Here is a 56,340-nt window from a genome sequence, read left to right as displayed (position 1 = left end):
GCTGATGCGGGCCAACGGCATTCACGGTTTTCTGGTGGGGGAGGCCTTCATGAGGGCCGAGGATCCGGGCGAGGCGCTGAAGGCGCTGTTCTACCCGGTGAATACCCGACCGACCCGCGCTTACTAGCGCGAGCCGTAAATCACCATCGTCTTGCCCTTGACATTGATCAGCCCCTGATCCTCCAGGGATTTCAACACGCGCCCGACCATTTCGCGGGAACATCCCACAATCCGACCGATTTCCTGACGCGTGACGCGGATCTGCATGCCATCAGGATGGGTCAGGGCGTCCGGTTGCTTGGACAGGTCCAGCAGGCAACGGGCGACGCGTCCGGTCACGTCGAGGAAGGCGAGGTCGCTGACCTTGCGGGTGGTGACACGCAGGCGTCCGGCCAGCTGGGCGGACAACGCGAACATCAGGCCGGCGTCCTGACGGGCCAGTTCCTTGAATTTGCGGTAGCTGATCTCGGCCACTTCGCAGGCGCTCTTGGCGCGGATCCACGCGGACCGGATCGGCTTGTCTTCGAACAAACCCATTTCGCCGAAGAAGTCCCCTGCATTCAGGTAGGCAACCACCATTTCGCGTCCTTCATCATCCTCAATGACGACCGAGACCGATCCCTTGACGATGAAGAACAGGGAGTCGGAAGCGTCGCCGGCGTGAATGATCGCGGCTCGTGCAGGGTACTGGCGCAGATGGCACTGTTCCAGAAACGTCTGCAGGTTGGGAATGTGGGCGAGAGCAGGAATAACGGGCATCTTGATCGTGTCCTGATTAGTTCTTGGAATAATTCCCTATAATAGACAAGTCATGGCAAATCAGTAGCGATTGCTTGGCAAAAATGCCAAATAAACCGCAAAACAACGTATATGCCAGTGAAAACGATCATAGGCGGGAGTGAACATGCAAGCAACCATCCAGTGGGTGAAAGACGTTTCTTTTGTGGGTGAATCCGGGAGCGGCCATGCGCTGGTCATGGACGGATCGCCGGAGTACGGCGGCCGCAACATCGGGCCGCGTCCCATGGAGCTGCTGCTGATCGGTTTGGGCGGTTGCGCCTCGTTCGATGTGGTGACGATCCTGAAAAAGGCACGCCAGCAGGTGACCGATGTGCGCACCGAGCTGAAGGCGGAGCGGGCGGACACCATCCCGGCGGTTTTCACGACCATCCACCTGCATTTCGTGGTGACCGGCAAGGATCTGAAGGAGTCCCAGGTCAAGAAGGCGGTGGAGCTGTCGGCGGAGAAGTATTGCTCGGCCTCGGCCATGCTGGCGGCGGGCGGGGTGAAGATCACCCACGATTTTGTGATTGTTCAGGAGGCTTGAGCTATCGGCTGAGTCCGCTTTTTCCTGCGTACATAAAGGGTTTTGTGTACGCGGGCAACCAGCTTTCCTTTATCGTCCACGACATCCACCACATATTCCGGCAGCACCGGCCGGCCTTCGGCCGCCTCGGTTCGCAGCCGTCCGATCTCGGCAGGATCCAGCCTAAAGCGTGCATGCACGGTACCGCGTCCCGGCGCCATGAAATCAATCCGCGCCGCCTTGTCCCAGACGATGTAATCCCGGCCCAGGTTCTCCATCACCATCAGCATGAAGTGCGGATCGGTCATGCTGTAGAGGCTGCCGCCAAAGTGGGTGCCGACGTAGTTGACGTTGCCGGAGTGCAGTTTCATGCGCACATCAATCGCCAGGAAGTCCGGGCTGATGCGCTCGACGCGCACGCCCGCGCCCAGATATGGCAGGTAGGCATTCAGGCGCAGGCGCAGCAGCCAGTGTCTGGGCAGGCGCTCAAGCATGGTAACTGGCTTGGGTCATGACCTTCGAGACCAGTCCCATGATGCGCCGGATCGGCGGCGGCAGGTCGATGCCGCCCGCCGCCAGCGCCTGATTGCGGTGGTGGTCTTCGTCTTCATGCATCTGGTTGAGGATGGCATGAGTACGGTTATCACTCGCGGGAACCCGCTGCATGTGGCTTTCCAGATGCGCGCAGACCTGCTTCTCGGTTTCCGCGACAAAACCCAGGCTCCATTTGTCGCCGGCAATGCCCGCCGCCGCGCCGATGCCGAAGGACAGGCCATACCACAGCGGATTGAAAATGCTGATATGGCTGCCCAGTTCCTTGAGCCGGTCTTCGCACCAGGCCAGATGATCCTGTTCTTCCAGCGCGGCGCGCTCCATTTCCTGGCGCACGGTCGGCAGGCGCGCCGTCAGCGCCTGGCCGTGGTAGAGCGCCTGGGCGCAAACCTCGCCGCTGTGGTTGACGCGCATCAGCCCCGCGACTTCGCGTCGCTGCTCCGGCGTCAGTTCCGCGACGGGTAGCGCCGCGCCGGGGTTGACGCGCAGGGCGGCCTGATTGTTCGGTGTCAGGGTGCGGAGGATCTGGTCGGCATGTTCAATCAGACGGTCAGCCAGGGTGTAGCGGCGCATGGGATACCTGCCGGGTCAGTGGGTTTCGGGAAAGGATAGCCGGGTTTACGGGTCTCAGCCCGGCGGCCAGGTCAGCTTGCGGCCGGCCAGCAGATGCAGGTGAATGTGGTAGACGCTCTGGCCGCCATCGGGATTGCAATTCATCACCACGCGATAACCCGCTTCGTCAAAGCCGTGCTCCTTGGCCAGTTGCGACGCGGTGGTCATCAGTTCCCCCACCAATGCCGCTTCCGAGGCGGGGACATCATTCAGGGTGGTGTAGTGCGCCTTGGGAATGATCAGGATGTGGGTGGGTGCTTGCGGGAACAGGTCGTGGAAGGCAATGACGCGGTCGTTTTCAAAGGCGGTCTTGGCCGGAATCTGTTTCGCGGCGATCTTGCAGAACAGGCAATCCATCGGAGGCATCCGTCGGGAGGGGGAGAAGCTTCAACTTTATCGGGCCGGGCGGTTGTCGCGCAAGGTTTGCCGTATAATTCGCGCCCTGTTGACGTAGAGGGGTTGTGATATGGCAATTCGGCGCCGGGCCTTGGCCTTGCTTTCGGGCGGGCTTGATTCGATGCTGGCGGTGAAAGTGATCCAGGCGCAGGGCATCGAGGTAGAGGGCATCAACTTCTATACCGGCTTCTGCGTGGAAGGGCATACCCACGCCATCCGCCGCCAGAGTCCGGACAAGCCGGTGCGCAACAATGCCCTGTGGAGCGCCGAGCAGTTGGGCATCCGTCTGCGTATCGAGGATATCAGCGAGGAATACAAGCGCATTGTGCTGCAGCCGCGCTATGGCTACGGTACCCACCTCAATCCTTGTCTGGACTGCAAAGTATTCATGGTCAGCCAGGCCAACCTGTTCCTGAACCGCGCGCGTGAAGTGGCGGCGGATGAAGGCTTTGACTTCATCATTACCGGCGAGGTGCCGGGGCAGCGGCCGAAGTCGCAGAAATCGAGCTACATGCGGCTGGTGGCTTCCGAGTCCGGGGTGGATGAACGGCTGTTGCGCCCGCTGGCGGCCAAGATCATGCCGCCGACGTTGCCGGAGCGTGAAGGCTGGGTGGATCGCGAGAAACTTTACGGATTCAGCGGCCGCAGCCGCGCCCCGCAGATCGCCCTGGCGAAATCCTTCGGGCTGGAGGACTGGTCGCAGCCGGCGGGCGGCTGCTGTTTCCTCACCGACGAGGCCTATTCCCGCAAGCTGCGTGACCTGTGGAATTCGCGCGGGCGCAAGGATTACGAGTTAGATGACATCTTGATGCTGAAGGTCGGGCGGCATATCCGCCCCGCATCCCACTACAAGCTGATGATCGGCCGGGAAGAGGGCGAGAACAATTTCCTTGAAGGCTATCATCAGGATTATCCGCATATCCGCATTCTCAGCCATCGCGGACCGTTGACACTGATTGACGGCGAGCCGGAGGCCTCCGATCTGGATTTTGCAGCCCGGATCGCCGCGCGTTTCTGCCAGGGGCGAGACGAAACCTCCGTTCGGGTCGGCATTCATCAGCCCGACGGCGTGGTGCGGGAAATCACGGTGCGGCCATTGCCGGATGCCGAGCTGGAGAAAGGTTGGTATGTCTGAATTTGTCGCCGATATAGTGGTGGATGCCCGCCGGTTGTTGTGCCCCATGCCGGTGATCCGGACACAGGCTGCGGTGCGCAAGCTGACCGCCGGTCAATGCGTCGAAGTATTGACGACCGATCCCGGCGCTCTGCACGATATTCCGGCCTGGTGTCGGGTGCAGGGGCATGAGTATCTGGGGTGTGAGCAGGCGGGCCGAGAGCTGCGTTTGCGCCTGAAAGTCTAGCGCTCTTTTTTGGTGCGCTGTCCGGGGCTTTAGCGCTGTTTTGGTGCGCTGTTTTGGTGCGCCAGTTCGATTTTGGGTAAATGATCCCGGCAAGTGCTTGAAGGGGAGGCATTCGGGAGGCCTGAGGCGAATGGCATAACTTTTGCTATAAAGTCACTGCACCGAAAACAGGCACGCCAATACGGTGGTTTTCAGGTTGGTTTTGCCGAAGCAAAGCTTTAAACTGCTTGCCGACCGAACGCGCCACTGTCGTGGACGGATGCTGAGCCGGGCCTGTTCACGACTGACTCACACAGTTTTTGTACCCCGTTTTCCGATTTCCGGTAACTCTGGAGCTTTTGTAAATGTCCAACAAGACCTTAGACCTGATCAAGCAGAACGACGCCAAGTGGGTTGATTTCCGCTTCACCGACACCAAGGGCAAGGAACAGCACGTGTCCTTCCCGGCCGCCACTGTCGACGAAGAAACCTTCGTCAGCGGCAAGATGTTCGACGGCTCCTCCATTGCCGGCTGGAAAGGCATTGAAGCTTCCGACATGATCCTGATGCCGGATGCCGAAACCTCCTTCATGGACCCGTTCTTCGACGAGCCGACCGTGGTCGTGACTTGCGACGTCATTGAACCGAACACCATGCAAGGCTACGAGCGCGACCCGCGTTCCATCGCCAAGCGCGCCGAAGCCTACCTGAAGGCTACCGGTATTGGCGACACCGCCTTCTTCGGTCCGGAACCCGAATTCTTCGTGTTCGACGAAGTGAAGTGGAAGATCAACATGTCGGGCGTGTCCCACGAGCTGATCGCCGAGGAAGCCGCCTGGTCGACCAACAATGACTACGAAGGCGGCAACACCGGCCACCGTCCGCGCGTCAAGGGCGGCTACTTCCCGGTTCCCCCGGTCGATTCCGGTCAGGACCTGCGTGTCGCCATGTGCAACGCCATCGAAGCCATGATGGGCCCCGGCCGCGTCGAAGTGCAACACCACGAAGTGGCGTCCTGCCAGAGCGAAATCGGCGTGTCCTTCAACACGCTGGTGCGCAAGGCTGACGAAGTCCAGGTGCTGAAGTACGCCGTGCTGAACACCGCCCATGCTTTCGGCAAGACCGCTACCTTCATGCCGAAGCCGATGGTCGGTGACAACGGTTCCGGCATGCACGTTCACATGTCCATCTCCAAGGATGGCAAGAACCTGTTCGCCGGCGACCAGTATGCCGGTCTGTCCGAAATGGCCCTGTTCTTCATCGGCGGCGTCATCAAGCATGCCCGCGCCCTGAATGCCATCACCAACCCGGCCACCAACTCCTACAAGCGTCTGGTGCCGCACTACGAAGCTCCGATCAAGCTGGCCTACTCCGCCCGCAACCGTTCGGCTTCCATCCGTATTCCGTTCGTGTCCAGCCCGAAGGCCAAGCGTATCGAAGCCCGTTTCCCGGATCCGGTCGCCAACCCGTACCTGGCTTTCGCCGCCCTGCTGATGGCTGGTCTGGATGGTATCCAGAACAAGATCCATCCGGGCGAAGCTGCTGACAAGAACCTGTACGACCTGCCGCCGGAAGAAGATGCCAAGGTCCCGACCGTGGCCGAAAGCCTGGAAGTGGCTCTGGCCGCGCTCAAGGCTGACCACGAGTTCCTGCTGAAGGGCGGCGTGTTCACCAAGGAAATGCTGGAAGCCTACATCGAGCTGAAGACCGAAGAAGCCCGTCTGGTCAGCACGCAAGTGCACCCGATCGAGTTCGATCTGTACTACAGCTGCTGATATGGCAGACTGACCGCGCCTCCGGGACGGTCAGTTACAAAAGGCCCGCCTTGGCGGGCCTTTTTGTTTTCTATACTAGGCTTATAAATTACATGCGGGAGAGGGTTATGCGTTGGTATGTCCTTATCATGGCGGGGCTTCTGGCCGGGCAGGCAATGGCCGGGATTTACAAGACCTATGACAAGAACGGCAATGCCATTTACTCGGATGCTCCTTCAGGCGGCGCCGAAGAGGTGCAAACCCGTGAAACCATGGTGGTGCCGTCCTTGCCCCGGCAGGTGATTGACCAGAAGCTCAACATGGGCGACGCAAAGAAGAAAGGTGCCGCCGGCGCCGAGCCTTCGTCATATCAGGTCAAGATCACTAAACCGCTCCCCGACGCGCATTTGCAGCATGGGGATGAGGCTTTCTCCATGGAGTTCGAGCTGACGCCGAATTTGTGGAAGGGCCATCATGTCGAGATTTATCTGAATGGCGAGAAGATTGCCCGTGACAAATATTCCCCCAAGCTTGATCCCGCCGAGTTGCCGCGCGGAGAGCAGCGCCTGGAGGTGGTGATTGTCAATGCCAGGGGAGTGAAGGTGGCAAGTGACGCCATCAATTTCAATGTTTTTCAGGGTAGCGAGATTGCACCTGCTCCCTGAATGGGGCTTTGTTTCTTCAGGAAATAATTAGAATAATGACTATTCTGGTCACGGGTGGCGCCGGTTTCATCGGATCAAACTTTGTGCGGGAGTGGATAGGATCAGGACGGGGCCGGGTTGTTGTGCTGGACCGGCTGACCTATGCTGCCAATCCGGCAAATCTCGAAGGGGTCATCGCGTCGGGATTGTGCGTGCTGGTGCGCGGAGATATTGCCGACCAGGCCTGCGTCGCCAGCCTCCTGCAGAAGTATCAGCCTGAGGCGATCGTGCATTTTGCCGCGGAAAGCCACGTGGACCGCTCAATTCACGGCCCGGACGATTTCATCCAGACCAATATTGTCGGTACTTACCGCTTGCTGGAGGCCGTCCGGGGGTATTGGTCGGCATTGCCGTCATCCGTTCAGGCCGCTTTCCGTTTCCTGCATGTTTCAACCGATGAGGTATATGGTTCGCTGGCGGTGGATGCGCCACCCAGTACCGAGCTGGCAACTTATGCTCCGAACAGCCCGTACGCCGCATCCAAGGCCGCCTCGGATCATCTGGTGCGGGCCTGGCGGGAAACGTATGGCCTGCCGGTGCTGACCACCAATTGTTCAAATAATTACGGTCCTTTCCAGCATCCTGAAAAACTGATGCCATTGATGATCCTCAATGCGTTGGCGCGGAAGCCGCTGCCGGTTTACGGCGATGGTCAGAATATCCGTGACTGGCTTTATGTCGGAGACCACTGCGAGGCCATTCGCCGGGTGCTAGCGCAGGGGCGACCGGGAGAAACCTACAATATCGGCGGGGATTCCGAGCAGACCAACCTGGACGTCGTGCGGCAGATTTGCGCGGTGCTGGACGAGCTTTCCCCCCGCGCGGACGGCCGCTCTTATGCGGAGCAGATCACCTTTGTGGCGGATCGTCCCGGTCATGACCGGCGTTACGCGATTGATGCCCGCAAAGTCCGTGAGGAGCTGGGCTGGGCGCCGGCGCAGGCGTTTTCCTCCGGTCTGCGCAAGACGGTGGGCTGGTATCTGGAGCATCCGGAATGGGTGAGCCAAGTCGTGAACGGCGAATATCGTCGCTGGTCGGATCAACAATACGGGGCGGGAGCCGGGTCATGAAGGGAATACTGCTGGCCGGTGGCACGGGGACGCGGTTGTATCCCTTGACTATGTCGGTTTCGAAGCAATTGCTGCCGGTTTATGACAAGCCGATGATCTATTACCCCTTGTCGGTGCTGATGCTTGCCGGCATCCGCGAAATCCTGATCATTTCCACGCCGCGCGATTTGCCTGCGTACCGGCACCTGTTGGGCGACGGCTCGCGTTTCGGTATCCGGCTGTCTTATGTGGAACAGCCATCACCGGACGGATTGGCGCAAGCCTTTTTGCTGGGGGCGGATTTCATTGGCGACAGCCCGGTTTGCCTGATTCTGGGCGACAACGTGTTCCACGGCCAGCACTTTACGGAAAAGCTGTTGCGCGCCTCGGCGCAAACACGCGGCGCGACGATCTTTGGCTACTGGGTCAGCGATCCCGAGCGCTTCGGCGTGGTGGAATTCGACGCGGAAGACCGGGCGGTTTCGATCGAGGAAAAACCCGCGATCCCCAAATCCAGTTATGCGGTTACTGGGCTCTATTTTTACGACAATGATGTCGTCAGCATTGCGCGGACGATTCGCCCTTCCGGGCGGGGCGAGCTTGAGATCACCGATGTCAACAATGCCTACCTGCAGCGTGGGGACTTGCGCGTCGAGCGCTTGGGGCGGGGGTTTGCCTGGCTGGATACCGGAACGCACGAAAGCCTGCTGGATGCGTCGCAATACGTGCAGACCATTGAGCGCCGGCAGGGATTGAAAGTGGCCTGCCTTGAAGAAATTGCCTATACCCAGGGCTGGATTGACCGCAACTCATTGCGTCAGAGCGCCGCTTTGCACCGTAATACCGGGTATGGTCAATATCTGCTGAAGGTGGCGGGTGAGACATGAGGGTGCTGCCAACCCCGATTCCGGATTTGTTGTTGATCGAGCCTCGGTTGTTTGGTGACGACCGGGGTTTTTTCATGGAAAGCTTCAATGAGGCGCGCTTTGCCGCCCTGACGGGTTGTGATGTCCGCTTTGTGCAGGATAACCACTCGCGGTCCTCCCGGCATGTGCTGCGCGGGTTGCATTACCAGATTCGCCAGCCTCAGGGAAAGCTGGTCCGGGTGGTGGCCGGAGAGGTGCTCGATGTAGCCGTAGATCTCCGTCGATCCTCGCCGACGTTCGGACGCTGGGCCGGGTTTCGCCTTTCTGCGGAAAATCATCGCCAGCTATGGCTGCCGCCGGGATTCGCGCATGGCTTCGTGGTGTTGTCGCCGTCGGCCGACTTCCTTTACAAGACCACGGATTATTACGCCCCGGAGCATGAGCGCACGATTCGTTGGGATGACCCCGATCTGGCCATCGATTGGGGGCTGTCGGTCGCACCGGCACTGTCCGGCAAGGATGCGGCAGCCGCCTGGTTCCGCGATGCCGAGGTTTTTCCTTGAACGTGTTGTTGATCGGCCGGAATGGTCAGATCGGCCGTGAGTTGCAGGGGCGTTTGAGTGCTTTGGGCGAAGTGTTTGCGCCGTCCCGAGAGCAATTCGATCTGGCGGATCCCGACGGCCTGCAGAGGCAGTTGTCGTCAATTCGTCCGGACCTGATCGTGAATGCCGCGGCGTATACGGCCGTTGAGCAGGCCGAAAGCGAAACCGGCCTTGCGCAAAGCATCAATGCCCAAGCCCCGGAGATTCTGGCGGACGCCGCCAGACGGATGGGATCCTTGCTGGTCCATTTCTCCACGGATTATGTGTTTGATGGCCGCACTGCCGGCCGTTACCGCGAAACGGACGCGCCGAATCCGTTGAATGTATACGGGCGGACGAAGCTGGAAGGGGAGCGGGCGATCCAGGCGTCTGGCGCGGCGCATCTGATACTGCGAACCAGTTGGGTGTATGGCCCGCACGGGCATAACTTCTGGCTGACGATGCGTCGCCTGATGCGCGAGCGTTCCGAGCTGCAGGTGGTTGCCGATCAATGGGGCGTGCCCAATCCGGCATCGCTCCTGGCGGAGCTGACCGTGCATGCGATTGGCGAGGTGCTGGCCGACCGCAGCAAGGCCGGGCTTTATCATCTGAGTCTTCGCGGGGAGACCAGTTGGTACGGCTTCGCCTGCGCCATCGCCGAGTCTTGCGGGTATGGCGGTCGGGTGAATCCGATTAGTTCGGGCGCCTATCCTTCCCGGGTGACTCGGCCGTCGCGATCGGTGCTGGCGGCCGATCGCTTTGCGGAGGTGTTCGGCTGCAACCTGCCTGACTGGCGGACTGGCCTGGAGATGGTGTGCCGGCAGCCATCGTAGTGCTCCGGGCCGGGCGGATTGATTAAGGCGCTCCGAAGACCTATCTGATAAGATTCGCTTTTGTTTTTGGGGCAACGAGGCGGGAATGCTGCATCAACTACTGGTGGGATTGTCGCGCCGGGCCAAGGTGGCCCTCATGGTGTCGGTTGACACCGTGCTGCTCGTGTTCGGGCTGTGGCTGGCCCTGTCCTTGCGCTACGGTTACCTCTGGGCTCCGTTTACGCTGGAGCAGTGGTTGTGCATTGGCGTAGCGGTTGGAAGCGGCGTGGCTTCGCTGGTCTTTTTCGGGTTCTACCGCTGGATGGTCCGGTATGTCAGCGGCCATACGGTCAGTATCGTCTTCAAGGCGCTGGCGGTATCCGCGCTGGCGCTGGGCACGACGATCATGGCTTCCCGGGCCGAGCTTCCCCGCTCGGCGCCCGTGCTTTATCTCCTGGTGGCGGGCTTTCTGGTGGTGTCCTCCCGCTTTCTTGCCCAGCGCTATCTGCAGCGGAAGTCCGGCAAGGCGCGTATTCCCATTGTGATCTACGGCGCCGGCAATACCGGCTCTCAACTGGCGCTCAGCCTTCAGCACAGCAACGAATACCGGCCGGTGGCCTTCATTGATGATCGCCCCGCCTTGCAGGGGATGCTCGTTTTCGGCATCAAGGTGCACGCGCCATCCCGGCTTAGCTGGCTGATCGAAGAATATGGGGTGGCGCAGATATTCCTGGCCATGCCCTCGCTTTCCAACTCCCGTCGCAAAGACATTCTCCTGTTCCTGGAACCTTGCTCCCTGAAGGTCAAAACGGTGCCGCGCCTGCGGGATATCATCGACGGCAAGGCGCGGCCGGAAGAGGTCAAGGATATTGACCTGGAAGATTTGCTGGGGCGCGACCCCGTGCCTCCCGATATGCAGCTCATGGGGACAACCATTACCGGCAAATGCGTGCTGGTAACGGGAGCGGGTGGGTCGATCGGCAGTGAGTTGTGCCGAAAGATTCTGGAGCTGAAGCCGTCGATGCTGGTGCTGCTGGAGCAGAGTGAATACGGACTCTACGCCATCGAGCAGGAGCTGCGGGGTATCCAGCGCAGTCATCCCGAATTGCGAGATGTGCTGTTGGGAACCGTGCTTGGGTCGGTGCGCGATGCGCGCCTGCTGGCGACGGTGTTCCGTGAATATGCAGTGGCCACGGTTTTTCATGCGGCGGCGTACAAGCATGTCCCGATTGTGGAAAGCAATGTCGTCGAGGGTGTCAGTAATAATGTCTTCGGCACTCTGGCTGTCGCCAGGGCGGCACAGGAGGCCGGGGCGGCGACATTCGTGCTGATTTCCACCGACAAGGCGGTCCGTCCGACGAATATCATGGGCGCAAGCAAGCGCATGGCTGAACTGCTGCTGCAGGCGCTGGCGCAGGAAGAACAACGCAAGCCGGCGGACAAACGCACGTGTTTCTGCATGGTCCGCTTCGGAAATGTCCTGGGCTCCTCGGGGTCGGTGGTGCCGCTGTTCAAGGAGCAGATCCGTGAGGGCGGTCCCGTGACGGTGACGCATCCGGATATCATCCGGTATTTCATGACAATTCCCGAAGCCGCCCAATTGGTGATTCAGGCGGCGGCCATGGCCAGCGGCGGTGATGTTTTCCTGCTGGATATGGGCGAGCCGGTCCGCATTGCCGACATGGCGCGGCGCATGATCCACCTGATGGGCTTTCCGGTGCGCCAGCCCGGCGAGGAGCATGGCATCGCGATTGAATACACGGGGTTGAGGCCGGGCGAGAAGTTGTACGAGGAGTTATTGGTGGGTGACGCCGATGAGCCGACTCGTCATGAGCGTATCCGCCGAGCTATTGAAGTGTCACTCTCGCCTGATGAGTTGGATGATATTTTGATTCGCATGCGCCTACTATGTGAGGAAGGGCGCGTGGCTGATATATATGAGCTTTTCAGGACGCTTGGGATTGGATTTGCCTCTAGTCTGCACCTTCCGAGATGCCTGCCAATAAGTGCGGTGACCATGCCGTGACTGATTTGGCGGAGAAATGGTCGTGTTAGTACGTTCTGGATTGCTTTTAGCTTTGGGGCTTCTGCTAGGGCGCTTGCTGGGCTTTGGTCGTGAATTAGGTGTTGCAGCTCGGTTCGGTGCAACAGGTATGGCTGACGCGATCATTTTCACGTTAACGTTTCCTGATTTGTTGATGACTATTTTTTTTGGAGGGGTTTTGTCTACTGTGTTGGTGACCGAATTTGTTCGTTTAGGCGAGCAGGGGTCATGGGTGTTACATCGGCAAGTTACGCAATGGGGTGGTGCGTTAGCATTGGCCATGGCAATTTGTCTGGCGGCTTGTGCGGAGCCGGTAGTGCGATTACTGGCTCCCGGGGTCAGTGTATCTACGCAAGAGCTCATGGCACATGGCGTGGCCTGGTCAGCCTGGTTAATGCCGCTGATTGTATGCGCGACAGCGACAACAGTCTGGTTACAGGCCTTACAGCGTTTCGCCGCCAGTGCCTTTTCCACGCTGCTTTATAACGCAGTTGTAGTGATGGCGATCTGGACCGGGCTGCCAGCAGGAGATCCCTTGCGCGCGCTGGCATTGGCTATGGTCGCAGCTGGTCTGCTGAGATGCTTTTGGTTGTGGTTCGACCTGCGTGGTTGTGTTAATCCGACACCGCCCCACGGCATGGACTGGGTAGCCATGTTCCGCCGTTATCTGGATGCTCTTCTTACTAGTATTGCACTATTCCTGGTTCCCGTGATTGGTCGTGCAATGGCGACCGGTTCTGGCGATGGCGGAATGGCGCTTTATAACTATGCGTCTAAGTTGGTGGAGTTGCCTCTCGCTGTTGCCATCACTCTGGTCTCAGTGGTGGTATTTTCTCCATTGGCGCGCTTGGTCCAACAAAAAGAGGATTGGGCTTCACTGTGGCGCAGTAGTGCTCGCGTTGTTGTTGGTTTGTCTGTGATGATTTGTTTGACAACCTTTGCGTTTGGTCAAGAGTTAACATCGGTTGCGTTTGGCTGGGGGCAGTTATCAGAGACTCAATTAAAGCTCATCGCCGATATGACGATCACTGGGATGCTTTCATTGATTTTTCAGGGAGTCTATGCGTTGAATAACGTTGTTCTTTCTGCGCTGCATGAAACCCGACGCATGATGTTTTATTCCCTCGCAGGACTAATGGTCTTTATACTTGCGGCTTGGATTGGATTCTGGTTTTGGGAAGCAAAAGGTTTGATGGTGGCACTTACAGCAGCCTATGGGGTAATGGTTTTGCTCCAGTTATTCTGGCTTGGTGGGGTGGCTCAGGCAGGATTGGCAGATATCTTTGATAATCATTTTATCAGAGTGCTTGTTTTTATGATCTTGGCGTCATTGCCCTTCTTCCTGATTCCCAGCAGTCTGGGCCGGTGGTTGGGGCTAGTTGGTGCCTTTTGCCAGTTCATAGTGCTAACGGTGGTTGCTGTTGGTTTGCATCCACGCTTACGTCTCTGGGCTGGAGATCGGTTTAGGAGTATTTCGAAGTGATCCGGTTGATGTTTATTACGAACTTGCCTGAGATGGCGCATTTTGTTGCGGAGGCAGGCGTCAACCGAATCTTTGTCGATCTGGAGCAGGAAGGCAAATTCGAACGGCAGGGCCACCGCAACACGCTGATCAGCCGTCATGAGATCGCCGACGTGGCGGCAGTGCGCAAGGCCGCACCGGGTGTGGAGTTGCTGGTCCGGATCAATCCGTGGTCGGATGAGCGATCCCCGGGAGAAGTCGAGGCGGTGATTGCCGCCGGAGCCGACCTGATCATGTTACCGATGATTCGCGACAGCGGGCAGGTCCGTCGGCTGGGGGCCGCCGTGGCCGGTCGTGCGGCGATCATCCCGCTGATCGAGACCGTGGCCTCCGCTAATGCGATTGGCGAGATCGCGGCGCTGACGTGCGTCCATGAGCTCTACATCGGCCTCAACGACCTGCACATGGAACTGGGCTGCCGCTTCATGTTCGAGCCCTTGGCGGACGGCCTGGTGGATCGGCTGGCGGCGGAAATCCGTCCGTCGGGCAAGCCGTTCGGCTTTGGCGGCATCGCGCGGGTGGGCGAGGGCATGCTGCCTGCGGAACTGGTCCTGGGCGAGCACGTCCGTCTGGGCTCGACCCGCGTGATCCTCTCCCGCACCTTTCACCGGATGGCGGATGATGTCGCGGGGATTCAGGCGGATATGGATTTCGGACGTGAGCTGGCCAAGTTGCGGCAGTGCGAAACCGACTGGCGAAACGCGTCGGCTGCGGAGCTGGCAAGAAATCATGAAGCGGTGCGTGCGGCAGTCGCGACCATTATCGGCAAGCAGGTGGCGCAATGAAACGACTCCTTGATGGTCTGGCGGCGGGAGCCGGTCTCGCGGTGCTTTCGCCGGTGCTGTTGCTGGTCGCGGCGGCGATCCGGCTGGACAGCCCCGGTCCGGTGCTGTTCCGCCAGACGCGGATCGGGCTGGGCGGCCGGGAATTCCAGATTCTCAAGTTCCGCAGCATGGTGACCGACGCCGCTACGCGCGGACCGTTCAATACCCAGGAAAACGATCCCCGGATCACTCGCGTAGGCCGCCTCATCCGCAAGACCAGCCTCGATGAGCTGCCGCAACTGTGGAATGTCCTGGTGGGCGACATGAGCCTGGTGGGGCCGCGTCCGGATGTGCCCGCGCAGCGCGGCCTCTACACCGACGACGAATGGCGCGAGCGGCATTTGGTCCGGCCCGGCATTACCGGGTTGGCCCAGGCCACCCTGCGTTCCTCCGGCACCGAGGACCAGCGCAAGGCGCTGGACCTGCGCTATGTCCGCGAGATTTCCCTCGTCCTTGATGCCAAGATATTGCTGATGACGGTCCGCCAGGTGCTGACCCGGGGAGGGAACTAGCATGTGCGGCATTTTCGGCTATTTCGACGCCGGCAAGCGGCCGCTTGAAGAGGGCTTGCTTCAGCGGATGGGCGAAAGCCTGCATCATCGCGGTCCGGATGACCGGGGAATCTTCCATGAGCCCGGTGTCGGGCTGGGCAACCAGCGCCTGTCGATCATTGACGTGGCGCACGGCCACCAGCCCTTTGTCAGCGATGACGGCCAGGTGGTGGTGGTGCAGAACGGCGAGATTTTCAACCACGTCGAGCTGGCTGCCGGACTGGCCGGAACTCCGTTCGCCTGCCGGACCCACTCGGACACCGAGGTCATCCTGCGTCTCTACGAACAGCAGGGCATAGGCTTCCTGTCGCAGCTCAACGGCATGTTCGCCATCGCCATCTGGGATGCCCGCCGCCAGACGCTGTACCTCGCGCGCGACCGTGTGGGCGTGAAACCGCTGTTTGTCGCCGAGGATGACGGTCGGACTTTCTTCGCATCCGAGATCAAGTCGATCCTGGCGGCCGGCTGGCCGGCGGAACAGGATGACCGCGCACTGGACCTGTTCTTCAGCTTCAATTTCGTGCCGCCGCCCCATACGGCTTTCAAGGGCGTGCGCCACGTGATGCCGGGACATTACCTCGAAATCACCTCGTCGGAAATCCGCGATCATGTCTGGTGGGATCTGGCGCGCATGTCGCCGGAGGAGCGTCCGGAGTCCGAGTGGATGTCGGAGTTCCTGACGATTCTCGATGACGCCGTGCGTTTGCGCCTGCGTTCGGACGTGCCGGTCGGCGCGTTCCTGTCGGGCGGCGTGGACTCCAGCACGATCACCGGGCTGATGGCGCGTCATCTCGACTACCCGCTGCAGACCTTCTGCATCGGCTTCGACGATCCGCGCTTTGACGAGTCGCCCTTTGCCGAGGCGGCGGCGCAGCGTTTCGGCACAACGCACCTGAGTCGCCGGGTGGATGCCGACATGCTCGATATGTGGCCGCAGGTGTTGTACTACTGCGATCAGCCGCATGGCGATGTCTCTTTCATGCCGACCTACCGCGTGGCGGAACTGGCGGCATCGCGCCTCAAGGTGGTGCTGACCGGCGATGGCGGAGACGAACTGTTCGCCGGTTATGATAAGTACCGCCAGTTCTTCGCTCGCGAGTCGGCTTTCACGGCGCCGGAGGCGGAGTTCCGGCAGGATTACCTGAAGGCGATCGGTCTGCTGACTTTGCCGCAGAAGCAGGCGGTGTACGGCCCACGCCTGACGCCGATGTTGTCTGTGGATCACGCCCGCGAGGTGGTCGACCCGCTGCTTGGCCGCGTGGGGCATTGGGATCGCATCAACCAGGCGCTATACCTCGACATGATGCTGCTGTTGCCGGGCAACAACCTGGTCAAGCCGGACCGCATGGGCATGGCGGTGTCGCTGGAGGCGCGCACGCCGTTCCTGGATTACCGTATGGTGGAATTCGCTTTCCGCATGCCCGGTCGGCTGAAACTGAAGGACGGCGAAACCAAATATCTGTTCAAGAAGGCGGTGCGCGAACTGATCGGCGACGACCTGGCCTACCGCAAGAAGCAGATGTTCACGGTGCCGGTCGGCGAATGGTTCAAGTCGTCGCGCAAGGCGTGGCTGCAGTCAGCCGTGGATACCGGTTTCGGCGGCAGCTGGGCGGATCGTGACGGCTTGCGCCGCATGGTGGACGCGCATGTGAGCGGCGAGGCCAACCACACCCGCGAGATCCGTGCCTTGATGGCCGTGGATCTGTGGCGTCAGCGTTTCGGTATCGGGGCGTAGGCCATGGCAGCAGCGAAGCGGGTGCTGTTTGTCTGCTACGGCGGCGGTCATGTCGCCATGGTATTGCCGGTCGCGCAGGCGATGTGCGAGGCGGGGGCGGAGGTGCTGGTGCTGGCCTTGACCACCGCCTATGCGCGCGCACAGGCGGCCGGTCTGCCGGTCATCGGCTTTCGCGATCTGGTGGACCCGGTCGCCGATGCCGAAGCGCTGGCGTGGGGAAGGGAATTGGCCGGACAGATGGCGGCTTCGGATGTCGTGGCCCCGGAAGAGACCATCGCTTATCTGGGATTGTCGTTTGCCGATCTGGCGGAGCGTTGCGGCGGCGAGGCGGCAGCGCGCGCCGAATACGCGCGGCAGGGCAGGCATGCGTTCTTGCCGCGAGGCCCGATGCGCCGTCTGATGGACCGCTGGCGGCCGGATGTGGTGGTTGCCACCAATTCTCCCCGTGCGGAACGCGCAGCGATCGAGGTGGCGGGAGAGTGCGGGATCCCGTCGGTGTGCATGGTCGACCTGTTCGCGACCCAGGAAAGCGCTTGGATCGGTCGTCCCGGTTATGCCTCGAGGGTGTGTGTGCTGTCACCGTTTGTGCGCGAGCGGCTGGTAGCTTGCGGACGCGTCGGGGGTGAGATCGTGGTGACCGGAAATCCGGCCTTTGACCGGCTGGGTGATGCCTCCCTGACGGAACGGGCCGCGGCGTGGCGAGCGGAGAAAGGGCTGGCCGGACGCAAGCTGGTGGTGTGGGCCTCGCAGGACGAACCGGCGATCCACCCCTTTTCGGGGCGGCAGGGTTACCCGGAGGTGCCGCGCCAAATTGACCGTGCACTGCTGGACGCGTTGGGCCGGCATCCGGACTGGTTCGTGGTGATCCGTCATCATCCCAGCGAGCAGGTCGCCCTGACGCCGCTGCCGGAACGGGCGGCCTACAGCAGCCGTCAGGATGATCTGGCGGTGCTGCTGAAGGCGGCGGATGTCGTGGTGGTGATGTCCTCCACGGTCGGGCTGGAGGCGGCGCTGCTGGCCAAGCCGGTGATTGCCGTCGAGCTGTCCGCGTCCACGCCGGACGTGCCGTATGTCCCCATGGGCATTGCCCGGGGCATTGGCCGCGTGGAGGACCTGGAGGCGGCTGTCATGGCCGCATTGTCCGTCCCGTCAGCGGCTGCGCCCGGCGGCGGTCTGCCGGCGCCCGGTCACGCGACGCCGAACGTGGCGGCGGTGATCGAATCCTTATTCAACGAATGTCGAGGCTGACAGCATGAGCCGTACTTTTGTGGTGATCGGGTTGGGGTCGATGGGCAAGCGCCGCATCCGCTGCCTTCAGGCGCTGGGCATGACCGCCATCGTCGGCGTGGACCCGCGCGAGGATCGTTGCGCCGAGGCCGCTGCCCGCTATCAGGTGCCGGTGCACGCCAGCCTGGACGCCGCCGCCGTGAGCGGCCCGCAAGCCTGGATAATCAGCGTGCCGCCGGACCTTCACCATGTCTATCTGGAGCGCGCGGCGTCGGCGGGGATTCCGTCCTTCGTGGAGGCCAGTGTGGTTGATACCGGCATGGCGTCCCTGTTGGCGCGCGAGGAGGCGGGGGCACTGATCGCCCCGTCGGCCACGCTCTGTTTCCACCCGGCCATCCGCCAGATCCGCGACATTGTCGCCGGAGGCCGCCTGGGCCGCCTGTCGTCGGTCAGCATGCATTCCGGCCAGTACCTGCCGGACTGGCATACCTACGAGGCGGTTTCCGATTACTACGTCTCCAACCGTGATACCGGCGGCGCCCGGGAGATTGTCCCCTTCGAGCTGACCTGGCTGGTGACGGTGTTCGACTGGCCGCGCACCGTCAGCGCGCAGGTACGCAAAACCATCGAGATTCCCGGTGCGGAAACCATCGACGATACCTATGCGTTGATGCTGGACATGGGCGCGTTCCCGCTGCAACTGACGGTGGATGTGGTCTCGCGGGTCGCGACCCGCCGCCTGCTGGTCAATGGCGAGACCGGCCAGCTGGTCTGGGACTGGAACGAGGGCTGCATCCGGCTGTATGACGCCGCCACGGCTGAATGGTCGAAGATCGAATACGATCTGGGCAAGGCCGAGGCGGGCTATAACGCCAATATCGGCGAGCAGATGTACATCGACGAGATCCGCGCCTTCTGCGATGCCGTGGATGGTCTTGCGCCGTTCCCGAACGCCCTCGGCGACGATCATCGTATCCTCGGCGTGCTCTACGCGGCCGAGCGCGCCTCGGCCAACCGCTCTGTCGAGGTCCTGCCGTCATGAAGCAGGCAATCCTCGTCACGGCGCGGCTGGGCTCGTCCCGCCTGCCGCGCAAACATCTGATCCGTGTCGGCGAACTCAGTTTCCTGTCTTGCCTGCTGCGTCGCCTGCTGGCGATCCGCTGGCCGGACGGGCAGGTCGTGCCGGTGGTCATCGTGACCAGCGACGAACCGGAAAACCGCGATTTCGAACAGTTCGTGTGCGAGCATGTCAGTGTGTTCTACGGCAGTCTCCACAATATCCCGCTGCGTCACGCCCAGGCGGCGGAGGCCTTGGGGCTGGACGGCATCATTGCGGTGGATGGCGACGACATCCTGTGTTCTCCCGAAGCGGTGCGTGCTGTCGGTCTGGCCTTGCGTGAGGGCCGCGAACTCGTGCGCACCCAGGGCTTGCCGTTCGGCATGAACGCCATGGGCTACAGCGGCCGATTGATCCGCGCCTGCGCCCCCGCTGATCCCGACGGGATGTGCGAAACGGGATGGGGATCGATTTTTCCTGCCGATGCCTGGCATGACATCGCGCTGGATGTCGGCGTGCCGGCGGACGAATGCCGCTTAACCCTCGACTATCCGGAAGACAGCCGTTTCTTCACCGAAATCATCAGCCGTTTGCAGGCCGAGGGCTCCCTGGACACCGCGACCGACCGTCATATCGTCGAGCGTGTCAAGGCGGACGGCCTGACCCGGCTCAACCAGAGCGTGCATGAACGCTACTGGGAAAACTTTCACCAAGAGAAAGCCAAGGCGACACGCCCGGAGGCCCCATGAACTACCAACGCCGTCTGCTGGACGCCATTCCCGGCGGAGCGCACACCTACTCCCGCGGGCATGACCAGTTTCCGGTCAATGCGCCGCCCATCCTCAAGGGCGGGAAGGGCGTGGAGGTCTTCGACCCGGAAGGCAACCGCTTCCTGGATTACGGCATGGCGTTGCGCGCGGTCACCATCGGCTATGCGGAAGACGCGATCGACGAGGCGGCCATCGCCCAGATCCGCCTGGGGAACAACCTGACCCGGCCGTCCCTGATCGAGCTGGAGGCGGCGGAGGCTTTCCTGGAAGCCGTGCCGAACGCCGACATGGTCAAGTTCGCCAAGAACGGCTCCTCGGCGGTGTCGGCGGCGGTCAAGCTGGCGCGCGCCTATACCGGCCGCGAGCTGGCGGTGCGCTGCCAGGAGCACCCGTTTTTTTCCTATGACGACTGGTTCATCGGCTCCACCGTGCTGACCCGGGGGATTCCGGAGTCCGTCCAGGCGGGGACGACGACCTTCCATTACAACGATCTGGCCTCGCTGGAGCGCCTGTTCGACCGGTATCCCGGGCAGATCGCCTGTGTGGTGATGGAGGCCGCGACCACCGAGCCGCCAGCCGAAGGCTTCCTGCCGGGCGTTCAGGCCCTCTGCCGCCGTCATGGCGCGGTGTTCATCCTGGACGAGATGATCACCGGTTTCCGCTGGCACCTGCAGGGTGCACAGCACTACTACGGTCTGGAGCCGGACCTCAGCACCTTCGGCAAGGCGATGGCCAACGGCTTCTCGGTGGCCTGCGTGGCGGGCAAGCGCGACATCATGGAACTGGGCGGCATCGACAAAACCGGCACCGAACGCGTGTTCCTGATGTCCAGTACCCACGGCGCGGAAATGAGCAGTCTCGGGGCCTTTGTCGCGGCGCTGGATTTCATGCGCCGGGAGCGGGTGGTCGAACATCTCTGGACCTACGGCCAGTCCCTCATGGACCTGATGGCCCGGGTCGCGCGTGACGCGGGCGTGGCGGACAGCTTCAAGGTGGGCGGTTACGCCTGCTCTCCGTACTTCATGACCCTCGGCGCGGACGGCAAGCCTGATCCGGCGCTGCGTACGCTGTTCCTCCAGGAAATGATCCGTCATGGCGTGATGATGCCGTGGATCGCACTGGCGTACCGGCATGACGAACAGTCCCTCGACCGGACCCGTACGGCGCTGGAGGCCAGCTTGCCGGTGTATGCCGCCGCCTTGCGCGAAGGGGTCGACAAGTACCTGCAAGGCCCGGCAGTGAAGCCGGTGTTCCGGAAATACAACTGATGCGCCTGGCGCTGGTGTCGCTGGACGCGGTCTGGGAAGACAAGGCCCGTAACCTGGAGGCCTGCCGCGCCTATGCGGCGCAGGCGGCGGCGGACGGGTGCCGCTTCGTGGTTTTTCCGGAGATGACGCTGACCGGGTTTTCCGTGGCCAATCCCGGGCTGGCGGAGCCGGACGGACCGGACGCGCCTAGCCTGCTCGCGTTCCGCCAACTGGCCCGCGCGCAGGCGATCGGGATCGCTTTCGGTCTGATCGTTCGCCGTGAAGATCGTCTGTATAACCGCTTGCAGGTGCTGGATGCGGCTGGCGAGATCGTTGGGTGCTATGACAAGGTCCACCTGTTCCGCCCCGGCGCCGAGTCGGGGCTGTTTTCGGCGGGCGAGCGGCGGGTCGATGCCCCGTTCGGTGAATTTCAGGCCAGGCTGTCAGTGTGCTATGACCTGCGCTTTCCGGAGGTCTACGATACCCGGAAAACCGAGGCCGGATTGCTGCTGAATATCGCCAGCTGGCCCGCCGCCCGTTCGGCGCACTGGCTGCGGTTGCTGGCCGCGCGCGCCATCGAGCAGCGCGCTTACGCGGTGGGCGTCAATCGGACCGGCGAAGACGGCAACGGCTGGAGCTATGTGGAGTGCAGCGCCGTTTTCGATCCGGACGGCGAGCGCGTTGAACCGGTGCGCCGTGACAGGGCGCTGGCCGTGTACGAGCTGGACCCGCAGGTAGTGATCCGGGCGCGCGCGCAGTTTGATCCGCGTCAGGACCGTTGCGAGACTGTCTGTCGACGCTGGAGTGAGGAAAAGGGGACATGATGAATCTTGATGGACAGCGTGTGCTGCTGATCGGCGCTGGCGGCCTGCTGGGCCGGACGTTTGCCACGGCCCTGATCGACGCGGGTGCGCGCGTGCTGCTGGCCGACCGGGCATTGGCGGCGGTGGAGGAGCTGGCGGCGTCGTTGGGAGAGCGCACGATGCCGGCCGCCATCGACATCACCGATGCCGACAGCATTCGTGCGATCCTGGCCTTGGCAGACCAAACCTGGGGCGGGCTGGATACGGTGGTGAACACCGCCTATCCGCGCAACCCGCGCTACGGCCGTCGCTACGAAGAGGTCGAATATGACGATTTCTGCGAGAACCTCGGCCTGCACCTGGGTGGCTATCATCTGGTGATGCAGCAGGCGGCGCTTTACTTCCGCGCGCACGGCAAGGGCGGCCATATCGTGAACATCTCGTCAATCTACGGCGTGATGCAGCCGCGCTTCGAGGTATATGCAGGTACGGCGATGACCATGCCGGTGGAGTACGCCGCGATCAAATCTGCGCTGATCCATCTGAGCGGCTATGTCGCCAAGTACTTCCTCAAGGACGGCGTGCGGGTGAACTGCATCAGCCCCGGCGGCATCCGCGACCGCCAGCCGGAGTCCTTCCTGGCCGCCTATGACGCCCATGCCGGACGCATCGGCATGCTGGAGCCGCAGGATATCGCGTCGACCTTGCTCTATCTGCTTTCACCGGCGTCGCGCGGCATCAACGGGCAGAATATCGTGGTCGATGACGGGTTCAGTCTATGAGCAAGCCGGTTTTCATCATTGCCGAAGCGGGCGTCAATCACAACGGCTCCACCGGACTGGCCCTGCAACTGGTCGACGTGGCGGCGGAGGCCGGTGCGGATGCCGTGAAGTTCCAGACCTTCAAGGCGGAAACGCTGGTGCGCGCCGGGGCGGAAAAGGCCGAGTACCAGAAGAAACAGACCGGCGACGGCGACCAGTTTTCCATGCTCAAGGCGCTGGAGCTGTCCGAGGAGGCCCATCGTCAGGTGGCGGCGCGTTGTCGCGAGAAGGGCATCCTGTTCATGTCCACGCCCTTCGATCTGGAGGCGGCCGACTTCCTGCTCGGGTTGGGCATGACGGTTGTGAAGGTCCCGTCCGGTGAACTGACCAACCATCCGTTCCTGGCGGAGCTTGCCCGTCGTAACCGGCCGCTGATCCTGTCCACCGGCATGGGTTCGCTGGATGAAATCCGCGAGGCGATGGCGGTGATCGACCGGACGCGCGAGGTTTCGGGATTGGGCGCGCGGCCGGAAGGCTTCCTGACGGTACTGCACTGCACCTCAAACTATCCGGCACTCCCGGGAGACGTCAATCTGATGGCGATGAACACCATCGGCCGTGAGCTGGGCGTGCCGGTCGGCTATTCGGACCACACCAACGGCATCACCATCGCGATTGCCGCGACCGCCCTCGGGGCGCGCGTCATCGAAAAGCATTTCACACTGGATCGCGACCTGCCCGGACCCGACCATGCGGCCTCGCTGGAGCCGGATGAGTTGGCGGCCATGGTGCGCGCCATCCGCGATGTCGAGCAGGCGCTGGGCGACGGCGTGAAAGCGCCGCGTCCCTCCGAGTTGCCCGTGCGCGCGCTGGTGCGCCGGAGCCTGACCTTGGCGCGACCGGTGACAGCCGGGAGCCTGTTGACCGGCGATGACCTGGTCCTGCTGCGGCCGGGAACCGGCATTCCGCCGAAGCATCTGGACGCAGTGGCCGGGCAGCGCCGCGCCGCGCGCGATCTGCCCGCCGGACACACCCTGACCTGGGATGACCTTGCATGAGCCAGCGCATCCTCTACGTTAGCGGCACCCGCGCCGATTTCGGGCTGATGGCCCGGACCCTGCGCCGGATCAGCGCGACCGAGGGGCTGAGCCTGGGCGTGGCGGCGACCGGGATGCACCTGTCCGAACGCTACGGAATGACGGTCAACGAGATCGAGGCGGCCGGACTCACGGTTGAATTGCGGATTCCGGTCGATGTCGATCACACCACCGGCGAGGCCATGGCCTCTGCCGTCGGCATCATTACACAGGGATTAGCGGCGCATCTGGCGCAACATCGCCCGGATGCCGTCCTGCTGCTCGGCGATCGCGGCGAGATGTTGGCCGCTGCGATCGCGGCGCTTTACCAGAACATCCCGGTGATCCACCTGCACGGCGGCGAGCGCTCGGGCACCGTGGACGAACCGGTGCGCCACGCGATTTCCAAGCTGTCGCATTACCATTTCGTGGCCACCCCCGGCGCGCGGGAGCGTCTGGTGCGCATGGGCGAGGCCCCTGATCGCATCCATGTCACCGGTGCGCCCGGGCTCGACGGGCTGGCGGAGATTCCCCGTCCCGAGCGGGCCGCGTGGTGCCGTGGCCACGGCCTTGACCCCGAGCGACCCGTCGCGCTGTTCGTGTTCCATCCGGTGGTGCAGTCGGCCGGGGAGGCCGCCGCCCAGGCGCGGGCCGCCGTTGCCGGTCTCCGTGACGCCGGATTGCAACTGCTGGCGCTGATGCCCAACGCCGACGCTGGCGGCAATGCCGTGCGCGCTGTGCTGGAAGAAGCGTCCGCGCAAGGCGCGTTGCGCGTACTGACCCACTGGCCCCGTGATCGGTATCTGGAGGCCTTGTCGGTGGTGGACCTGCTGGCGGGTAACTCCTCCAGTGGCATCATCGAGTCTGCGTCGTTCCAGTTGCCGGTGCTGAATATCGGCGATCGCCAGCGTGATCGCGAACAGAGCGGTAATGCGATCGACGTGGCGCCGGACCGGGAGGCCGTCTGCGCCAGCGCGCGCGCCGCGCTGGCCTTGCCCGGACGGGGCGGCTGGACAAATATCTATGGTGACGGGCAGGCCGCCGACCGTATCGCGCACCTGCTGCGGACGTTGCCGCTGGATCGCGCGTTGTTGGAGAAAACCAATGCCTACTGAGCCGCTGCGCCCCTTGTATCTGATCGGTGCGAGCGGCCATGCGCGGGTGATCGCGGATGCGGCCTTGCGTTGCTGGCCGGAGCGAGCGTTGGTATTGGTTGATGACAATCCGGCGCTGGCGGGACAGGATTTGTTGCCCGGCCTGACGGTGTACGGCACGCCCGACCTGATTCCGGAAGGGGCGGATTGCCATGTCTCGATCGGGAACAATCAGGTGCGGCTGGCGATGCGGCAGCGGCTGGCGGCCAAGCGGGTCCACTGGGTGACCGTGATCCATCCGGACGCCGTGGTGTCGCCGTTTGCCGCAGTTGGCGAGGGCAGCCTGATTGCTGCACGCGCCGTTGTCGCGCCCGGAGCCCGGCTGGGCTGGGGCGTCATCGTCAATCATGGCGCGGTGGTCGATCATGACTGCCGGGTGGCGGACGGTTGCCATATTGCGCCTGCCGCCACGCTGGCGGGGGCGGTGACGGTCGGTGAGGGCGCGTTGGTGGGCGCGGGCGCGAACGTATTGCCGGGCCTCTCGGTCGGCGCGGATGTAGTGATTGGTGCGGGCGCAGTGGTGACCAGGCCGGTACCCGATGGCCAGGTGGCCAAGGGGTGTCCTGCGCGGTGGATTTGAACAGACAGGTATGAGCATGAATAACCAAGTGTCGGAACTGATTGTGCACGGTGAAAGCACCGTTCGCGCTGCCATGGAGTTGCTGGACCACTCGGGAGAGCGAATCCTGCTGTTGCTGGATAACGAAGGACGACTGTTGCGCACGCTGACTGATGGTGATATCCGCCGTTACCTGCTTTCGGGGCGGACCTTGGATGACACGCTGGAGGACATTCCTGCGCAGACAGCGGTGACTATGACTCCGTCGACCACCCCGCAACAGGCCTTGGCGCTCATGAATGCGCGAGGAATTGATCATTTACCGGTTCTGGATGAGCTCGGACGTCCAGTCGGCCTGCTGGCGCGCTGCGATATCCATGCGCCGATCCTGCTTTCGATCCCGCACATGTCGGAACACGAGCGGGAGTATGTTGAACAGGCGTTCGCTACTAACTGGATCGCTCCTCTAGGCCCGAATGTGGATGCCTTTGAAGCCGAGTTGGCCGAGTATGTCGGTGTCGGTCACGCTGCCGCACTCAGCTCTGGGACAGCGGCTATCCATCTGGCTCTGCATATCCTGGGAGTGGGTCGGGGTGATACGGTGTTCTGTTCCAGCCTGACCTTCATCGGCAGCTCCAATCCCATCCTGTACTTGGGCGCTGAGCCTGTATTTATCGACTCCGAACCGAACACTTGGAACATGTCTCCGGTCGCACTGGCGCGAGCATTGGATGCCGCCGCCAGAAAAGGCCGTCTCCCGAAGGCGGTCATCGTGGTCAACCTATATGGTCAGAGCGCCGATATGCACCCCATCCAGGATGCCTGCGACCGTTACGGTGTTCCCATTGTGGAGGATGCAGCGGAATCCTTGGGGGCAACCTATCGCGGCAAGGCCAGCGGCACCTTGGGAGCCATGGGGATTTACTCGTTTAACGGCAACAAGATCATCACCACATCGGGCGGCGGCATGTTGGTTTCCGATAACCCCGACTACATTCAGCGAGCCAAATTCCTTGCGACCCAAGGCCGTGAACCGGCACCGCATTATGAACACAAGGAAATGGCATATAACTACCGGATGAGTAATGTCCTAGCGGGCATCGGTAGGGGCCAGTTGCGCGTGCTGGAGGACAGGGTTGCCGCTCGCCGCGCGGTTTACGCCCGTTATGTCGAGGGATTGGCGGGGTTGCCGGTGAGCATGATGCCAGAGCCTGGTTTTGGCCGTGCCACCCACTGGCTCAGCGCATTGACGTTGGATCGTTCCGACACGTCTCTGTGTCCGTCCGATCTTCTGCGTACCTTGTCGAGTGAGCTAATTGAAGGGCGACCAATTTGGAAACCTATGCATTTACAGCCACTCTTTGCGGGTTGTGAGTATTACGCGCATGGTGCTGATGGCACCAGCATTTCTGAGCGCCTGTTCGCTGAGGGAATTTGTCTGCCTTCCGGCTCGACGCTGACTGAGAAGGAACAGGAACATATCATCAAGGTGATACGTACCGCCTTGGCAACCTGAAACTGGCGGAGATACTGATGCTCGATGCTGCGCTTGAAGGTCTGGTGACCAAAAAGGCGGCGGATTGCCGCGCCGCGCTCACGGCTGCCGGGGTGGCGGTAATTCCGTCGGCCTTGGCGGATGACCGTTTGGGGCCATTATTGCTGGCCAGCGAGTTCTGCACCGATGTGCTTTGCCGTTTTCCGGCCGAGTGCGCCGCGATGGCGATCGCCGGAGAATTTGACCGCCCCAATACCCGCCCTTATTACGCCGCGGCGCTGGCGGCGGAACTGGCGGAGATTGCCGATGAAACCCAATGGATGCAACGCATCCGCCGCTACCGCAACCGCCAGATGCTGCGCTGGGTCTATCGCGACGTCAACGGACTGTGCTCGCTGGAAGAGCTGACCGATGAGCTGTCCGAGTTCGCCGAAGCGGCAGTGGATGCCGCCATCGCCTTTGCCGAAGACCCGCTGAAGCAACGCCATGGCGAGCCGGTCGGCGAAGATTCCGGGCAGATCCAGCGCATGGTGGTTCTGGGCATGGGCAAGTTGGGGGCGCAGGAACTGAACCTGTCCTCGGATATCGACCTGATCTTCTCTTACGCCGAGCCGGGAGAAACCAACGGCAAGTTCTGTATCAGCAACCAGGAATACTTCATCAAGCTGGGGCAGGCCGTCATCCGCCTGCTCGACCAGGTCACCGCCGACGGCTTCGTCTTCCGCATCGACATGCGCCTGCGGCCCTGGGGCGACGGCAGCGCGCTGGCGCTGTCCTTCACCGCCATGGAACGCTATTACGAGCAGCACGGCCGCGAGTGGGAGCGTTATGCTTTCATCAAGGCGCTGCCGATCGCCGGCGATCTGGCGGGCGGCGAGGAATTGCTAGCCACCCTGCGGCCCTTTGTCTATCGCCGCTACATCGACTTCAGCGCCTTCGCCGCGTTGCGCGAAATGAAGGGCATGATCGAGCGGGAAGTGCGGCGCAAGGACATGGCCGACAACGTCAAGCTCGGTTCCGGCGGCATCCGCGATGTCGAATTCATCGCCCAGGCCTTCCAGTTGATTCGCGGCGGCGTGCACAAGGCCTTGCAGCAGCGGCCGTTGCTGCCGGTGATGAACGTGCTGGTGGATCTGGGCCTGTTGCCCGCCGCCGTGCGCGACGATCTGGCCGCCGCCTACCGTTTCCTGCGCCAAGTGGAGCATCGCATCCAGGCGCTGCACGATCACCAGACGCAATTGTTGCCGCTGGATCCCGCCGGGCAGGCGCGGCTGGCCGCCAGCCTGGGCTTTGCCGGTTGGGCGGATTTTTATGCCGCGCTGGAACGTCACCGCGACAAGGTGCGCGAGCAGTTCCGGCTGGTGGTGGTGGAGCGGGTCGAGGCGAAGGCGGCTACGCCTGCCAGCGATAAGGCGCGCGCCTTGTGGCTGGACAGCTGCGACGTCAGTCCGGAGGTGATGGCCGAACTGGGGTTCAAACAAGCCGCCGAATCCGCCGAACGCCTGCAGGCGCTGCGCACCGGCCGGGCCTTGCGTACCTTGCCGCTGCTGAGCCGCGAGCGGCTGGACCAGTTCATGCCGCTGCTGATCGAGGAAATCAGCGCCCACGCCGAATCCGATCTGGCGCTGACCCGCTGCCTGCCGCTGGTGGAGTCGGTGCTGCGCCGCACCTCCTATTTGGTGATGCTGCTGGAAAACCCCGCCGCCTTGCAGCGCATGGTAACCCTCTGCGCCGCCAGTCCGTGGATCGCCGACGAGCTGGCCCGTTACCCGGTGCTGCTCGACGAGTTGCTCAACGCCGAAACCCTCTATACGCCGCCGCAGAAGGAGCAGTTGCTGTCCGAGTTGCGGCAGCAGCTGCTGCGTGTGCCGCACGATGATGTCGAGGAACAGATGCGCGTGCTGCGCATCTTCAAGAAGAGCCATGTGCTGCGCGTGGCGGCTTCCGACCTGCAGGGCACCTTGCCGCTGATGAAGGTCAGCGATTACCTGTCGTGGATCGCCGAGGCGGTGCTGGAGTCGGTGGTCGGCCTGAGCTGGCAGCAGATGACGGCCCGTTACGGCTTTCCCCGCCGTGCCGACGGCTCGCTGTCCACCGGCGACTTCATGGTGGCCGGTTACGGCAAGCTGGGCGGCATCGAGCTGGGTTACGGCTCCGACCTCGATCTGGTCTTCGTGCACAATGTCGCCAACGATGACGACACCGACGGCCCGAAGCCGATCAGCGGCGGCGAGTTCTACGCGCGCATGGCGCAGAAGATCATCAGCCTGCTGACGACGTCCACTTCGGCGGGGCAACTGTATGAAGTCGACATGCGCCTGCGGCCTTCCGGCAATTCCGGCATGCTGGTCAGCAGCCTGAAGGCGCAGGAAGAATACCAGCTGCATCATGCCTGGACCTGGGAACACCAGGCGCTGGTGCGGGCGCGGCTGGTGGCGGGGGACGAAGCGCTGGGCCGCCTGTTCGACGACCTGCGCCGCCGGGTGCTGTGCCAGCCGCGCGACCTGGCCAAATTGCGCGCCGAGGTGCTGGAAATGCGCCAGAAGATGCGCGACCACCTGTCCAGCACCGCCAAAAACCCCGGCAGCCACGTCTTTGACCTGAAACACGACGCCGGCGGTATTGTCGATATAGAGTTCATGGTGCAATATGGCGTGCTGGCATGGGCGAATACGTATCCCGAGCTCGCCCGCTACTCCGACAATGTGCGAATCCTTGACGGCTTTGCCGCCTGCGGCTGCATGCCGGCCGATCTGGCCGTGCGCCTCAAGGAAGCCTATCTGGCGTTTCGCGCCCAAAGTCACCGTCTGGCCCTGGCGCAACAACCTGCCCGGGTGGCTCCAACGGAATTTGTTGAAATCCGGGCGCTGGTACAACAGTGCTGGAACAACCTGTTTGAAATCGTGTGATTTCCCGGTGGGCGCGGTCCGATGCGCGGACGGCGTTCGTGATTATTTTTGCAAGCTGTAAAGCCGCTGATTTTGTGGAGAAGTTGCCATGAGTATGGCCGATCGTGACGGAGTTATCTGGTTTGATGGAGAAATGGTGCCCTGGCGTGAGGCGAAGACCCACGTCCTGACCCACACCCTGCACTACGGCATGGGCGTGTTTGAAGGCGTCCGCGCCTACAAGGCCGAGCAGGGGACTTCCATCTTCCGCCTGAAGGAACACACCAACCGCCTGTTCGACTCCGCGCACATCATGAACATGACGATCCCGTTCTCGAAGGACGAGATCAACGAGGCGCAACGCGCCGCCGTGCGTGAAAACAACCTGCCCAGCGCCTACCTGCGCCCGATGGTGTTCTTCGGTTCCGAAGGCATGGGCCTGCGCGCCAGCAACCTCAAGGTGCACGTCATCGTCGCCGCCTGGGAGTGGGGCGCATACATGGGCGCGGAAGCGCTGGAACGCGGCATCAAGGTGCGCACCAGTTCCTACACCCGTCACCACGTCAATATTTCCATGACCCGCGCCAAGGCCAACGGCCACTACATCAACTCGATGCTGGCGCTGCAGGAAGCCCTGTCGGGCGGCGCGGACGAAGCCATGCTGCTGGATCCGGAAGGCTATGTGGCCGAGGGTTCGGGCGAGAACATCTTCCTGGTGAAGGACGGCGTCATCTACACCCCCGAGCTGACCGCCTGCCTGAACGGCATCACCCGCAACACCATTTTCCATCTGGCTGAAGACCTGGGCCTGAAGGTGGTGGAAAAGCGCATCACCCGCGATGAAGTCTATATCGCCGATGAAGCCTTCTTCACCGGCACCGCCGCCGAAGTGACGCCGATCCGTGAAGTCGACGGCCGCATCATCGGCTGCGGCAGCCGTGGTCCGGTCAGCACCCGCCTGCAACAGTTGTATTTCGATACGGTGCACGGCCGCAACGCCAAGCATCTGGAGTGGCTGACGCCGGTTCGCTGAACCGCACCCTCCCGGAGCGCCTTCGCGGCGCTCCGACGCCGGTTTTCCCGACTTCCCCAACAGCCTGCAGCCCTTTCCTATGACAGCACCCCTCGTAGTCTGGCAACTGACGGACGGCAAGCCGGGTCATGAACATCAGACCCTGGGCCTGATCCGCGCCATGGAACGGTTGATCCCGGTGCAGACCATCCGCATCGATCTGAGGCAACAGCCGGTGGGCATCATGGATATCCTGATGCGCCGTTTTCCCAACGATTACCCCGAGCCGTCGCTGGTGCTGGGCGCGGGCCACGGCACGCATCTGGCGATGCTGGCGGCGAAGCTGGCCACCGGCGGCCGCACCGTGGTGCTGATGAAGCCCTCGCTGCCGCTGAGCTGGTTTGATTATGTGATCATGCCGCAGCACGACCATCCGCCGCATCAGCCGCATGTCATGGGCACCTACGGCGTACTCAACCCTGTGACGCCGGCGCCGGCCCTGAAAGCCGATCGCGGGCTGATGTTGCTGGGCGGTCCGTCCAAGCGTCACGGCTGGGATGAAGAATCCATGGTCAGCCAGATGAAGGCGGTGCTGGCGGCCAATCCGAACGTGCAATGGCAGATCAGCACCTCGCGCCGCACCCCGGAGCACACTTTCCTAGAAATCCGCAACATCGCCCCGCACGCCAAGGTGTGGTCCGCCAGTGAAACGCCGCAGGGCTGGGTGGAACAGCAGTTGCAGGAAGCCGGACAGGTCTGGGTCAGCGAGGACAGCGTTTCGATGATTTTTGAAAGCCTGACGGCGGGCGGGCAGGTGGGTGTGCTGCAAACGCCGCGTTTGCAGGAAGACCGCATTACCCAAGCCATTGACCAGTTGCTGGTGCAGCGCTGGTTGACCTCGTTCGAGTCCTGGCAGAAGAGCGGCGTGCTGCAACGCGCCCCGCGCTTTTGCGAGGCCGATCGCGTGGCGGACTGGCTGTTGCGTTGTGAAGGGTTGTTGACGACTGCCGCTGCCTAGGTGGCTTTGGCGGCTTTCGTGACTGATTATTGTTTGGGAGCATCGATATGCGTATCTGTCAGGTTCTGGCCAGTTGGGGACATGGCGGTCTGGAAAAGCATGTGGTGGAGCTGGGTAACGCCCTATGCGAGGAGCATGAGGTGGCGGTGATCGCCCACCCCGAGATGCAATCCCGTTTCGATGCGCGTATTACCTTCATCCCGGTGGATTTCTCGCGCGGGCGCTGGTCGCCCGGGCTGCACCGCGACCTGCTGGCGGCGCTGAAGTCCTGGCCGGCGGATATCGTCCATGCCCAGGCCAACAAAGCCGCCAGCCTGGTCGGCCGCTTGCGGCCATTGGTGAAGGCGGGCGGCTTTGTCGCGACGCTGCACAACCAGAAAGGTTCCACCGGCATGTTCCGGCATTTCGACCACGTGATCGCTGTCAGTCCGGGCATTGCGGTGCTGATCAAGAGTCGACCGGTTACCGCCATTTATAACGGCATCCGCGCGCCGCAACCGGTGGAAAACGGGCGTGCGCTGCTGGCGGCGGAATTCGGCTTTGATGCGGCGCGTCCCATCCTGATCGGTGTCGGGCGGCTGGTGGAGGCCAAGGCCTTTGACATCCTGGTGCCGGCGGCGGCGCGGGCCAAGGCGCAGGTGCTGATTGTCGGCGACGGACCGATGAAGTCCGAGCTGGAGGCGGCCATCGCCAAAACCGGCGCCGAGGTCCGGCTGGCCGGATTCCGCACCGACGCCCAGCATCTGATGGCGGCAGCGGACGGTTTCGTGCTCAGCTCGCGCAACGAAGGATTCGCCTACGTGTTTGTCGAGGCGATCCTGGCCAAGCGCCCGATCGTCGCGACCACCATTCCGATGGTGGCCGGTTTCGTGCCGGACGATTTGCTGGCGCCGGTGGAGGATGTCGCCGCGCTGGCCGACCGTTTGACCTGGGCCGTAGAGCACCCCGACGACTGGCGGCAGAAGATGCAACCCTATTTCGACAAGGCCGATAACGAATTGACCTTGCAGGCGATGGTGCGGAAGACCATTGCGGTTTATCAGAATCTGGAGAACAAACACTGATGCGTCAAAATGTCCTGTTCCGCGCGTGGCGTTCGGATGAAGCCTTCGCCACGGTATTCCTGCTGGGTCTGGTCACGCTGGTGCCGACCAATGGACTGGGTTCGGGCCTGCTGAACCTGAGCCTGCTCTGGTACTTCCTGGGGAAGGCGACCCGTCCGGACTTGATGCGGTTCCTGCCCTGGCTGTTGTCGGCGCTGGCTGCGTTGATCCTGTGGTCGGCGTTCGCCATTCGTCCCGTCGCCGCCTTTCATGATGCCTGGACCACCTTGCGGGGCATCCTGCTGCTGTTTCCGGCGCTGTATGTGTCGCGGATGACGCGCGACAGCCTGTTGCAGATCGCCGCCGCGCTCGCGTTACTGTTGCTGATCGGCGTGATGACGCTGTTGGGCGTCAGCCTGTTCAATCACCCCGCCGGCGCCAGTTGGTTGCTGGGCGGCGATGGGCTGGACTGGTATGTCAACCGCAACCGCTTGGGCGTGGGTCTGGGCATGCTGTTCATCATGGTCTATGCGCTGGTGCTGGACTTGCCGCGTTGCGGCGGACGGCGTCTGCTGTCCCTGGGCTTGCTGATCATCCTGACGGCGGCGGTGCTGAATCATGCTCGCGGCACCCTGCTGGGCATGGCGATGGCGGCCAGTGTGATGACGCTGATTGTCGCGCCGCGTCTGGCGGCGGTGGGGCTGATCCTGTCGCTGGCGGTCCTGGGCGTGATTTCGCAGTCCGCCGAACTGCTGAACAAGCTGATCATGCATGGCGGCGGTTTCCTGAACGGTCGCTCGGAAATCTGGGAGGCGGTGTGGAGCCGGATCCAGGCTTCGCCGTGGCTGGGCCACGGCTTGCGCCCCATGCCCTATGACAACGTCCTGCATACGGCCTATCCGGCGGTGGTCAACGCCCACACGCACAGCATCTACCTCGATATCCTTTACGCCACCGGCGCGGTCGGTGCGGTTTTCTGGGCGGCATGGTACGCCACTCTCGCGTTCCGCCTCAGCTCGGCGCCCAGTCGCGGCCTGCCGTTGTTGAAGGTCTGGGGCGCGGGCATGCTGGTGTACATGCTGATGCACGGTCTGGTCGACTTCTCGTTTTATTTCATGGCCACGACCTGTTATCTGGGGGTAGGCCTGACCTGGTTCATGGTGCGTCCGGCAGCGCGGAAGAAACTCGGATGAAAGTCCTGCACATCGCCAACTTCGCCTACAACACGCACGGGGCGTCGTTCTACAACTGCGACCGCAAGTTGTCGGCGGGATGGGTGCGCAACGGGCATTTTGTCTACGAATTCAGCAGCCGCGACATGGCGCGCATGGGCACGGTCTTCCGCAGCAAGCACTGGGGCGGCGGCTGGATGAATCAGGAAATCCTGCGCATCTGCGCGCAGGTGGAGCCGGATCTGGTGCTGTTGGGTCACGCGCAATTGGTGAAGCCGGAAACGCTGGCCGAAATCCGTCGCCTTTACCCGAATACGGCGATTGCGCTGTGGTATGTGGATGCGTTGTTCCACTACCACAAGACCGGCTACATGAAGACCTGGGCGCTGTATCTGGACGTGATCTTCGCCACCACCGGCGGCGAGCTGCTGCGCGATCTGGTGCCGGGGCCGACGGTGCGCGCGTACTTCCCCAACCCGGTGGAGGCCTCGGTGGAAAGCCTGCGCAATTTCGAGCAGCGTGATTTTGTCCGCGAATTCATTTTCTGCGGCTCCGTCGGCGGCGATCCCGAGCGCGAGCAGTACCTGCGCGGGCTGCAACAGGCGCTGGACGGCATCGCCACCTGTTTCTACGGCATGCCGGGCGTGCCTACCGTCAACGGGGTCGCCTATTACCGGGCGCTGGCGGAAGCGCGCATGGGCCTGAACTATTCCCGGCTCAACGATGTCTGCCTGTACAGTTCCGACCGGGTGGCGCAGTTGACCGGCAACGGCCTGTTGACGCTGAGCCCGCGCATTCCCGGCTTCGACCTCCTGTTCCGCGAGCACGAGCTGGCCTACTTCGCGACAACGGAAGAACTGATCGAAAAAGTCCGTTATTATGCCGCTCATCCCGAAGAAGCCGCGACGGTAGCGCGTGCCGGCTGGCAACGGGCCCATGAAGTCTGCGCCGCCGAGCGCGTGGCGAAGTTCATGGAAGAAACCATTTTCGGCAAGCCTTATTCCAGCGACTACGAGTGGCGGAACGAGGTTTACCGCTGACTCCGACGGGCAGTTTTATGGCAACGTGGCTTGAGCACTTCCGGCAGAACCGGGCGCGGCGCGCCGGGCGCAAGGCGGACAAGAAGGAAGAGGCGGGCTTCCTGCAACAGTGGTTCCTGCTGTGCGGCCCGGATGCCGATCCCGCCGCGCCGCCGTCCCCGGAAAGCCTGATGCCGTTGTATCCGCCCGCCGACCGTTTCTGGGCCGACCCCTTCCTCTGGGAAGAGCAGGGCTGCTACTACATCTTCTTCGAAGACTTCCCTTACGCCACCTGGCGCGGCCTGATCAGCGTCATCGAGGTGGATGCGCAGGGACGGGCCATCGGTCCGGCGGCGCCGGTGATTGAGGAACCTTACCACCTGTCCTATCCCTTCCTGTTCCGCCATGACGGCCAGTTGTACATGGTGCCGGAAAAGACGGAAGTGAAACGCGTCGACCTCTACCGCTGCGTGGAATTCCCGCATCGGTGGGAAATCGACCGGACCCTGATCAACGACCTGAAAATGGCCGACAGCACCCTGTTCGAACATGAGGGCCGCTGGTGGCTGTTCGGTTCGGCCAAGACCGGCCGCACCCGCATCAACGAGTCCCTGTTTGCGTTCCATGCCGACAGCCCGCTGAGTACCGACTGGACGCCGCATCCCGGCAATCCGCTGGTGCGCAGCCTGGCCAACGGCCGCTGCGCCGGCACCATTACCTCCGACGGTCGCGGCGGCTGGCTGCGGCCGTCGCAGGACTGCGTGCGCCGTTATGGGCATGGCCTCAATATCAACCGCATCCTGACGCTGACGCCGACCGCTTATCGCGAGGAGACGGTGTGGCATCGCAGCGGCCCGGAGGTCAACCCGGAATGGCGCGCCATGCACCATGTCGACCGTAAGCATGGCCTGGTGGTGATGGACGCGCAGCGCCTGATTCCCCGTCCGCCCGCCGGAGAACCCGCCTGATGTCCGAGCCGACCATCGCCGTGGTGCTGCCGCCGCGCGAGCGCTTCCGACCCCGGGATGCCGGGGCGGTGGCGATGATCGTCCGCGATTTCACGCTGGCCAGCCGCTTTCGTGACCATATTGTCGTGGTGGGTACGGAGACGGAGCCTTTTGCCGATGTCGCGTTCTGCAGCCTGCAAGCGCAAGGCGCGTGGCTGCTGGGCCAGAATCTGGCCTATGTGCGGCAGGTGATCGCCTGGCTGAAGGCGCGGCCCTCGGTGCGGCTGGTGGAGGTGCATAACCGCACCGCGCTGGCCCGCCAGATCAAGCGCGCCTTGCCCGGCCTGAAGGTGACCCTGCACCTGCACAACGACCCGCAGGGCATGAAAGGCGCGAAAACCGCTTCCGAACGCACGGCGTTGTTGCGGCAACTGGACGGACTCTATGCCGTCAGCGGCTATGTACGGCGGCGTCTGCTGGAAGGCGTGACCGAGCCGGGCTGCCCGGTGACGGTGATCCATAACGCGCTGCCGCGCCGTCCGCGCGCCGACGGCTTGAGCCGCCAGCCGTGGCTGGTGTTCGCCGGTCGTTTCATTCCCGAAAAGGGCGTGCTGGAACTGGCGGAGGCGCTGGTCAGGGTGCTGCCGGAATTCCCGGCCTGGCGGGCGGTGTTTCTGGGCGCGGCGGGTTTCGGGCAGCAGGCGGGCGGTTCGCTCTACGAGCAGAAAGTCTACGCGACGCTGGCGCAGGTGGCCGACCGCATCGACCTGCGCGGCCACGTGCCGCAGGAAGAGGTGATGCGGGTGCTGGCGCAGGCCGCCATTTCCCTGACGCCGTCCACCGGCATCGACGCCTTTCCGCGCGTGCCGCTGGAGTCGATGCAGCAGGGCTGCGCGGTGATCGTCTCGGCGATGGGCGGCTTGCCGGAAATTGCCGGCGACGCCGCCGTGGTGGTGGATCCGGTTACCGGCGACACGCTGGCTGACGCGTTGCGGCCGTTGATGGCCGACCCCGCCGCGCTGGAGCGGCTGGCGGCCGCCTGCACCGCCCGCGCCGAGCACTTCCGGGTCGAGACGCTGGTGCAGGGGCTGGATGCCGCGCGCGATTCCTTGCTGGAGATATCCCGATGAGCATGCTGGCCGTGATCGGCAGTGGTCTGGCGGTGGGCGGCGGACTGGCGCTGGCCAACCGCTGGCAATGGTGGCGCGTTCCCAAGCCGGCCGACTGGCCGCGCCTGCTGATGTATCACAGCATCGCCCCGGAAGCCCCCACCGGCATGAACACGCCGCCGGACGTTTTCGCGGCTCAGCTTGCCTGGCTGCAGGCGCAGGGCTACCGTTTCCATACGGTCAGCGAGTTGCTGCACAATCCCGGCCCCAAGGCGGTAGCGCTGACCTTTGACGACGGTTTCGCCAACAATTACGAGCACGCCTTTCCCATTCTTCGCGAACACGGCGCGAAGGCGACGGTTTACCTGGCCCCGGAAATCCCGGAGATCGACCGCCTGACGCCGGCGCAGATTGCCGAGATGCAGGCATCGGGCCTGATCGAGTTCGGCGCGCACAGCGTTCACCACGTCAATCTATCAAAGCTGGACTCTGACGCCGCGCGGGCGGAAATCGCCGGATCGAAAGCGGCGGTCGAGGCGTTGACCGGCCTGCCGTGCACGGCCTTCGCCTATCCTTTCGGACGCTTCAGCGAGGAAACGGCGGCGCTGGTGCGCGAGGCCGGTTTCAGCAGCGCCGTCACCACCAAGAAAAGCATCATTCCGCAGCCCTCGGCACAGCCTTACACCATTCCCCGCATCAGCACCCACGGCGAAATGGACATGGCGCAGTTCCGGGTGGCGTTCAGTCGGGGGAGGTACCGGTTTTGATTCCCGCCAGCGTTTACCTGATCACCAAGAATTGCGAGGAAACCCTCGACGCCACCCTGGCCAGCGTGCAGGATTTTGCCGAAATCGTGCTGGTGGACTCCGGCAGTACCGACCGCACGCTGGAGATTGCCGGGCGCTACGGCTGCCGCATCTGGCACCAGGACTGGCTGGGCTATGCCGGGCAGAAGACGCTGGCGTTAAGCTATTGCACGCAGGACTGGGTCTTGAACCTGGACGGCGATGAAGTGCTGTCGCCGGAACTGAAGGCCGAGATCATCGATTGCATCGAGTATAGCCGCGCTGACGGGCTGGACATTCCCATCCACGATTATTTCCTCGGTTTCCCGCCGCCGCGTTTCGGGCGTTTCAACCGCCGGGTGCGCTTCTTCCGCCGCGCCACCGGCGCGTATGACACCGGCAAGCAGGTGCACGAATCGATCACCGTGCAGGGCGCCGTGAAGCAGGCCGCCGGCGCCATTCGGCATTACGGCGAGAACACCATCGCCATCAAGGTGGACAAGAACAACCTCTATTCCAGCCTGCGCGCTCGGGAAAAAGCGGCCAAGGGCAAGCAGGCCAGTGTGTTGAAGCTGGTGCTGGTCTTTCCGCTGACTTTTATCAAGTCGTACGTATTCCGCCGCGCCTTCCTCAATGGCAAGCGCGGTTTCATTTCCAGCACGGTGAATGCCTTTTACGCCTTCCTGAAGGAGGCCAAGCTGTATGAGGCCAACCTGAAAGCGGGGCAGGGGCAGGACCGGCCCTGAGGCCGGTCGCGGGGCTTACAGCGCCTTGCCTTCGTACTGACGGTCGGCGTGGTAGGAGGAGCGCACCATCGGGCCGCTCCAGATATTGGTGAATCCCAGTTTCCGGCCGTACTCGGCGTATTCCTTGAACTCGTCGGGATGGACGAAACGGTCCACCGGCGCGTGATTCTTCGACGGCTGCAGGTACTGGCCGATCGTTACCAGCTCGACATCGTGCGCGCGCAGGTCGTCAAGCACGGCAAACACTTCTTCCTTCGTTTCGCCAATACCGACCATGATGCCGCACTTGGTGGCCACGTCCGGGCATTCCTGCTTGAAGCGCTTCAGCAGTTGCAGCGAATGCTGGTAATCCGAGCCGGGACGGATGGCCTTGTAGATGCGCGGCACCGTCTCGATGTTGTGGTTGAACACATCGGGCGGGCATTCGCGCATGATGCGCAGCGCGATGTCCATGCGGCCGCGGAAGTCCGGGACAAGGATTTCCATCTTCGTGTCCGGGTTCAGGGCGCGGGTTTCGCGGATGCAGTCGACAAAGTGCTGTGCGCCGCCGTCTTCGAGGTCGTCGCGGTCTACCGAGGTCACCACCACGTACTTCAGCTTCAGGTTGGCGATGGTTTCGGCAAGATGGCGCGGTTCATCGGCGTCGAGGGCGTTGGGGCGGCCGTGGGCGACGTCGCAGAAGGGGCAGCGGCGGGTGCAGATGTCACCCATGATCATGAAGGTGGCGGTGCCGCCGCCGAAGCATTCCGGCAGGTTGGGGCAGGCGGCTTCTTCACAGACGGTATGCAGCTTCTGTTCGCGCAGCAGGCCCTTGATGCGCTGCACCTCGCCGGGATTGCTGACGCGGACGCGGATCCAGTCCGGCTTGCGCGGCAGGGTTTCGGTGGGGATGACCTTGACCGGGATGCGCGCAACCTTTTCCGCGCCGCGCAGCTTTTCGCCCTGCACCACCTTGACTGGATCGTTCATGGTCACCCCCGCTGGATTGAGGGCGGTATTCTAGCGCAAATGATTGCGTCCGGGGGCCTCATGCGGCCAAGGTCGAAGGTGCTCAGCGCTTGCCCTTCTCGATATCGCCGGCTTTCTCCATCAGTTGCAGGACCTGCCAGCTGAAGTCCGGAGCCAGGCGGTTGACCAGTTGGCCGACCTGCGCCAGCTTGCCGGGGAAAATCACTTCCCGGCCCTTTTCCAGCGCCCGCTCCATCTCGTCCAGCACGAAGTCCGGTTCGATCACCAGCCCCGCCTTCCGGCACAGGGCCAGGAATCCGCCCTTATGGTGGGTCTTTTGGGTATCCAATAATGGCGTGTTGACGGCGGGCGGACAGACCAGCGCGATGCGCAGCCCGCTGCCCCGGTTCTCGCGGATCAGCTGGCGGGCGTACATGTTGGTGGCGGCCTTGGTGGCGCTGTAGGCTCCCATCCACGGCGAGGGCAGGTAGCCGGTCAGCGAGCCGAAGATGATGATGTCGCCGGTCTTGCGCGCCAGCATTTCCGGCAGCACTGCCTTGGTCAGGAATACCGTGCCGTCGTAGTTGATGTGCATCTGCCGCACGATCTGGGTGCTGGGCAGTTCGTTGAGCAGGCCCATCGGCATGATGGCGGCGCAATGCATCAGCCGGTCGATCTGGCCGTGGCGGTGCTGGATCTCGGCGATGGTGCGCTCTACATCCACATGCTTCGAGACATCGCAGACATAGGGATGGACATGACGCAGCCCGTGCGCGGTTTCGCCCAGGCCTTTTTCATTGGTGTCGATGATGGCGACATTGACGCCCTGGGCGGCCAGACGGCGGGCGGCAAGACGCCCCAGGCCGCTGGCGCCGCCGGTGACGACGGCCAGATGTCCGTGAAATCCCATGGTATTCCCCCTCCGCGAATCAAAGCAGTAAATGGCACGATCGTCCAATAATGATCTTCTACCCCAATTCCTGCTCGGTTGACAGGGGGTGGACGGCGCGTGGCGTCAATCTTGCAGTCATACCATACCTTTGGCGAATTGCCACGTGGCCCGCCAAGACTGTTAAACTTCACCCATGCGCAGCCTGAAGGAAAGTATCGATGCAAAGCCATTATGATGTTGTCGTCATCGGAGCCGGACCCGCCGGGGAAGGCGCGGCCATGAAGCTGACCAAGGAAGGACGGAAAGTGGCGGTGGTGGATGCCCGTCAGGAAGTAGGCGGCAACTGCACCCATGTCGGCACCATTCCTTCCAAGGCGTTGCGACAGACGGTCTTCAACATCATGCGCTACCAGCGCGATCCCTTGTTCCAGCGGGTTGGCGAATTGCGCAACGTGCCGGTGTCGCAAGTGCTGGCGCGGGCGAAGAACATCATCCAGGAACAGGTCAGCGTCCATACCCGTTTCTATGACCGCAACCGCGTCGACCTGCACCACGGCCAGGCCACCTTTGTCGATCCGCATACCCTGCGCATCAAGACGCTGGAAGGCGGCAAGGAGCTGGTGACCTTCGACCAGGCGGTGATCGCCACCGGCAGCCGCCCGTACCAGCCGGAAGACATTGATTTCAAGCACCCGCGCGTGTTCGACAGCGACAAGATCCTGTCGCTGGATTATCCGGTGCACAAGTTGATCATCTACGGTGCGGGCGTCATCGGCTGCGAATATGCCTCCATCTTCGTCGGGCTGGGCTACAAGGTCGATCTGATCAACACCCAGAACCAGTTACTGTCCTACCTGGACGATGAAATCGCCGACGCGCTGTCGTATTACCTGCGCGAGCTGGGCGTGTTGATCCGCCATCAGGAACAGTACGAAAAGCTGGAAACCTTCGATGACTGCGTGGTGATGCACCTGAAGTCGGGCAAGAAGATCAAGGCCGACGCCATCCTCTGGTGCAACGGCCGCACCGGCAATACCGACACGCTGGGGCTGGAGAATGTCGGCCTGACCGCCAACAGCCGCGGCCAGCTTGCCACCGACCGCCAGTACCGCACCTCGGTGCCGCACATTTTTGCCGTGGGTGATGTGATCGGCTATCCGTCACTGGCCTCGGCGGCCTATGACCAGGGACGTTGCGTCGGCGCGCACATGACCGGCACCGGCGACATGGAACATGTCGATGACGTCCCGACCGGTATTTACACCATTCCCGAGATTTCCTCGATCGGCAAGACCGAGAAGCAGCTGACCGAGGAAAAGGTGCCCTACGAAGTCGGGCAGGCCTTTTTCCGGCATCTGGCGCGCGCGCAGATTACCGGCGAAACCGTGGGCATGCTGAAAATCCTCTTCAATCGCGACACGCTGGAAATCCTGGGCATTCATTGCTTTGGCAACAACGCGGCGGAAATCGTCCATATCGGCCAGGCGATCATGCAGCAGAAGGGAGGGGGTAATTCGCTTAAGTATTTTGTGAACACCACCTTCAATTACCCGACCATGGCGGAAGCCTATCGGGTGGCGGCGCTGAACGGGCTGAACCGGTTGTTCTGAGCGCAGTCTCGCAGGCATGAAAAAGGCCCGGTATAACCGGGCCTTTTTCATGGGGGAAGCCGTTACTCGAAGAACTTGTAGGGCAGGGGATCCTTTTGGTCCTTGTCCTTGTACTTCGGCAGGTCCAGCATCCGGCCCATGCCGATCATGTTCGCGTAGGGGCCTTTGCCCTGCACGAAGTTGACAGCCCAGGCGGGGGAAATTCCACCCGGATCGATGAAACCTTCCGCTTCCAGCTTGGTCTTGTTCGGCCCCATCGGCGTCCATTTGACGGTGTAGTTCTCGGCTTCCATGCGAACGTACGGCGGCTTGGAAGGCAGATAGTCCGGCAGGGCGGACATGCGGATCAGCACGTAGGGCCGCTTGCTGCTCATGGGCTCAATGACGGCGCGCATGATGACATCGCGGTCGGGCAGACCCACCGGGGCGTTGTGCACCATGTAGAAGATGAATTCCTTTTCAGAGACCCGCTTCAGGAACTTGACCTCTTTAACTTCGAAGTACCATTTCGGATAACTTTCAATATCGGATTGAACGCGCGCCAGATCTTCGATGGGGGAACTGAAAACAGCTTCCACGCGGAATGAACGGATATTCTTGCCTTCTTCATTCTTCACGAAAACCTTGATGTCGCGCATGCGGTCATTTTTGGTCATGCGCCATTCGTTTTTGGCGGTTCCGGAGTCCCGCAGTTCATCCAGATCGTCGCGCGCTGCGAGCGCTGCGGTCGGAAGGCTGGCGGCCAGCAGCATTCCCAGAAGGATTTTTTTCATGTGTGCCTCATTGTCTTTTTGCACATGTCCGACGCCAAGCGCCACCCTGGACAACTGTGCAGATGGGATGAATTGCTCCCTTACGTTTCAGCTATAGCTTCAAATGTGAACAGCGTCAAGCCAAAGGGGATTGAAGGCGCGGTCAACAGGATGAAGTTGAAGTAAAACATTAACAATTGACTAAAAGTATTGATACAAAAAGAAAACAGCCCCACCAAAAGGAGGGGCTGCCTGACCGGCGGCTCAGGCTTCGTTGGCCTTTTGCCCCTTGTGGTAGGTGGTGTAGACATAGACGGGAATGGACAGGCTGCCCAGATGCTGCTGGATGAGCGGGTAGACTTCGTCCCAGTCCAGACCGCCGACGCCGGTGGACAGACGCGGCAGGGCGACGCTGCTGAACTTCTCGCTTTCAATCAGCTTGTGCAGTTCCTTGAGGGCGTGATTGACGTGCGCGGTGGTGGCGCGGCCGGGTTTCTGGCCGTGATCGTAGGCGGCTTCCTGCGTCAGCAGGTTGACCACCACCTTGCCGTCCGAACCCATCCACGACCACAACGTACCCGCCTTCGGATGCTGGGTCTGGCAATAATGACGGAAATCCTTGTACAGGCTGGGCCAGTTCTCGCGCAGGGAATGGGCCAGGCCGACGGCGAAATCGTCATTGGGGGCGATGCCGTGGGCAATGACCTGAGCGTTGCTGAGGAGGATGTCGCCGGATACTTCGATGATCATGTTGGCTACCTTGTGATGGAGTGAATCTTCACTTTAACCATACAAATAATAGGCCTATGAAAGCAAGGGAAATTGCAAGTATATTGTTAATAACATACTGTTTTAGAAGGTCTTTTCCAGGGCGAGACGGATGCCTTCTTCCAACGCCTGCCATGAGGGCATGACGGTGGCTTCCCGCTGGACGGTGGTCATCTGCAGGCCGGTGTAGCCGCAGGGATTGATGCGGGTGAACGGTTCCGGGTCCATGTCCACGTTCAGGGCGAAACCGTGGTAGGAGCAGCCCTTGCGGATGCGCAGGCCGAGCGAGGCGATCTTGCGGGTATCGACATAGACGCCGTGGGCGTCGCGGTCAGCGCGGGCGGCAATGCCGTGCTGCCGCAGCACGTCCACCAGGCAGTCCTCGATGAACTCGACCAGTTCGCGCACGCCGGTGCCGGTGCGGCGCAGGTCGAACAGGCAGTAGCCGACCAGCTGGCCGGGGCCGTGATAGGTTACCTGGCCGCCGCGATCGGTTTTCACCACCGGAATGTCGCCGGCGGCGAGGATATGCTCGGGCTTGCCCGCCTGACCCAGCGTGAATACCGGCGGATGCTGCACATACCAAAGTTCGTCCGGGGTGTCCGGCGTGCGTTGGTCGGTGAAGTCGCGCATGGCCTGCCACACGGTCTGGAAGTCGCCGCTGACATGCCGGACGGTCAGCATCGGTCAATACACCAGCTTGATTTCGGGCGCGGCGTTGAAGGCGGCGTAGAGGGCGTTGATCTGTTCCCGGGTTTCCAGATAGACCTCGATGGTCACCGACAGGTACTTGCCGCCGCTGGACGGACGCATGGTGATGGTGGACGGGTCGAAGCCGTTGCAGAGCCGGCCGGCAATTTCCGCCGCCACCTGCGCCAGCGGGTACTGCATTTCCCCCATGACCTTGAAGGTATGGTGGCAGGGCAGTTCCCACACGTCGATGTTATGGACCAGATGCGGCTCGGGCGTGGACATGGCGGATCTCGCAATACAGAAGGTATGCCCCCAAGATCGGGGCATGACGGAGGGATTCAAGGAGTTGCGGGAATTATAGTGCGGATGGCGCATCAAAGGGAGAGGAGGCGTCTCCGGGATGGATGCCGTACCCCTCTCCCCAACCCTCTCCCACAAGGGGAGAGGGAGCTATCAACGGCCGCCCTTGACGAACTGCGCGGTAACCGCAGCGATGCGCGCGCCGAAGAGGCGGGCGGTTTCCAGATCGCCCGGCAGCGGGCCTTCTTCCGGCGAAGCATCGGACGGCGATTGCGCCAGCGCGCCGCCGGAACCGGCCAGCCAGTTGATGTCGTTGCGGGTGGCGGATTTGCTGTTGGAGGGCAGCAGGCCGGTGCCGACCCAGACCATGCCGTGCTGCATCGCCAGCGTCCACAGGTACTGGATGGAGGCGTACTTGTCGCCATTGATGGAGGCGGAGTTGGTGAAGCCGGCGGCGATCTTGTCCTTCCACTTCTGCTGGAACCAGGGCTTGGAGGTGGCGTCCGCGAAAACCTTGAACTGGCCGGAGACGTTGCCCATGTAGGTGGGCGCGCCGAAAACGATGGCGTCGGCGGCGTCGAGGGTGGCCCAGTCCTCGGCGCTGATGTCCTGGACGGCGATGAGGCTGACGGCGGCTCCGGCGTTGCGCGCGCCTTCGGCGACGGCTTCGGCTTGCTTCTTGGTGTGACCATAACCGCTGTGGTAGGCGATGGCGATGGCGGTAGTCATGATGTGTTCCCCTTGGGTGGTCGGATGGGTCTGAGCTGGCCCGATATCGCCATGGTAGAAGGGGGCCGGGACCGCGCCTAGCGTCATCAGGACGAAAGGGGTGTTCTGGTTATGGAAACACCGGCGGGGTCTCCTGTCATGGGCGTGCCTGCGCCCACCGGAATTTTATTTTGCAAATCGTGCATCCATTCGGGAATTCGCTGCGTAAAGGTAGATGCAGGAACAGTAATGCGTGAAAGGCGCATCGGACTGTACCGCGCAGAACCATTTTCCAGGAGAAGGACATGCACACTATTCATTCCCGCCGTTTTGTCATGACGACACTGGCCGCCGCCTTGCTGGGCATCGCCGGCACGGCTTTCGCCTCCAGTCACCGCGAGGCCCCGGGCATCACCAAATCGCCGAAAGTCGATGCCAGCGATTTTTACATGTTCCGCAGCTATGAGGCGAACCGGGCGGGCTTTGTCACCCTGATTGCCAACTACCTGCCCCTTCAGGATGCCTATGGCGGTCCCAACTATTTCTCGCTGGACCCCAATGCCTTGTATGAAATCCACATCGACAACAACGGTGACGCCAAGGAAGACCTGACTTTCCAGTTCCGGTTCAAGAATACGCTGGCGGATCTGAAAGTGCCCGTCAACGGGGTCAATGTCTCCGTGCCGCTGCTGAACATCGGAGCCATCAGCAACAGCGACAACAGCGCCCTGAATGTGCGGGAAACCTACACCATTGATCTGGTGAAAGGACCGCGACGGGGCGGGGTGCGCGCGGCGGTCACCAATGCCGCCAATCAGGCCACCTTCCAGAAGCCCGCGGACAATATCGGCAGCAAGTCGATTCCCGGTTATGCCGATTATGCCCGCAAGTTCATCCAGAACATCAACGTGCCCGGCTGCAGCACGCAAGGGCGCGTCTTTGTCGGGCAGCGCAAGGACCCCTTTGTGGTCAATCTGGGTGAAACCTTTGACCTGGTGAACATCCAGGCCCCGGCAACCGCCTTCGATCCGGCGGCCGAGGACAAGGGGCTGGACGCGCTGGCCGACAAGAATGTGACCACGATCGCCCTGGAACTTCCCATCAGTTGCCTGACCAGCAACGGCGAGCCGGTGATCGGCGCCTGGACAACCGCCAGCCTGCGACAGGCGCGCCTGCTGAACCCCAATCCGAAGAGCGACAACAATTCGGCCAGCGCCGAGGGCGGCGCCTGGACCCAGGTGTCGCGACTGGGCATGCCCCTGGTCAACGAAGTGGTCATCGGCCTGAAGGACAAGGATAAATTCAATGCCAGCAAGCCGGTCAACGATGGCCAGTTCGCGACCTACGTGACCAATCCCACCTTACCCGCGCTGCTGCAGATCCTGTTTGGCAGCGCCGGGGTGAAGGCCCCCACCAATTTCCCGCGTAATGATCTGGTGGCGGCGTTCCTGACCGGCGTGGACGGCCTGAACAAGCCCAAAAATGTGGTGGCCTCGGAAATGCTGCGCCTGAACACCGGCATCGCGCCGGCCGCCAAGGCGGACCAGAAGCGCTTGGGGGTGATTGGCGGCGATAACGCCGGTTTCCCCAACGGTCGTCGTCCGGGCGACGATGTGGTGGATATCGCCCTGCGCGTGGTGATGGGGCGCTTGTGCGTGCTCAATATCGGCTGCAAGCCTTCGGATGCGGTTTCCGGCGGCATCGACTTCACGGACGGCGCCCTGCAAAGCCCGATGCAGTTTGATGACACCTTCCCGTACCTGAAGCCGGCCTTGCCCGGCTCGCCCGCCACCATCCGCTAAGCCCCGGGAGCGCATCATGAAAAAGCTGGCAATCATCACGTTGGGCATGCTGTTGCTGTCGGCCTGCAACAGCAATCGCGATCCTGTGGCCACACAGGCCGCTATGCCCGCCACCGACGCGTTTACCGCACAGGTACAGGCTCAGGCCGCCACCGCGCCGGAGGACACGGAGCCGCAGGACATCAGCGCCGTGGTTCTGAATACCCCGGAAGATGCCGAGCCGGTGGCGGTGAACTGACAGGAGCCTGCCATGTTTTATGTGCTGTGCATAATACTGGCGGCGCTTGTCGGAAGCGGGGCTCATGCCGAGCCCCGCATTCCGCGCTCGCCGGCGGAGGTCATTGCGCATTTGCCGCAACGGCCCGCCATTTTGCGTGCCGACCGTAACAGTTCCCCCGGCGCTGACACGGTCGAGGACAGCCTGGAACAGGTTACGCAGTTGATGGCGCAGGCGCACCGGACGGGTGACCCGCGCTACATGGGCTATGCCGAAGCCGTGCTGGGGCGGATAGCCCAAAAACCGCCCTTGCCGGATGAGGTGCTGCTGTTGCAGGCGCGCATCCATCAATTCAATCACCGCTTCGGCAATGCGCTGATTGACCTTACCCAGATCTTGCAGCATGACCCGCATCATCCGCAGGCCCTGCTGCTGCAAGCGTCGATCTATCAGGTGCGTGGCGAGTATGCGTTGGCCCGTCAGGGCTGCCAGCGTATCCGGAGCCTCGCGAACCTGTCATTGGCCCTGATTTGCGAGGCTCAGGTTGACGCCATGAATGGCCGCGCCAAGCCGGCGGAAAAAACGCTGGCGAGCCTGCTGACGGTTGCCGACAGCCTCGCCCCCGACCAGAAAGTCTGGTTTTTCCTGGGATACGGCGATCTGTTGCTGCGTCTTGGCGAAGTGCGGCGCGCGGAGCAATTGTACCGCCGCCTGCCGGTACAGGATCCGGCAGTGCGCGCCGCACTGGCCGATGTACTGTTGCGCCAGCACCGTCCCGCCGAGGTGATGACCCTGCTGGAAGGGGACCGCCAGCAGGACGGCCTGTTGCTGAGACTGGGGCTGGCCGAGAAGGCGCTGGGGCTGGCCAGCGCCGGTCAGACCATCGCCGCGCTGGATGCGCGTTTCAAGGCCTTGCGCTTGCGGGGCGAGGTCAGTCATTTGCGCGAAGAGGCCATTTTCGCGCTCTACCTGAAAAATGACCGGAGCAAGGCCCTGGCGCTGGCGCGCGCCAACTGGCTGCAGCAGCGCGAAACCCCGGATTTTGAAGTCTATTGGCAGGCTGCGCTGGCCAACGATTCCGAAAGCGACCGGGCCGTGCTGAAAAAATGGATGCTGGGCAGCGGTTTCCAGGATGACAGTTTGCTATCGGGGCATGCCGCCCGTCAGGAGGGAGCCTCGTGATCAGGATCTTCATTTTGCTGTGGCTGTGGCTGTGTCTGGGGGGGCTGGCGCAGGCGCACAAGGCCAGCGACAGTTACCTGACCCTGGATACCGGCAAGGGCGGGCAGGTCGGGCTGCGCTGGGACATTGCCGTCAGCGACCTGGATCTGTTGCTGGACCTGGACCGGAACCACGACCGTGAGTTGACCTGGGGAGAGTTGCAGGCGCGAACAGCCGATATTACCGCACTGGTCAGAAGCGCCCTGAGTGTGCGGCGGGGCGACGTGGCTTGCCAATCCTGGCAGTTCGCGCCGTTGATGACCGATGAGCACTCGGATGGCGCTTATGCCGTGATACAGATGCGGGGCGACTGTCCCGCGCAGGGAGACTGGTCGTTGCAGTACCGCTTGCTGCAGGCCGAGGACCCCAGTCATCGCGGTATCGTCCTGTGGCAACCGGCAGGCGCGGCCGCCCAGACACGAATCGTCGCGGCCTCCGCGGAGCCGCTGACGTTGATCCAGCCCAGCCACAGCCTGACCTTCCGTGATTTCTGGAAGGAGGGCGTGTTTCATATCTGGAGCGGCTACGACCATATCCTGTTCCTGTTGTCCCTGCTGCTGCCGGTTGTCCTGATCCGGCAGGGCGGGGGCTGGCAGCCGGTCAGCCGCTGGCCGTCGGCCTTGCGGGACGCGGCCGGGATTGTCACGGCATTCACGCTGGCGCATTCCTTGACGCTGGTGCTGGCCGCACTGCAATGGGTGCATTTGCCCTCCCGGCTGGTCGAGTCCGCCATCGCCCTGTCCGTCCTGGTGGCCGCCATGCACAACCTGAAGCCTGTGCTCGACAAGTGGCGTTTCCTGATGGCCTTTGCCTTCGGCCTGATCCATGGCTTCGGCTTTGCCAGCGCCCTGACCGATCTCAGTACCCGCTCCGACTCCTTGCTGGTTGCCTTGCTGGGCTTCAATCTGGGCGTGGAAAGCGGGCAGTTGCTGATCGTCGGCCTGTTTGTACCGGCGGCCTACGTCCTGCGGCGCTCGGCGCTGTACCAGCGCGCGGTGGTTACGGGCGGGTCAGTCGCCATTGCGGTGGTGGCGGGATTGTGGCTGGGCCAGCGAATTCTGAACGTAGTATGGATACCGGGATAAATGACAGATGATCTGACGGTTTTGCTGGGAAAAACCGCATTGGGCGACCAGCGCGCCTTCGAACAACTGTACCGCCTGTCCGCTCCCAGGCTGTACGGTCTGGCCCTGCTGGTGACCCGGCGCAAGGATCTGGCGGAGGAGGCCTTGCAGGATGCCTATGTCAGTATCTGGCATTCCGCCCACAGTTTTGCGGCGGAGCGCGGCAGCGCGCATGCCTGGCTGAGCACCATCGTGCGCAACCGTTGCCTGGATAAGCTGCGCCGCCAGAAACTGCCTCCGACGGATCTGAGCCCGCGCGAGTGGGAGGAGATTGCGGCCGACTGCCTGGAGCCCTCCGAGAGCGTGGAGGCGGCCGCGGAGATCCGCCGGCTCAATCAGTGCCTGACCCATCTGGATGACAACCAGCGCCGGTCGGTCGTGCTGGCGTACCTGCAGGGCCTGTCGCACAGCGAGCTGGCGGTGCGCATGCAGGCCCCCCTGGGGACCGTCAAGGCGTGGGTCAGGCGCGGTATGGACAAATTGAAAGGGTGTTTGCAGCTATGAACTATCAGCAGCCCGAATTGCAGCGACGCCTTGCGGCGGAATATGTATTGGGTACCTTGCAGGGCGGCGCCAGAGTGCGTTTTGAGGCGCTTATGGCCGAACAGCCCGCCTTGCGGCGTCTGGTTCAGGCGTGGGAAATGCGTCTGGCGCCGCTGGCCGTCCAGGTCCGGCCGCAACCCTTGCCGGACACGCTGTGGCCCGGCATCAGCCGTCGTCTGGGCTTCAGTGAGTCGAAAACGCCGGCCCGCATGCCGTTCTGGGCATGGTGGGCCTGGGGGGGCAGCATGACGGCGGCCTTCATCACGGGCCTGCTGGTATGGCGTCTGTGGATGGATCCGCAGGCAGCCCTGCCGGTCTATCGTGATCTGGCGGTGTTGAGTACCGACAAGGCCGAACCGGCCTGGATTGTGCGCATGAGCGCCGATGGCCAGACCCTGAAGCTGACCGGGCTGCAGAAAACGGTTGTGCCTTCTGACCGTGACCTGGAGCTATGGGTGGTGGCCCGCGAAAAGCCCTTGTCGTTGGGGGTGATCCGCAGGCAGGAACAGGATGGGGAGCTGACATTCACCGCAGCGCAACGTCAGCGTTTGGGAGAAGGCCGGATTCTGGCGATCAGTCTGGAACCTCGCGGCGGGTCGCCAACCGGCAGTCCGACCGGGCCGGTGCTGTTTACCGGCAAGATGGTGCTTTGACGCTCCGCTGGCGGCATCAGGAGCGCCAAGGCGCTCCTGATGCCGGATGGTCTCAGAACAGGCTGGCGAAGAACTTCTTGATGTGGTGCCAGGCGCGCACGAAGAAATTGGCTTCCTCGACCGGCTGCAGCGCCACCAGCGCTTGTTCCGCGACCGGCTTGCCGTCCAGCGTCACCACGACCTTGCCGACTTCCTGACCAGCCTTGATCGGGGCGTCCAGCGAGGCGGGCAATTGCAGGCTCAGCTTGAGCTGGTCCTTTTGACCGCGCGGCAGCGTCACGTTCATGTCGTTGGCCAGGCCCACCGACACGGTGTCCGCCTTGCCGAACCAGACGACGGGCTTGCCCAGTTCCTGGCCCTTCGGGCGCACCTGAGCGGTTTCGAAGTTGGCGAAGCCCCAGTTGAACAGCGCGCGGGTCTGGTCGGCGCGGGCTTGCATGGTGGGCGTGCCCATCACCACCGAGATCAGGCGCATGGGGCCGCGCTTGCTGGAGGCGGTCAGGCAGTAGCCGGCTTCTTCGGTATGACCGGTTTTCAGGCCGTCGACGGTGGGGTCGGTGTAGAGCAGGGCGTTGCGGTTGCCCTGCTTGATGTTGTTGAAGGTGAACTCCTTCTCGGAGTAGATCGGGTAGTACTTGCTGCTGTCGTGGATGATGGCGCGCGCCAGCACCGCCATGTCGTGCGCGGTGGTGTAGTGGTTGGGGTCGGAGAGGCCGGTGGCGTTGGCGAAATGGGTGCCGTTCATGCCCAGACGTTTGGCTTCGGCATTCATCAGCTCGGCAAAGGCCGGCTCGTTGCCGCCGATGTGTTCTGCCAGCGCCTTGGAGGCGTCGTTCCCGGACTGGATGATGACGCCGCGCAGCATGTCGATGACCGGCGCGGTCGTATTGACCGGCACGTACATGCAGGACTCGGCGCTGGTGCCGCGGCACCAGGCGGACTCGCTCATCATCACCGGATCGGTTTCCTTCAGCGTGCCCTTGATCAGGCGCTGTTCCACCAGGAAGCTGGTCATCATCTTGGTCAGCGAGGCCGGGGCCAGGCGCTGGTCGGGGTTGGACGAAGCGAGGATCTGGCCGGAATCGTAGTCCATGACCACGAAACCCTTGTTTTCAAGCACGGGCGCGGCGGGAACGATGGTGGCGGCGTTAACGATGGAGGCGGTGAAGGCGGCGAAGCCGAAGGCAGCAAGCGTGCGGGCCATGATGCGTGCGTTTCCTTGATTGGGGGGTATGGGATGGTTCGATGGCAAGGATTCTAGCACTGTTGCATGGGGCTTTTTGTACAGCTTGCTTGACAAGGTGAAGATCGAATTCCGGCGGTGGCGAAAGCCGAGGGGCAGGGATGCGGACAGCCTGCCGGTCGGGGCGGCAGGTGTCCGGGTTTCAGGGTCAGGCGGCGTTGGCGGCCGCGATGGAAAGTGTGGCCGTACCGGATTGACCGTACTTCGCCAGCAGCTCGGCCCGGCGCTGCGGATCGAGGTTGATCCGTGACAGATCGCCCCGGTAGTGCGCCACCAGTTTCGGGTCCATGATCTTGTACCACAGCGGCGGAATGTAGGCGGCCAGCCACATGGCGGGATAACCGGCCGGCAAGCGCGGGGCGGTCTCGAAATGGCGCAGCGACTGGTAACTGCGCGTCGGGTTGGCGTGATGGTCGCTGTGACGCTGCAAATGGTAGGTCAGCAGGTTGGACAGGATGAAGTTGCTGTTCCAGCTGTGCTCGGGCAGCGTGCGCTCGTACTTGCCGTTTTCATCCTGACGGCGCTTCAGGCCGTAGTGCTCCAGATAGTTCACCACCTCCAGCAGGCTGGCGCCGTAAGCGCCTTGCGCCACCATGAACGGGATGGCGCGCGGCCCGCAAATCGCCGTCGCCGCGCCGACCAGTCCGGCGCTGATCGCCCAGCCTTGCAGCAGTTCGTTTTCCAGACTCCAGAAGGACTTGCCCTTGCGCTCCAGACGCTGCTTTTCGATGTCGATGGCCGACTTCAGGCTGCCGATGACGGTGCGCGGCAGGAACTTCCAGAAGCTTTCCCCCATGCGGCTGGACGCGGGGTCTTCCGGCGTGGCGACGCGCTTGTGGTGGCCATAGTTATGTTCCACCCGGAAATGGGTATAGAAGGTCGGGGCCAGCGCCAGCAGCGAGGCGTTGCGATTCTCGCTGTCCTGCTTGTGGCCCAATTCGTGGGCGGTGTTGATGCCCAGGCCGTTCATCGTACCGACGCTCATGGCGATGCCGATGCGGTCGGCCAGCGGCACGTTCTTGCGCGTGGCCGCCCAGCAACCGAACAGCGTCACGGCAAATTGCGTGGGGATGAAAGCCTTGACCAGCCGGTTGTAATAGGGGTCCTGCTCCAGCCCGGGAATGGCGTCTTCGGGCGGGTTATGGGTGTCCTCGCCGATCAGTTGGTCCAGCGCGGGGATGATGACGTTGTGCATGACGGGGCCTGCCCAAGCCAAGGCACGCAGTTTTTTCGGGGCAACGGCGTAGGCGGCCAGCATGGCGGCACCAATCACCGGCTGGGCCGCTCCCAGCATCCACAGATGGCGCTTGCGGTCTTTCCAGCCGGACGGATGGATGGGGGTGGCGGCCTGAATAGCCTGTTCGGGTGCTTGCGAGCCCATGTTATTCACCTTCTGTGCGGGGTTTGCGATGAGGTTGAGCATAGGCGTGGCTACGCCGCGGCGACAGGTTCGGGATTGACAGGCAGGGGTCATTTTTTGACAATCCGGTCATTGCCGATCCTTCCAAAAGCATAAAAAGACGGGGAGTTGCCTGCCATGACGTCCAAAGATGTGTTTCTTCCTGGGTATTACTTGCGCCAGCTGACCGAGCTGGTCGGCAATGCCGGTGTTGATACCGTAGCCTGGCTGGCGCGCGCGGGTCTGACTCCGGAGGGGCTGGATGAGGCGGCGGTCGGGTTTTCCCTGTCCGGTTTCCTGCTGCTCATGGAGGATGCGGTACGCCTAACGGGCGAACCCGCATTGGGGCTGCTGCTGGGGTCGCGGCTGCTGGGCAATACACATGGCGTGCTGAGCTATGCCGCGTTGAACGGCGGCTCGTTGCGGCAGGTGCTGGGATTGCTGGAGCAATTTCTGGCCTTGCGCATCACGTTGGTGGCGATGAGCCAGGAAGAGCAGGACGGGATGTTGCGGGTGTGTTTCCGGGAGAGTGTACCTTTGGGGAAAACCCGGCGCATGGGGCTGGAAACGGTGGTGCTGTCGATCCGCAACATTCTCGACTTCATTACGATGGGGGCGTGTCAGGTGCGGGAGGTGGCGTTTGACTTTGCCGGGTCCGACGCGGATGCGCGGCTGGCGGCGGAATTCTGCAAGTGCGGGGTGCGTTACGGGGCGGGCTGGACGGGGTTTTCATTGCCGATGGCGCAACTGGATATGCCGTTGAGGATGGCCGATCCGGCGGCGTTCAGCGAGGCGGTGGAGATTTGCCGCCGTGAGCTGGAGAAGATGACGCGGCAGGTGTCGATGGCGGCGCGGGTGCGGCGGTTGATGCTGGAGCAACAGAACGGGTTTCCGTCGTTGCAGATGGTGGCGCGGTTGTTCCATTTGACGCCGCGCACGCTGCATCGGCGGTTGATTGAGGAAGGGACGTCGTTCAAGCAGGTGCTGGAGGAGGTGCGGCACAGGCTGGCGCTGGAGCATTTGAAGTCGGGGCGGTTGTCGATTCAGGAGATTGCGTTTTTGCTGGGGTATTCGGATGTGGCGAATTTCAGGCGGGCGTTCAAGCGGTGGGAGGGGGTGGCGCCGTCGGGGGTGAGGGCGGTGAGCGGCTGATTTTGTGATAAAACAGCGTAGTGCTTCTGAGGCCGCGCGGAGTGCGGGGATGGATATATAAAGCATTATCCTCGTATTGATAGAGGAAATATTTTAAAGAGGGAAAAGGTTTATGGTACATAATTCCGAGCTGAAGTCTTATGCAATGCATGAGGCCAATGAGATTGCTGATGGCGACAGTACATATCTGGCTGCGATAGAGAATAAGGAGGTTGGTGGTTTTGTGGCGGGAACGCTTGTTCATACGGATAAGGGATTAGTTTCTATTGAGAATATTCAGGTTGGCGATATGGTATTGTCCAAGCCGGAAGGCTTATTTGGCAAGCCTTTGTTTAAATCTGTTGTGAAGAAATTTGCGTATGAAGATAATCCGATATGGGTTGTTTTTGCGATAAATACAAATACATTAAAGATAGATTGTTTGATCTCGGCCTATAACCAACGGTTTTGGGTTGATGGTATAGGATGGATACCGGCCGAATTCGTTAGACCAAATAATTTTCTTAAGTATGCTGACGAAGATTCGACATGTTTTGTAATAAAGTCAGAGCCTCTATATAAGGCGATAGTTAACAATGAGGCTAGGGTTTGGATGTTTGTTGATCGTTCTGTAGATGCCGGTGTGTTTATCGATATCAATTCGAGTGACCCCGGAGCTCCCTATGCAAAATATTTTTTGGAATCAGAACAGGGCAGTGGATCTTTGCCTTTTGATGATGGGTACATTCAAGCGTATGAAAAGCATACGGCGAAGGTTTATGATTTTGAGATTTCTCAATATAACACTTATTATGTCGGTGATTATGGTGTTTTGGTCAGCAGTTCAAGCGGTTATGAATCTGAGCCAGTCAATATAAAATTCCATCAGTCTTATGAGGAAGGATGCGAATGCCAGCAGGAGGAACGCAATAATACGGTCGCTGATTGTGATGCTGACCATGATGAATCAAATTGTTGCGCGGTGGCAGAGAAACGAGTAGGCGGTTTTGTAGCGGGAACGCTTGTTCATACGGATAAGGGTTTGGTTTCTATTGAAATAATTCAGCCCGGAGATATGGTTTTATCCAAGCCGGAAAGTGATGTTGGTGAAATTTCATTCAAGCCAATCTTGAAAATATTTAAATATACGGATAAGCCACTTTGGGCTATTTTTGCAATCAACTGTAAAACAGAAAGCATGGAGTGCATTATATCAGCCTATAGTCATCAATTTTGGGTTAATGAAAGTGGATGGATGGCAGCTGAGAAAATATGTACGGGGAAATATCTTGGTTGTATTGATGCAGGCGATGAATGCTTCGTTCTTAAATCGGAGCCACTATATAATTCTGTTGTTGGAGACGAAGTTAGAGCGTGGATGTTCGTAGACCGCTCAGTTGATGAAGGGGTTTACATCAGATTTGATGCAAATGACCCTGGCGAAATGTACAAAAAATATTTCTTCAGCTCCAATCAAACTTGGGGTAACTTGCCTGGCGCTGATGATAGTGTTTATAAAAACGAAACGTATAAATCGACAATTTTTGATTTGGAGGTGGGTGATAATGGAGCTTATTATGTCGGTGTTGATGGTTTTTTTGTACATAACAAAAATTGATACATATGCTGTTACCTGCTAATTTGATGAAGTCTCCCGTGTCGTCACGAGTGGCCGCTATTGAACCCAAAAGTAAATCATATAAACTGTACAGTGACAGTATTCACCTGACACCCGCCCCCGGCGGGTTGTTCATTTAAGCAGCTTTTTTGGTGCTTGGCTTCTCCTGTTTGGTGGTGTTG

Annotated in this window: 57 protein-coding genes (1 of these 57 only partly in view); 44 read left to right on the top strand and 13 right to left on the bottom strand. The window is 61.8% G+C overall.

The genetic code is table 11. The annotated features are described in order from the left end of the window. Positions 1-127 carry the end of an indole-3-glycerol phosphate synthase TrpC gene (gene trpC / locus EV700_RS01240; protein WP_130410548.1) on the top strand. The gene continues 698 nt to the left of window position 1, outside the view, so only the last 127 of its 825 coding nucleotides appear in the window; its start codon lies beyond the left edge, outside the window; the stop codon is at positions 125-127. On the opposite strand, the gene crp is transcribed toward trpC, so the two are convergent. Next, positions 124-759: a cAMP-activated global transcriptional regulator CRP gene (gene crp, locus EV700_RS01235; protein ID WP_130410547.1), complete on the bottom strand. Its 636-nt coding sequence runs from the start codon at positions 757-759 to the stop codon at positions 124-126. The genes trpC and crp overlap by 4 nt on opposite strands. A 145-nt stretch (positions 760-904) precedes the next feature. On the opposite strand from crp, the gene EV700_RS01230 reads away from it, so the two are divergent. Further along, complete coding sequence (locus EV700_RS01230; RefSeq protein ID WP_130410546.1) at positions 905-1,327, top strand: OsmC family protein; 423 nt, start codon at positions 905-907, stop codon at positions 1,325-1,327. Here EV700_RS01230 and EV700_RS01225 read toward each other — a convergent pair. The 3 genes from EV700_RS01225 to EV700_RS01215 are packed head-to-tail and all read right to left on the bottom strand — an operon-like array spanning position 1,315 to position 2,827. After that, positions 1,315-1,800 (bottom strand): DUF4442 domain-containing protein, encoded by a 486-nt coding sequence (locus EV700_RS01225; protein ID WP_130410545.1) that lies wholly within the window; start codon positions 1,798-1,800, stop codon positions 1,315-1,317. The two genes, EV700_RS01230 and EV700_RS01225, sit on opposite strands and share 13 nt — an antisense overlap. Next, positions 1,793-2,431, bottom strand: a complete 639-nt coding sequence (gene coq7 / locus EV700_RS01220) for a 2-polyprenyl-3-methyl-6-methoxy-1,4-benzoquinone monooxygenase (protein ID WP_130410544.1) — start codon at positions 2,429-2,431, stop codon at positions 1,793-1,795. The genes EV700_RS01225 and coq7 overlap by 8 nt, the downstream gene beginning before the upstream one ends. A gap of 54 nt (positions 2,432-2,485) precedes the next feature. Then, a complete protein-coding gene (locus tag EV700_RS01215) occupies positions 2,486-2,827 on the bottom strand; it encodes a histidine triad nucleotide-binding protein (RefSeq protein WP_130410543.1) in 342 nt (113 codons plus the stop codon). 109 nt (positions 2,828-2,936) lie between these two features. Here EV700_RS01215 and EV700_RS01210 point away from each other — a divergent pair, with 109 nt between their 5' ends. From EV700_RS01210 to EV700_RS01050, 33 genes are all read left to right on the top strand, one after another. Continuing rightward, entirely contained in the window at positions 2,937-4,001 is a 1,065-nt protein-coding gene (locus EV700_RS01210) for a tRNA (5-methylaminomethyl-2-thiouridylate)-methyltransferase (protein ID WP_130410542.1), read from the top strand. After that, positions 3,994-4,227, top strand: coding sequence for a sulfurtransferase TusA family protein (locus tag EV700_RS01205; protein ID WP_130410541.1), 234 nt, complete (start codon positions 3,994-3,996; stop codon positions 4,225-4,227). The genes EV700_RS01210 and EV700_RS01205 overlap by 8 nt, the downstream gene beginning before the upstream one ends. A gap of 344 nt (positions 4,228-4,571) precedes the next feature. After that, entirely contained in the window at positions 4,572-5,981 is a 1,410-nt protein-coding gene (gene glnA, locus EV700_RS01200) for a type I glutamate--ammonia ligase (protein ID WP_130410540.1), read from the top strand. 107 nt (positions 5,982-6,088) lie between these two features. Then, positions 6,089-6,625 (top strand): DUF4124 domain-containing protein, encoded by a 537-nt coding sequence (locus EV700_RS01195; protein WP_165391287.1) that lies wholly within the window; start codon positions 6,089-6,091, stop codon positions 6,623-6,625. 35 nt (positions 6,626-6,660) lie between these two features. Continuing rightward, positions 6,661-7,734, top strand: coding sequence for a dTDP-glucose 4,6-dehydratase (gene rfbB / locus EV700_RS01190; RefSeq protein WP_130410538.1), 1,074 nt, complete (start codon positions 6,661-6,663; stop codon positions 7,732-7,734). Then, positions 7,731-8,600 carry a glucose-1-phosphate thymidylyltransferase RfbA gene (gene rfbA, locus EV700_RS01185; RefSeq protein WP_130410537.1) on the top strand — a complete coding sequence of 290 codons (870 nt, stop codon included), beginning with the start codon at positions 7,731-7,733 and terminating at the stop codon, positions 8,598-8,600. Before rfbB ends, rfbA begins: the two co-directional genes overlap by 4 nt. Next, positions 8,597-9,142, top strand: coding sequence for a dTDP-4-dehydrorhamnose 3,5-epimerase (rfbC, locus tag EV700_RS01180; RefSeq protein ID WP_130410536.1), 546 nt, complete (start codon positions 8,597-8,599; stop codon positions 9,140-9,142). Before rfbA ends, rfbC begins: the two co-directional genes overlap by 4 nt. Before the next feature lie 2 nt (positions 9,143-9,144). Next, entirely contained in the window at positions 9,145-9,993 is an 849-nt protein-coding gene (rfbD, locus tag EV700_RS01175; protein WP_242610185.1) for a dTDP-4-dehydrorhamnose reductase, read from the top strand. Between the two features lie 85 nt (positions 9,994-10,078). Next, complete coding sequence (locus tag EV700_RS01170; protein ID WP_130410534.1) at positions 10,079-11,998, top strand: polysaccharide biosynthesis protein; 1,920 nt, start codon at positions 10,079-10,081, stop codon at positions 11,996-11,998. Between the two features lie 22 nt (positions 11,999-12,020). Then, entirely contained in the window at positions 12,021-13,499 is a 1,479-nt protein-coding gene (murJ, locus tag EV700_RS01165; RefSeq protein WP_165391286.1) for a murein biosynthesis integral membrane protein MurJ, read from the top strand. A 32-nt stretch (positions 13,500-13,531) separates the two neighbouring features. Continuing rightward, positions 13,532-14,323 carry an aldolase/citrate lyase family protein gene (locus tag EV700_RS01160; protein ID WP_165391285.1) on the top strand — a complete coding sequence of 264 codons (792 nt, stop codon included), beginning with the start codon at positions 13,532-13,534 and terminating at the stop codon, positions 14,321-14,323. Further along, entirely contained in the window at positions 14,320-14,874 is a 555-nt protein-coding gene (locus EV700_RS01155) for a sugar transferase (protein ID WP_130410531.1), read from the top strand. The genes EV700_RS01160 and EV700_RS01155 overlap by 4 nt, the downstream gene beginning before the upstream one ends. Before the next feature lies 1 nt (position 14,875). Continuing rightward, entirely contained in the window at positions 14,876-16,648 is a 1,773-nt protein-coding gene (gene asnB, locus EV700_RS01150) for an asparagine synthase (glutamine-hydrolyzing) (protein ID WP_130410530.1), read from the top strand. A 3-nt stretch (positions 16,649-16,651) separates the two neighbouring features. Next, positions 16,652-17,896, top strand: coding sequence for a UDP-glycosyltransferase (locus tag EV700_RS01145; protein ID WP_130410529.1), 1,245 nt, complete (start codon positions 16,652-16,654; stop codon positions 17,894-17,896). A 4-nt stretch (positions 17,897-17,900) separates the two neighbouring features. Beyond that, on the top strand, positions 17,901-18,917 hold the full coding sequence (locus EV700_RS01140; RefSeq protein WP_130410528.1) for a Gfo/Idh/MocA family protein: 1,017 nt from the start codon (positions 17,901-17,903) through the stop codon (positions 18,915-18,917). Further along, positions 18,914-19,681 (top strand): cytidylyltransferase domain-containing protein, encoded by a 768-nt coding sequence (locus tag EV700_RS01135; protein ID WP_130410527.1) that lies wholly within the window; start codon positions 18,914-18,916, stop codon positions 19,679-19,681. The genes EV700_RS01140 and EV700_RS01135 overlap by 4 nt, the downstream gene beginning before the upstream one ends. Next, a complete protein-coding gene (locus EV700_RS01130; RefSeq protein ID WP_130410526.1) occupies positions 19,678-20,970 on the top strand; it encodes a glutamate-1-semialdehyde 2,1-aminomutase in 1,293 nt (430 codons plus the stop codon). The genes EV700_RS01135 and EV700_RS01130 overlap by 4 nt, the downstream gene beginning before the upstream one ends. Further along, positions 20,970-21,773 (top strand): nitrilase-related carbon-nitrogen hydrolase, encoded by an 804-nt coding sequence (locus tag EV700_RS01125; RefSeq protein ID WP_130410525.1) that lies wholly within the window; start codon positions 20,970-20,972, stop codon positions 21,771-21,773. Before EV700_RS01130 ends, EV700_RS01125 begins: the two co-directional genes overlap by 1 nt. After that, positions 21,770-22,534 carry an oxidoreductase gene (locus EV700_RS01120; protein WP_130410524.1) on the top strand — a complete coding sequence of 255 codons (765 nt, stop codon included), beginning with the start codon at positions 21,770-21,772 and terminating at the stop codon, positions 22,532-22,534. Before EV700_RS01125 ends, EV700_RS01120 begins: the two co-directional genes overlap by 4 nt. Then, positions 22,531-23,571, top strand: coding sequence for an N-acetylneuraminate synthase (neuB, locus tag EV700_RS01115; protein WP_130410523.1), 1,041 nt, complete (start codon positions 22,531-22,533; stop codon positions 23,569-23,571). Before EV700_RS01120 ends, neuB begins: the two co-directional genes overlap by 4 nt. Beyond that, complete coding sequence (gene neuC / locus EV700_RS01110) at positions 23,568-24,704, top strand: UDP-N-acetylglucosamine 2-epimerase (protein ID WP_130410522.1); 1,137 nt, start codon at positions 23,568-23,570, stop codon at positions 24,702-24,704. The genes neuB and neuC overlap by 4 nt, the downstream gene beginning before the upstream one ends. Beyond that, a complete protein-coding gene (locus EV700_RS01105; protein ID WP_130410521.1) occupies positions 24,694-25,323 on the top strand; it encodes an acetyltransferase in 630 nt (209 codons plus the stop codon). The genes neuC and EV700_RS01105 overlap by 11 nt, the downstream gene beginning before the upstream one ends. A gap of 16 nt (positions 25,324-25,339) precedes the next feature. Further along, positions 25,340-26,818 carry an aminotransferase class I/II-fold pyridoxal phosphate-dependent enzyme gene (locus EV700_RS01100; protein ID WP_130410520.1) on the top strand — a complete coding sequence of 493 codons (1,479 nt, stop codon included), beginning with the start codon at positions 25,340-25,342 and terminating at the stop codon, positions 26,816-26,818. Positions 26,819-26,931: 113 nt separating this feature from the next. Beyond that, on the top strand, positions 26,932-29,706 hold the full coding sequence (glnE, locus tag EV700_RS01095) for a bifunctional [glutamate--ammonia ligase]-adenylyl-L-tyrosine phosphorylase/[glutamate--ammonia-ligase] adenylyltransferase (protein WP_423201204.1): 2,775 nt from the start codon (positions 26,932-26,934) through the stop codon (positions 29,704-29,706). Positions 29,707-29,794: 88 nt separating this feature from the next. Beyond that, on the top strand, positions 29,795-30,718 hold the full coding sequence (locus tag EV700_RS01090) for a branched-chain amino acid transaminase (RefSeq protein ID WP_130410518.1): 924 nt from the start codon (positions 29,795-29,797) through the stop codon (positions 30,716-30,718). A gap of 79 nt (positions 30,719-30,797) precedes the next feature. Next, positions 30,798-31,715 (top strand): mitochondrial fission ELM1 family protein, encoded by a 918-nt coding sequence (locus tag EV700_RS01085; RefSeq protein WP_130410517.1) that lies wholly within the window; start codon positions 30,798-30,800, stop codon positions 31,713-31,715. A gap of 47 nt (positions 31,716-31,762) precedes the next feature. Then, positions 31,763-32,779, top strand: a complete 1,017-nt coding sequence (locus EV700_RS01080; RefSeq protein WP_130410516.1) for a glycosyltransferase family 4 protein — start codon at positions 31,763-31,765, stop codon at positions 32,777-32,779. Continuing rightward, positions 32,779-33,951 (top strand): O-antigen ligase family protein, encoded by a 1,173-nt coding sequence (locus tag EV700_RS01075; protein ID WP_130410515.1) that lies wholly within the window; start codon positions 32,779-32,781, stop codon positions 33,949-33,951. Before EV700_RS01080 ends, EV700_RS01075 begins: the two co-directional genes overlap by 1 nt. Continuing rightward, positions 33,948-34,970, top strand: coding sequence for a glycosyltransferase family protein (locus tag EV700_RS01070; protein WP_130410514.1), 1,023 nt, complete (start codon positions 33,948-33,950; stop codon positions 34,968-34,970). Before EV700_RS01075 ends, EV700_RS01070 begins: the two co-directional genes overlap by 4 nt. A 17-nt stretch (positions 34,971-34,987) precedes the next feature. Continuing rightward, positions 34,988-35,917: a glucosamine inositolphosphorylceramide transferase family protein gene (locus EV700_RS01065; protein ID WP_130410513.1), complete on the top strand. Its 930-nt coding sequence runs from the start codon at positions 34,988-34,990 to the stop codon at positions 35,915-35,917. Beyond that, entirely contained in the window at positions 35,917-37,026 is a 1,110-nt protein-coding gene (locus tag EV700_RS01060; protein ID WP_130410512.1) for a glycosyltransferase family 4 protein, read from the top strand. Before EV700_RS01065 ends, EV700_RS01060 begins: the two co-directional genes overlap by 1 nt. Then, a complete protein-coding gene (locus EV700_RS01055; RefSeq protein WP_207224539.1) occupies positions 37,023-37,772 on the top strand; it encodes a polysaccharide deacetylase family protein in 750 nt (249 codons plus the stop codon). The genes EV700_RS01060 and EV700_RS01055 overlap by 4 nt, the downstream gene beginning before the upstream one ends. Further along, on the top strand, positions 37,769-38,536 hold the full coding sequence (locus EV700_RS01050) for a glycosyltransferase family 2 protein (protein ID WP_130410511.1): 768 nt from the start codon (positions 37,769-37,771) through the stop codon (positions 38,534-38,536). Before EV700_RS01055 ends, EV700_RS01050 begins: the two co-directional genes overlap by 4 nt. A gap of 15 nt (positions 38,537-38,551) precedes the next feature. Here the strand turns inward: EV700_RS01050 and lipA are convergent, their stop codons facing one another. Together lipA and EV700_RS01040 are read right to left on the bottom strand one after the other, a co-directional pair. Continuing rightward, a complete protein-coding gene (gene lipA / locus EV700_RS01045; protein WP_130410510.1) occupies positions 38,552-39,505 on the bottom strand; it encodes a lipoyl synthase in 954 nt (317 codons plus the stop codon). Positions 39,506-39,587: 82 nt separating this feature from the next. Then, positions 39,588-40,394 (bottom strand): SDR family NAD(P)-dependent oxidoreductase, encoded by an 807-nt coding sequence (locus tag EV700_RS01040; RefSeq protein WP_130410509.1) that lies wholly within the window; start codon positions 40,392-40,394, stop codon positions 39,588-39,590. Between the two features lie 200 nt (positions 40,395-40,594). Here EV700_RS01040 and sthA point away from each other — a divergent pair, with 200 nt between their 5' ends. Continuing rightward, complete coding sequence (gene sthA / locus EV700_RS01035; RefSeq protein WP_130410508.1) at positions 40,595-41,986, top strand: Si-specific NAD(P)(+) transhydrogenase; 1,392 nt, start codon at positions 40,595-40,597, stop codon at positions 41,984-41,986. A 62-nt stretch (positions 41,987-42,048) separates the two neighbouring features. On the opposite strand, the gene EV700_RS01030 is transcribed toward sthA, so the two are convergent. From EV700_RS01030 to EV700_RS01010, 5 genes are all read right to left on the bottom strand, one after another. Beyond that, the gene (locus tag EV700_RS01030) at positions 42,049-42,759 is read right to left on the bottom strand and encodes an START domain-containing protein (protein WP_130410507.1); all 711 of its coding nucleotides are present in this window, start codon (positions 42,757-42,759) and stop codon (positions 42,049-42,051) included. 243 nt (positions 42,760-43,002) lie between these two features. Then, on the bottom strand, positions 43,003-43,488 hold the full coding sequence (locus EV700_RS01025; RefSeq protein ID WP_130410506.1) for a macro domain-containing protein: 486 nt from the start codon (positions 43,486-43,488) through the stop codon (positions 43,003-43,005). 102 nt (positions 43,489-43,590) lie between these two features. After that, entirely contained in the window at positions 43,591-44,190 is a 600-nt protein-coding gene (gene lipB, locus EV700_RS01020; RefSeq protein ID WP_130410505.1) for a lipoyl(octanoyl) transferase LipB, read from the bottom strand. A gap of 3 nt (positions 44,191-44,193) precedes the next feature. Then, positions 44,194-44,481 carry a YbeD family protein gene (locus EV700_RS01015; protein ID WP_165391284.1) on the bottom strand — a complete coding sequence of 96 codons (288 nt, stop codon included), beginning with the start codon at positions 44,479-44,481 and terminating at the stop codon, positions 44,194-44,196. Between the two features lie 171 nt (positions 44,482-44,652). Beyond that, on the bottom strand, positions 44,653-45,228 hold the full coding sequence (locus EV700_RS01010; protein WP_130410503.1) for a flavodoxin family protein: 576 nt from the start codon (positions 45,226-45,228) through the stop codon (positions 44,653-44,655). A 284-nt stretch (positions 45,229-45,512) separates the two neighbouring features. On the opposite strand from EV700_RS01010, the gene EV700_RS01005 reads away from it, so the two are divergent. The 6 genes from EV700_RS01005 to EV700_RS00980 are packed head-to-tail and all read left to right on the top strand — an operon-like array spanning position 45,513 to position 50,767. Further along, the gene (locus EV700_RS01005) at positions 45,513-47,009 is read left to right on the top strand and encodes a DUF4331 domain-containing protein (protein ID WP_242610159.1); all 1,497 of its coding nucleotides are present in this window, start codon (positions 45,513-45,515) and stop codon (positions 47,007-47,009) included. A 16-nt stretch (positions 47,010-47,025) separates the two neighbouring features. Further along, positions 47,026-47,247 carry a hypothetical protein gene (locus EV700_RS01000; RefSeq protein WP_130410502.1) on the top strand — a complete coding sequence of 74 codons (222 nt, stop codon included), beginning with the start codon at positions 47,026-47,028 and terminating at the stop codon, positions 47,245-47,247. Positions 47,248-47,259: 12 nt separating this feature from the next. Beyond that, on the top strand, positions 47,260-48,408 hold the full coding sequence (locus EV700_RS00995) for a tetratricopeptide repeat protein (protein WP_130410501.1): 1,149 nt from the start codon (positions 47,260-47,262) through the stop codon (positions 48,406-48,408). Continuing rightward, entirely contained in the window at positions 48,405-49,532 is a 1,128-nt protein-coding gene (locus EV700_RS00990) for a HupE/UreJ family protein (RefSeq protein ID WP_130410500.1), read from the top strand. The genes EV700_RS00995 and EV700_RS00990 overlap by 4 nt, the downstream gene beginning before the upstream one ends. Beyond that, positions 49,533-50,075 carry a sigma-70 family RNA polymerase sigma factor gene (locus EV700_RS00985; RefSeq protein ID WP_130410499.1) on the top strand — a complete coding sequence of 181 codons (543 nt, stop codon included), beginning with the start codon at positions 49,533-49,535 and terminating at the stop codon, positions 50,073-50,075. Further along, positions 50,072-50,767 carry an anti-sigma factor gene (locus tag EV700_RS00980; RefSeq protein ID WP_130410498.1) on the top strand — a complete coding sequence of 232 codons (696 nt, stop codon included), beginning with the start codon at positions 50,072-50,074 and terminating at the stop codon, positions 50,765-50,767. The genes EV700_RS00985 and EV700_RS00980 overlap by 4 nt, the downstream gene beginning before the upstream one ends. A 52-nt stretch (positions 50,768-50,819) precedes the next feature. Here EV700_RS00980 and EV700_RS00975 read toward each other — a convergent pair whose 3' ends face one another. Then, positions 50,820-51,971, bottom strand: coding sequence for a D-alanyl-D-alanine carboxypeptidase family protein (locus EV700_RS00975; protein WP_130410497.1), 1,152 nt, complete (start codon positions 51,969-51,971; stop codon positions 50,820-50,822). A gap of 187 nt (positions 51,972-52,158) precedes the next feature. Further along, on the bottom strand, positions 52,159-53,391 hold the full coding sequence (locus EV700_RS00970) for an alkane 1-monooxygenase (protein WP_130410496.1): 1,233 nt from the start codon (positions 53,389-53,391) through the stop codon (positions 52,159-52,161). A 156-nt stretch (positions 53,392-53,547) separates the two neighbouring features. Between EV700_RS00970 and EV700_RS00965 the strand changes: the two genes are divergently transcribed. Both EV700_RS00965 and EV700_RS00960 read left to right on the top strand, forming a co-directional pair. Then, complete coding sequence (locus EV700_RS00965) at positions 53,548-54,561, top strand: helix-turn-helix domain-containing protein (protein WP_130410495.1); 1,014 nt, start codon at positions 53,548-53,550, stop codon at positions 54,559-54,561. A 112-nt stretch (positions 54,562-54,673) separates the two neighbouring features. Further along, the gene (locus tag EV700_RS00960; protein WP_130410494.1) at positions 54,674-56,158 is read left to right on the top strand and encodes a polymorphic toxin-type HINT domain-containing protein; all 1,485 of its coding nucleotides are present in this window, start codon (positions 54,674-54,676) and stop codon (positions 56,156-56,158) included. Positions 56,159-56,340 lie beyond the last annotated feature (182 nt).

Source organism: Fluviicoccus keumensis, assembly GCF_004217445.1.
GTDB classification, from domain to species: Bacteria; Pseudomonadota; Gammaproteobacteria; order Pseudomonadales; family Moraxellaceae; genus Fluviicoccus; species Fluviicoccus keumensis.
Note: the sequence above shows the minus strand (reverse complement) of the source record. Positions and strands in the feature narration are given on the sequence as shown.

Bases quoted from the DNA above. Each gene is read 5' to 3' on its own strand.
- crp (WP_130410547.1), bottom strand. From the start codon at position 759: ATGCCCGTTATTCCTGCTCTCGCCCACATTCCCAACCTGCAGACGTTT.
- EV700_RS01230 (WP_130410546.1), top strand. From the start codon at position 905: ATGCAAGCAACCATCCAGTGGGTGAAAGACGTTTCTTTTGTGGGTGAA.
- EV700_RS01225 (WP_130410545.1), bottom strand. From the start codon at position 1,800: ATGCTTGAGCGCCTGCCCAGACACTGGCTGCTGCGCCTGCGCCTGAAT.
- coq7 (WP_130410544.1), bottom strand. From the start codon at position 2,431: ATGCGCCGCTACACCCTGGCTGACCGTCTGATTGAACATGCCGACCAG.
- EV700_RS01215 (WP_130410543.1), bottom strand. From the start codon at position 2,827: ATGGATTGCCTGTTCTGCAAGATCGCCGCGAAACAGATTCCGGCCAAG.
- EV700_RS01210 (WP_130410542.1), top strand. From the start codon at position 2,937: ATGGCAATTCGGCGCCGGGCCTTGGCCTTGCTTTCGGGCGGGCTTGAT.
- EV700_RS01205 (WP_130410541.1), top strand. From the start codon at position 3,994: ATGTCTGAATTTGTCGCCGATATAGTGGTGGATGCCCGCCGGTTGTTG.
- glnA (WP_130410540.1), top strand. From the start codon at position 4,572: ATGTCCAACAAGACCTTAGACCTGATCAAGCAGAACGACGCCAAGTGG.
- EV700_RS01195 (WP_165391287.1), top strand. From the start codon at position 6,089: ATGCGTTGGTATGTCCTTATCATGGCGGGGCTTCTGGCCGGGCAGGCA.
- rfbB (WP_130410538.1), top strand. From the start codon at position 6,661: ATGACTATTCTGGTCACGGGTGGCGCCGGTTTCATCGGATCAAACTTT.
- rfbA (WP_130410537.1), top strand. From the start codon at position 7,731: ATGAAGGGAATACTGCTGGCCGGTGGCACGGGGACGCGGTTGTATCCC.
- rfbC (WP_130410536.1), top strand. From the start codon at position 8,597: ATGAGGGTGCTGCCAACCCCGATTCCGGATTTGTTGTTGATCGAGCCT.
- EV700_RS01170 (WP_130410534.1), top strand. From the start codon at position 10,079: ATGCTGCATCAACTACTGGTGGGATTGTCGCGCCGGGCCAAGGTGGCC.
- EV700_RS01160 (WP_165391285.1), top strand. From the start codon at position 13,532: ATGGCGCATTTTGTTGCGGAGGCAGGCGTCAACCGAATCTTTGTCGAT.
- EV700_RS01155 (WP_130410531.1), top strand. From the start codon at position 14,320: ATGAAACGACTCCTTGATGGTCTGGCGGCGGGAGCCGGTCTCGCGGTG.
- asnB (WP_130410530.1), top strand. From the start codon at position 14,876: ATGTGCGGCATTTTCGGCTATTTCGACGCCGGCAAGCGGCCGCTTGAA.
- EV700_RS01145 (WP_130410529.1), top strand. From the start codon at position 16,652: ATGGCAGCAGCGAAGCGGGTGCTGTTTGTCTGCTACGGCGGCGGTCAT.
- EV700_RS01140 (WP_130410528.1), top strand. From the start codon at position 17,901: ATGAGCCGTACTTTTGTGGTGATCGGGTTGGGGTCGATGGGCAAGCGC.
- EV700_RS01135 (WP_130410527.1), top strand. From the start codon at position 18,914: ATGAAGCAGGCAATCCTCGTCACGGCGCGGCTGGGCTCGTCCCGCCTG.
- EV700_RS01130 (WP_130410526.1), top strand. From the start codon at position 19,678: ATGAACTACCAACGCCGTCTGCTGGACGCCATTCCCGGCGGAGCGCAC.
- EV700_RS01125 (WP_130410525.1), top strand. From the start codon at position 20,970: ATGCGCCTGGCGCTGGTGTCGCTGGACGCGGTCTGGGAAGACAAGGCC.
- EV700_RS01120 (WP_130410524.1), top strand. From the start codon at position 21,770: ATGATGAATCTTGATGGACAGCGTGTGCTGCTGATCGGCGCTGGCGGC.
- neuB (WP_130410523.1), top strand. From the start codon at position 22,531: ATGAGCAAGCCGGTTTTCATCATTGCCGAAGCGGGCGTCAATCACAAC.
- neuC (WP_130410522.1), top strand. From the start codon at position 23,568: ATGAGCCAGCGCATCCTCTACGTTAGCGGCACCCGCGCCGATTTCGGG.
- EV700_RS01105 (WP_130410521.1), top strand. From the start codon at position 24,694: ATGCCTACTGAGCCGCTGCGCCCCTTGTATCTGATCGGTGCGAGCGGC.
- EV700_RS01100 (WP_130410520.1), top strand. From the start codon at position 25,340: ATGAATAACCAAGTGTCGGAACTGATTGTGCACGGTGAAAGCACCGTT.
- EV700_RS01090 (WP_130410518.1), top strand. From the start codon at position 29,795: ATGAGTATGGCCGATCGTGACGGAGTTATCTGGTTTGATGGAGAAATG.
- EV700_RS01085 (WP_130410517.1), top strand. From the start codon at position 30,798: ATGACAGCACCCCTCGTAGTCTGGCAACTGACGGACGGCAAGCCGGGT.
- EV700_RS01080 (WP_130410516.1), top strand. From the start codon at position 31,763: ATGCGTATCTGTCAGGTTCTGGCCAGTTGGGGACATGGCGGTCTGGAA.
- EV700_RS01075 (WP_130410515.1), top strand. From the start codon at position 32,779: ATGCGTCAAAATGTCCTGTTCCGCGCGTGGCGTTCGGATGAAGCCTTC.
- EV700_RS01070 (WP_130410514.1), top strand. From the start codon at position 33,948: ATGAAAGTCCTGCACATCGCCAACTTCGCCTACAACACGCACGGGGCG.
- EV700_RS01065 (WP_130410513.1), top strand. From the start codon at position 34,988: ATGGCAACGTGGCTTGAGCACTTCCGGCAGAACCGGGCGCGGCGCGCC.
- EV700_RS01060 (WP_130410512.1), top strand. From the start codon at position 35,917: ATGTCCGAGCCGACCATCGCCGTGGTGCTGCCGCCGCGCGAGCGCTTC.
- EV700_RS01055 (WP_207224539.1), top strand. From the start codon at position 37,023: ATGAGCATGCTGGCCGTGATCGGCAGTGGTCTGGCGGTGGGCGGCGGA.
- lipA (WP_130410510.1), bottom strand. From the start codon at position 39,505: ATGAACGATCCAGTCAAGGTGGTGCAGGGCGAAAAGCTGCGCGGCGCG.
- EV700_RS01040 (WP_130410509.1), bottom strand. From the start codon at position 40,394: ATGGGATTTCACGGACATCTGGCCGTCGTCACCGGCGGCGCCAGCGGC.
- sthA (WP_130410508.1), top strand. From the start codon at position 40,595: ATGCAAAGCCATTATGATGTTGTCGTCATCGGAGCCGGACCCGCCGGG.
- EV700_RS01030 (WP_130410507.1), bottom strand. From the start codon at position 42,759: ATGAAAAAAATCCTTCTGGGAATGCTGCTGGCCGCCAGCCTTCCGACC.
- EV700_RS01025 (WP_130410506.1), bottom strand. From the start codon at position 43,488: ATGATCATCGAAGTATCCGGCGACATCCTCCTCAGCAACGCTCAGGTC.
- lipB (WP_130410505.1), bottom strand. From the start codon at position 44,190: ATGCTGACCGTCCGGCATGTCAGCGGCGACTTCCAGACCGTGTGGCAG.
- EV700_RS01015 (WP_165391284.1), bottom strand. From the start codon at position 44,481: ATGTCCACGCCCGAGCCGCATCTGGTCCATAACATCGACGTGTGGGAA.
- EV700_RS01010 (WP_130410503.1), bottom strand. From the start codon at position 45,228: ATGACTACCGCCATCGCCATCGCCTACCACAGCGGTTATGGTCACACC.
- EV700_RS01005 (WP_242610159.1), top strand. From the start codon at position 45,513: ATGCACACTATTCATTCCCGCCGTTTTGTCATGACGACACTGGCCGCC.
- EV700_RS01000 (WP_130410502.1), top strand. From the start codon at position 47,026: ATGAAAAAGCTGGCAATCATCACGTTGGGCATGCTGTTGCTGTCGGCC.
- EV700_RS00995 (WP_130410501.1), top strand. From the start codon at position 47,260: ATGTTTTATGTGCTGTGCATAATACTGGCGGCGCTTGTCGGAAGCGGG.
- EV700_RS00985 (WP_130410499.1), top strand. From the start codon at position 49,533: ATGACAGATGATCTGACGGTTTTGCTGGGAAAAACCGCATTGGGCGAC.
- EV700_RS00980 (WP_130410498.1), top strand. From the start codon at position 50,072: ATGAACTATCAGCAGCCCGAATTGCAGCGACGCCTTGCGGCGGAATAT.
- EV700_RS00975 (WP_130410497.1), bottom strand. From the start codon at position 51,971: ATGGCCCGCACGCTTGCTGCCTTCGGCTTCGCCGCCTTCACCGCCTCC.
- EV700_RS00970 (WP_130410496.1), bottom strand. From the start codon at position 53,391: ATGGGCTCGCAAGCACCCGAACAGGCTATTCAGGCCGCCACCCCCATC.
- EV700_RS00965 (WP_130410495.1), top strand. From the start codon at position 53,548: ATGACGTCCAAAGATGTGTTTCTTCCTGGGTATTACTTGCGCCAGCTG.
- EV700_RS00960 (WP_130410494.1), top strand. From the start codon at position 54,674: ATGGTACATAATTCCGAGCTGAAGTCTTATGCAATGCATGAGGCCAAT.